Below are 57,671 nucleotides of genomic sequence, written 5' to 3' on the forward strand. Positions count from 1 at the left end.
CTAAGGAGTGGCCCGTCCTGGAGGATTCGACCCTCCGACCGCCTGGTTCGTAGCCAGGTACTCTATCCAGCTGAGCTAAGGACGCACGGTTTTTGATATCAGTATTCCCAATATCAGGAGTTCACTAAGGAAACCCTAAAGAGTGGCGCGTCCTGGAGGATTCGAACCTCCGACCGCCTGGTTCGTAGCCAGGTACTCTATCCAGCTGAGCTAAGGACGCGCAGTTTTCGATATCGGTATTCCCAATATCAGGAGTTCACTAAGGAAACCCTAAAGAGTGGCGCGTCCTGGAGGATTCGAACCTCCGACCGCCTGGTTCGTAGCCAGGTACTCTATCCAGCTGAGCTAAGGACGCGCAGTTTTCGATATCGGTATTCCCAATATCAGGAGTTCACTAAAGAAACCCTAAAGAGTGGCGCGTCCTGGAGGATTCGAACCTCCGACCGCCTGGTTCGTAGCCAGGTACTCTATCCAGCTGAGCTAAGGACGCGCAATAATCTTTATTTTACTTTGTATAACCCGTTTATCAAACGAATTATTAAATAGTGGCGCGTCCTGGAGGATTCGAACCTCCGACCGCCTGGTTCGTAGCCAGGTACTCTATCCAGCTGAGCTAAGGACGCGCAATTCTTCTTGCCAGGAAGGTGTGAAGTACATCACATTTCATTTCTTACGAAACAAAAAAAAGGCCAACGGGCCAGTCAATGAATGGCGGTGAAGGAGGGATTCGAACCCTCGATACGGGATAAACCGTATACTCCCTTAGCAGGGGAGCGCCTTCAGCCTCTCGGCCACCTCACCGTTTTCATTGTTATATCTCAAAAGAGATATGGCGCGTCCTGGAGGATTCGAACCTCCGACCGCCTGGTTCGTAGCCAGGTACTCTATCCAGCTGAGCTAAGGACGCACTTTTGTTGATAAATCAACGTTGCAAGAATGGCGGTGAAGGAGGGATTCGAACCCTCGATACGGGATAAACCGTATACTCCCTTAGCAGGGGAGCGCCTTCAGCCTCTCGGCCACCTCACCGTCTTGCGGAGGCACATATTACGTTTTACCGAAAATATGTCAAACACTTTCTTTGAAAAAAAACGCAAAAATCGCTTAACCGATGCGGATTTAATCAAAGTGATTATTAAACAAACTTTATCACTCTATTATGATGAAAAAAAGAGAATCTTCTCTTAAAAAATGACATTTATCTAAAACTAAAAAGGCCAGCCCAATGGCTAGCCTTTTTCATTCAAACTAAGCTCTATAAACAGGAGCAGCTTAGTAGTTACCAGAAGCAACGTTACCATTGCCTTTTTCAGCTTGAATGCGCATGTAGATTTCTTCACGGTGAACTGAAACCTCTTTCGGAGCGTTAACGCCGATACGTACTTGGTTACCTTTTACACCTAGTACAGTTACAGTCACTTCATCACCAATCATCAGTGTTTCGCCTACGCGGCGAGTCAAAATTAGCATTCTTTGCTCCTTGAGTAATCTCTAAATTTTCTTGCTACAAAGCTATTATCCAACAAAAGTTATATTTTCGTAAACTACCTTGTTACGGAAAATTAGCCTAAAAAGGCATGTTTTTGCTGAATGCTTAATGCTTCACTCGATCTAATGTAAGCATCATGGAGAATATTTGCTGCTGTATCCACACACTCTGGTGGTAAGACTAGCATCATAGTGAGTGCATTCGTTGAGCAGAAATTAATTGCAATATCTTGCTGTGCCAACAAATCGCATGCGTGCTCAACCATTCCATTGGCTTCAAGCCCCACTGCGGTCAACAGGCTTACTACTTCACTATTACGGATTTTATCGCTGAACACCAGATCCAACTTGGCACATGCATCTTGTTTTATCATGATACCTGTTCGTTCTGTTTCCTCGATCACATTCCAAATGTCGATGCCTAACATCTGACATTGCTTTGCGACACTAGACAGGTGGTCACTGTCGACTTCAATTATGGCAAGGTCACGTTGAATCGCTATACCGGAAACGGCTTGCTTACCCGCCTCCCCTTTCACCAAACTGCCTTCATTAATATCGAAGGTCGAAAGCACACGTAGTGGCACATTATTCTTCCATGCGTATTGCACAGAAGGTAGATGCAGTACCTTCGCTCCTCGGCTCGCCATCGCTTCCATAGAAGGAAAATCGATAACGTCCAATTTCTGAGCGTTTTTCACTACACGAGGGTCACAAGTATATATACCATCAACGTCGGTAAAGATTTGGCACTCATCAGCACTTAACGCGCCTGCAAGTGTCACTGCGCTCGTATCAGAGCCACCTCGACCTAATGTGGTGATATCCCCATTTTCATTCACACCTTGGAAACCTGCCACGATAACGATTTGATCTTGCTTAAGTAAGTCAAAGATCGTAGAAGTATCAATGTGCTTAATCGTCGCGTCATTGTGTTGATTGTCCGTCACAATGTTCGCTTGTGCTCCGGTAAGTGAGCGAGCAGCATAACCCAATTTATTAAGGGTCATTGCCAGTAGTGCCATCGACACTTGCTCACCAGCAGAGAGCAAAACATCAAGTTCTCGAGCTGTTGGAACGCTATCTATTTGGTTAGCTAGATCCATCAATCGATTTGTTTCGCCTGACATTGCAGACACAACAACGACAACTTGATTACCATCATCTTTCGCCTTAATGATGTGTTCAGCGACTTGGTGGATTCTCTCAATTGAACCCACAGAAGTTCCGCCAAACTTTTGCACGATAAGGGGCTTTTTCACCAGTCTTCACCTTCCCAAGACCAAAGTCTCATTAGGACCACTTCATATTCTATTGATTGCAAAATTATATAAGCGGTAGTTACAACAAAAACCAAGTGACGTAAATGACCTGGTTAAAATACGGTCAATTAAACCACTTGGTTACTATAAAAAAATTACGCTCAATCAAATAACTTTGATTGAGCGTAAAGGATGTTAAAAGCTTATAAGCGCTCTTCTAGCCATGGCTGTACTGATTGAATCGCTTCTGGTAGTGCAGATACATCTGTACCACCAGCTTGCGCCATATCAGGACGACCACCGCCTTTACCGCCAACTTGCTCAGCAACCATCTTAACTAGGTCACCTGCTTTCACTTTACCGATAAGGTCTTTAGTTACGCCTGCAATCAGACCGATCTTGTCATCGTTCACGTTAGCAAGAAGGATTACACCGCTACCTACTTGGTTCTTGATGTCATCAACCATAGTACGTAGGTTCTTGTTATCTGCGCCTTCTAGAGCAGCAATCAGTACTTTAGTACCGTTGATATCCTGAACTTTACCCATGATGTTTGCGCTTTCTGCCGCAGCCATCTTGTCTTTCAGTTTCTGGATTTCTTTCTCTAGAGATTTTGCTTTCTGCGCTGATTCAGCCAGTTTCTCTTCGTACTTAGCCGCTTGAGCTTCGATTGCGTCTAGCGCACCTTCACCCGTTACCGCTTCGATACGACGGATACCTGCTGCGATACCACCTTCAGATGTAATCTTGAATAGACCGATGTCACCTGTGTTTGAAGCGTGGATACCACCACAAAGTTCAGTAGAGAAGTCACCCATAGACAGTACGCGTACTTCGTCGTCGTACTTCTCGCCGAACAACGCCATTGCGCCTTTCTTCTTGGCAGACTCGATATCCATCACGTTAGTTTCAATCGTGTGGTTGCGACGAATTTGAGCATTTACTAGACGCTCAACTTCTTTTAGCTCAGCTGCCGTTACCGCTTCTAAGTGTGAGAAGTCGAAACGTAGGCTATCCGCTTTTACTAGAGAGCCTTTCTGCGTTACGTGCTCACCAAGTAATTGGCGAAGTGCAGCATGCAGCAAGTGCGTTGCTGAGTGGTTTAGAGAGATTGCAGCGCGACGCTCTGCGTCAACGATAGTGGCAACTTCATCACCTTTTGCTAGAACGCCTTCAGCCATTACACCGTGGTGTGCGATTGCGTTACCTAGTTTTTGAGTGTCTTCAACACGGAATACACCAGCTTCAGTACGGATCTCACCAGCGTCACCACACTGACCGCCTGACTCTGCGTAGAATGGTGTTTCACCAAGCACGATGATTGCTTTGTCGCCAGCAGATAGAGATTCTACTTCGTTGCCTTCAACGAACATCGCCGCTACAGAGCTAGAGCCTTTAGTACCTGTGTAACCACAGAATTCTGTTTGCGTATCAACTTTAATTGCTGCGTTGTAGTCAGTACCGAAGTTACCAGCTTCACGCGCACGTTGACGCTGCTCTTCCATCGCTTTCTCGAAACCTTCTTCGTCGATTGCAAACTCACGTTCACGTGCAACGTCATTAGTTAAGTCAGCTGGGAAGCCGTAAGTATCGTAAAGTTTAAATACGGTTTCGCCGTCTAGTACTTTACCGTCCGTTCCTTGCGAAGAAATGTTATCTAGTGCTTCGTTTAGAATCGCCATACCGCGCTCAAGTGTACGACCGAAGTTTTCTTCTTCGATACGCAGTACTTTTTCAACCACAGCTTGTTGACGCTTCAGCTCTTCACCAGCCGTACCCATGATTTCCGCTAGTACACCAAACAGTTTGTGGAAGAATGCACCTTGTGCGCCCAGCTTGTTACCGTGACGAACTGCACGACGGATGATACGACGTAGAACGTAACCACGACCTTCGTTTGAAGGCATAACGCCATCAACGATCAGGAATGAACATGAACGGATGTGGTCAGCGATAACGCGTAGCGATTGGTTTGATAGATCTTCGTAGCCAATCACTTCAGCAGCAGCTTTGATAAGAGCTTGGAATACATCGATTTCGTAGTTTGAGTGAACGCCTTGCATAATTGCAGAGATACGCTCGATACCCATACCAGTATCTACCGATGGCTTTGGTAGCGGTTCCATAGTGCCGTCTGCGTGACGGTTGAACTGCATGAATACGTTGTTCCAGATCTCGATGAAACGGTCACCATCTTCTTCTGGTGTGCCAGGACGGCCACCCCAGATGTGCTCACCGTGATCGTAGAAGATTTCAGTACATGGACCACAAGGACCTGTGTCACCCATTTGCCAGAAGTTATCTGACTCGTATGGTTTACCACCTTTCTTGTCGCCAATGCGAATAATGCGGTCTGCTGGAACGCCTACTTTTTGGTTCCAGATATCGAATGCTTCGTCGTCTGTTTCGTAAACGGTTACGAGTAGACGGTCTGCTGGCAGCTTAAGGGTTACTGTTAGGAATTCCCAAGCGAACGCGATAGCGTCTTCTTTGAAGTAATCGCCAAAGCTGAAGTTACCTAGCATTTCAAAGAATGTGTGGTGACGAGCAGTGAAGCCAACGTTTTCCAGGTCGTTGTGTTTACCACCAGCACGTACACAACGTTGAGCCGTAGTCGCTCGAGTGTAGGCTCGTTTTTCTAAGCCTAAGAAACAATCTTTAAATTGGTTCATACCCGCGTTTGTGAACAGCAGGGTTGGGTCGTTATGTGGAACTAACGATGAACTTTCTACGATTTGGTGTCCTTTGCTCTCAAAGAACTTGAGGAACGCGTTACGAACCTCATCAGTGCTCATGTACATGCAGCTCTTCCTGAAAATAGTCGAGTTAGAATTTTGCCGTATTGTAGATCATGCAATCAGCTACGACTAGTTTTCTTGCGGAAAAGAGGCATTAGAGGAAAAAATTTGAAGCAAAACAAAAAACAGTGTGAGCTACTGACCGCTAATCTTCGTCATCAAAGCTCAACGCATAGCTGATTTGGTCAAAACTATAGCCACGATATTGCATAAATCGCACCTGTTTAGCGTATTCTTTCTGGTCTTTGGCTTTCATTCCTTTGAATTTCTTCTCAGCCGCCGTTCTTGCCAGTTCAAACCAGTCTTGTGGTTCCTCTTCCATCGCTGTTTCAATGATGGATTCAGCCACGCGTTTTTGATTCAACTCCTGTCGAATTCTCCTTTCACCATGCCCTTTATAGACGTGTTGGCGAATCTGACTTTTGGCATAACGTAAGTCATCTAAGTAATTGTGGTCGAGGCAAAAGTTGATGGCCACTTCGATATCGGCCTCTTCATAACCTTTTAGAGCCAGCTTTTGATAGAGCTCGTATTGTCCATGATCACGACGGCTTAGTAGCTGAATCGCCGCTTCTTTGCTCGACAACGTCGGAGCTTGACGCTTTTGGTACATGATGATCCTAAAACTATTTTTGCTGTACAGACTCTAAAACAATCGTAGTAAATAACTGCTCACTCTAGCTTGTTGCTGTGCCAGCTCTGCTCACCTACTTACTGGGATTGATATTAATCTGCCCTTTATTTTTAACGGTTTTGATTTCAGCAGATACAACAAAGCCCCGCATCGCAGGGCTTTGTTAGATATTAATTGAAGAAAAGATTAAAACTCTTCTTCTTGCTCTGATTTTTCACCGGCTTCTGGCGCTTCAGGTAAAGCAGGAGAAAGTAGCATTTCACGTAGCTTAGCATCGATAGTCTTTGCCACTTCGGTGTGCTCACGTAGGTAGTTACAAGCGTTCGCTTTACCTTGACCGATCTTATCGCCTTGGTAGCTGTACCATGCCCCCGCTTTTTCTACTAGCTTGTGCTTAACGCCTAGGTCGACTAATTCACCTTCACGATTGAAGCCTTGGCCATACATGATTTGCGTATTCGCTTCTTTAAACGGTGCAGCAATCTTGTTTTTAACCACTTTAATGCGCGTTTCGTTACCCACAACTTCATCGCCTTCTTTGATTGCGCCAGTACGGCGGATATCTAGACGAACAGAAGCGTAGAATTTAAGAGCGTTACCACCAGTAGTGGTTTCAGGGTTACCGAACATCACACCAATCTTCATACGAATTTGGTTGATGAAGATACACATACAGTTAGACTGCTTTAGGTTACCTGTAAGCTTACGCATTGCTTGAGAAAGCATACGAGCTTGAAGACCCATGTGGCTGTCGCCCATTTCGCCTTCAATTTCAGCCTTTGGAGTAAGTGCCGCAACAGAGTCGACAACCATGACGTCGATAGCACCAGAACGTGCAAGTGCGTCACAAATCTCAAGAGCTTGCTCACCCGTATCAGGCTGAGAAACAAGTAGAGCATCGATATCAACACCTAGTTTCTTCGCGTATACAGGATCTAGCGCGTGCTCCGCATCGATAAATGCACAAGTTTTACCTTCACGTTGCGCTGCTGCAATAAGCTCTAGAGTTAGCGTTGTTTTACCTGAAGATTCTGGACCGTAAACTTCTACGATACGACCCATTGGCAGACCACCAGCACCCAAAGCGATATCAAGAGAAAGAGAACCCGTTGAGATGGTTTCTACGTCCATTGCGCGGTTATCACCAAGGCGCATGATAGAGCCTTTACCGAATTGCTTTTCAATTTGACCTAGCGCAGCGGCGAGCGCTTTCTGTTTGTTCTCGTCCATTACTTTCTCCGATTTATTCATCTTCTTTGGGCGATGAATCATAATTCATTTTTCTTGAGCAGAAGAACTGCTCATCAATGAAAGTTATTATACTGTTGATTCATACAGTGTCTATACCTGTATGAAAAAAATTTGGCAGACCTAAACCTACTATTTGCTCCAGCCCTTATCAAAACTGGGCTACGACAATTAAAGAAATTCTAGATCAAATACTGATGCAGTTGAGTCAGTGCATGCTCAATCGCTTTTTTGCGAACTTGCGCACGATCACCCGTAAAATGCATGGTTTCCACTTGCTGCCAATTCTGATTATCTGCAAAGGCAAAACAAACCGTCCCAACAGGCTTTTCTTCGCTTCCACCGCTAGGGCCTGCTATGCCACTTATCGAGACTCCAATAGTTGCATTTGAATGATTTAGGGCGCCCAGCACCATTTCGATCACGACTGGCTCACTCACAGCACCGTGCGCTTCTAATGTTGAAGCTTGTACACCAAGCATTTCCATTTTAGCTTCATTGCTGTAGGTCACAAATGCGCGGTCTAGCCAAGCAGAGCTACCTGCAATATCAGTAATTGCTGTTGCAACCCCACCTCCAGTGCAAGATTCTGCCGTCGTTAAAACATGCCCATGCTTAGCCAATAATGCCCCTAAATCAGCACTCAATTTTGTTGCTCTTTCCATAGCCAAAAATGCCCTTTGTCTCTTTTTACTTGATAGGGATTCACGTATCCTAAGCCGCTACGGAAATAAACAAAAGTACTTACCTGTGAAAGCTGAACAAAAACACACTCCGATGATGCAGCAATACCTCAAGCTAAAGGCTGAGAATCCTGAAATCTTGCTGTTTTACCGCATGGGCGACTTCTACGAACTCTTCTACGACGATGCAAAACGCGCATCTCAATTGCTTGATATTTCGTTGACTAAACGCGGTGCGTCGGCAGGTGAACCTATCCCAATGGCTGGCGTTCCATTCCACGCCGTTGAAGGTTATTTAGCCAAACTTGTTCAGCTTGGTGAGTCTGTGGCGATTTGTGAACAGATTGGCGATCCAGCGACAAGCAAAGGTCCGGTTGAGCGTAAAGTAGTGCGTATCGTCACCCCTGGTACGGTGACCGACGAAGCACTGCTGTCTGAGCGTCTCGACAACCTGATTGCAGCGGTTTACCAACACAATGGTAAATTCGGTTACGCGACATTGGATGTGACTTCTGGACGCTTCCAATTGGTTGAGCCTGAAACCGAAGAAGCGATGGCAGCAGAACTTCAACGTACGGCCCCACGAGAGCTACTTTTCCCTGAAGATTTTGAGGCCGTTCACCTCATGTCTAACCGTAATGGTAACCGCCGCCGCCCTGTTTGGGAGTTTGAGCTCGATACTGCGAAGCAACAGCTTAACCAACAATTTGGCACTCGTGACTTAGTGGGCTTTGGTGTTGAACACGCATCACTTGGTTTGTGTGCCGCTGGCTGTTTGATTCAATATGTAAAGGACACTCAACGTACTGCCCTGCCACACATTCGTTCACTCACCTACGACAGACAAGATCACTCTGTGATTCTTGACGCAGCGACTCGTCGCAACCTTGAGCTAACACAAAACCTATCAGGTGGCACTGATAACACGCTTGCGGAAGTCTTAGATCATTGTGCGACCGCAATGGGCAGTCGTATGCTCAAGCGCTGGTTACACCAACCAATGCGCTGTATTGATACCTTGAACAATCGCTTAGATGCGATCAGCGAAATCAAAGATCAAAGCTTGTTCACCGACATTCAACCAATTTTCAAACAAATTGGTGATATTGAGCGTATTTTGGCTCGCTTAGCACTTCGTTCTGCTCGCCCTCGCGATATGGCTCGACTGCGTTACGCAATGCAACAACTCCCAGAATTGGAAAGTGTAACGTCTTCTCTGGCGCATCCTTACCTAATTAAATTGGCTCAATTTGCCGCGCCAATTGATGATGTCTGTGATCTGCTAGAACGTGCAATCAAAGAAAATCCACCAGTGGTTATTCGCGAGGGTGGTGTGATTGCAGAGGGCTACAACGCTGAGCTTGATGAATGGCGTAAACTCGCAGATGGCGCAACCGAGTATCTAGAAAAGCTCGAAGTAGACGAACGTGAGCGCCACGGTATTGATACACTAAAAGTAGGCTACAACGCCGTACACGGTTTCTTTATTCAGGTTAGTCGTGGCCAAAGCCACTTGGTTCCACCACATTATGTGCGTCGACAAACACTGAAAAATGCAGAACGCTACATCATTCCAGAGTTGAAAGAGCATGAAGACAAGGTTCTAAACTCTAAGTCAAAAGCGTTAGCAGTAGAGAAGAAACTGTGGGAAGAGCTGTTTGATTTATTGATGCCAAACCTTGAGAAAATGCAAAACCTTGCGTCAGCGATTTCTCAGTTGGACGTTTTACAAAACCTTGCCGAACGTGCAGACACGTTAGATTACTGTCGCCCGACTCTAGATAAAGAAGCCGGTATCAGTATTCAAGCAGGCCGCCACCCTGTTGTGGAACAAGTAACCAGTGAACCATTTATTGCTAACCCAATAGAGTTAAGCTCAGACCGTAAGATGCTGATCATCACTGGTCCAAACATGGGTGGTAAATCGACCTACATGCGCCAAACTGCGTTGATTGCTTTGATGGCTCACATTGGTTCATACGTACCAGCCGAATCAGCTCATATCGGCTCTTTGGATCGTATATTTACTCGTATTGGCGCATCCGATGACCTTGCTTCCGGGCGCTCTACCTTCATGGTAGAAATGACCGAAACAGCAAATATTCTTCATAACGCGACTCAAAACAGCTTGGTGTTAATGGATGAGATCGGCCGCGGTACCAGTACTTATGATGGTCTTTCTTTAGCATGGGCAAGTGCAGAATGGCTAGCCACACAAATAGGCGCAATGACCCTGTTTGCAACGCACTATTTTGAGTTGACTGAACTGCCAAACCAACTGCCAAATCTTGCCAACGTCCACCTAGATGCAGTAGAGCACGGTGACAGCATTGCCTTTATGCACGCAGTCCAAGAAGGTGCAGCAAGCAAGTCTTACGGCCTTGCTGTTGCTGGGTTGGCAGGAGTTCCAAAACCCGTGATCAAGAATGCGCGCAACAAACTGTCTCAGCTTGAGCAATTAGGTCAAGGTAATGACTCTTCACGACCAAGTGCTGTCGATGTAGCAAACCAACTAAGCTTGATCCCAGAGCCAAGCGATGTAGAGCAAGCACTGTCGAATATTGATCCTGACGATCTAACGCCACGTCAGGCATTGGAAGAGCTTTACCGCTTGAAGAAGATGCTCTAGATCTGACGCATCTTCAATAAAACGCAAAAAGGCTATGGTTTCCCATAGCCTTTTGTTTATTCTAAAGCAGGACTGTCCTAGTCGACTTCCACGTTGAACAGGTTTTCCATGTTCAAACCTTGCTTAATCAAGATTTCGCGCAATCGACGTAAACCTTCAACTTGAATCTGACGTACACGTTCGCGTGTTAGACCAATCTCGCGTCCCACTTCCTCAAGCGTTGATGGCTCGTAGCCAAGTAAACCAAAACGACGAGCAAGCACTTCTTTCTGTTTTGGATTTAGCTCTTCTAGCCAGTCAATCAACGAGGATTTGATGTCATCGTCTTGAGTGGATACTTCAGGATCCGAATTGTTTGCATCAGGAATAATATCCAGTAGCGCTTTCTCGCCATCACCACCGATAGGTGTATCGACAGAGCTGATACGCTCGTTAAGGCGAAGCATTTTACTTACGTCTTCAACTGGAATATCTAGCTGAGCTGCAATTTCTTCTGCCGTTGGTTCATGGTCGAGCTTCTGAGAAAGTTCACGTGCGGTACGCAGATAAATGTTTAGCTCTTTAACCACATGAATTGGCAAACGAATGGTGCGAGTTTGGTTCATCAACGCACGCTCAATCGTTTGGCGAATCCACCACGTTGCGTAGGTTGAAAAACGGAAACCTCGTTCAGGATCAAACTTCTCAACCGCACGGATCAAGCCCAGATTGCCTTCTTCGATAAGATCAAGAAGTGCTAAACCGCGATTGCTGTAACGACGAGAGATCTTCACGACAAGACGTAAATTACTTTCGATCATTCGCTTACGGGCAGCTTCATCACCACGTAATGCTCTACGAGCGTAAAGCACTTCTTCTTCTGCTGTGAGTAGTGGTGAAAAGCCAATTTCGCCTAAGTACAGTTGTGTCGCATCTAGACTTTTATTGCTCGCATCAAATTCTTCGCGAGCTGTTGCTTTGGTTTTTTTAGATGTTTTTTCAAGTTCAGGACTTCCGCTTCCTGTCGTTGCGTTGTCATATTCGAACTCTTCAACTTTGGTGACTGTGTTGCTGATACTCATAACGCCTCCCCCTGGCGAGTTAGCAAACATAACAACTCAATATGTCGCTAAATGATGTCGCAAGTTGTTATTCAAAGTTTTAAGGTAAATATCGTTTTGGATTTACAGATTTACCTTGATAGCGAATTTCAAAGTGGAGCTTGACTGATTTAGAACCAGAACTACCCATGGTAGCGATTTTTTGTCCGCTCTTGACACTTTGTCCTTCTGATACCAGCAATCTGTCATTGTGTGCGTATGCGCTTAAATAATTGTCGTTATGCTTCACTATAATTAGGTTGCCATAACCTCGTAGCGCATTACCTGAATACACAACAGTGCCGGCCGCGGTTGAAACGATAGGCTGACCACGCTGTCCTGCGATGTCTATGCCTTTATTTCCTTGTTCTCCCGCTGAGAAGTTCTTGATTACTCTCCCTTTTGTTGGCCACAACCACTTTGATACTTTATCGTTCTTCGCCGCAGTTACTGGTGGTTTCGGTTTAACATTCTGATTACCTTTTGACCCAACATACTCCTTTGGTTTGGATTGTTCAACCTTCTTTGGCGGCTGTTTTTGTGCAACTTTAGGCGTAGTGGTCGCCGGCTTTTGAGTAGAGCTTTTACTTGAATTTGACGGCTTTGACGCTGTTGATGTTTTAGTCACTGGCGCTGGTTTTGTCGCAACCACTGGAGGAACAACGGGTTCCACTTTATGACCATATTTTGGAGCAACATATTTCGGTGCCCAAAGTTTTAATCGTTGACCAGGGAAAATCGTATAGGGTGCGTTAAGTTCATTGTAACGAACAAGATCATTTACATTCTTATCTGTGACATAAGCTATGAAATAAAGTGTATCTCCTTTCTTTACTTCATAATAACTGCCTCTATAACTGCCTCGTTCAACACTAGAATAGTCTTTATTTAAGCTAGAAACAGGCGCAGGCGAATGAGCCGCGCAACCGACAAGTCCCGCAGCTATCAAGCAGCTAATACCAAAACGACGTAAGAACCTATTCACCTGATCTTTAACCCTTAAGCTAAATCGCCTGCAACTAATGGCACAAATCTTACCATTTCTACCACGGTAGAAAGGAATTGTTCACCCTTGCGTTCAATTTTCAACAATTGTTGCTCATCCTCACCAACAGGTATGATCATCTTACCGCCCTCTTTCAGCTGAGATAAAAGTGCTTGGGGAACACTTTCCGCAGCCGCAGTGACAATAATCGCATCGAACGGACCTTTCGCTTCCCATCCGAGCCAGCCGTCACCATGTTTGGTAGAGACATTATAAATATCCAGTTGTTTCAAGCGACGCTTAGCGTCCCATTGCAAAGATTTGATGCGTTCAACGGAATAAACATGATCAACGATTTGAGCAAGTACAGCCGTTTGATAACCTGATCCTGTTCCTATCTCAAGCACATTGCTGCTTTGTTTGAGATCGAGCAATTCTGTCATTTTCGCAACAATGTAAGGCTGAGAAATAGTTTGCCCCTGACCAATCGGTAACGCATTGTTATCGTACGCTTGGTGCATCATTGCCTGTGAGACAAAACTCTCACGCGGCAAACAGTACACGGCATCCAATACGCGTTGATCACTGATGCCACTGGAGATAAGAAACGCTATCAACCTGTCAGCATGTGGGTTACTCATTACTTCTCTTCCTTTAACCAACTGTCCATCGCACGCAAAGACTCATGAGCAGTGAGGTCAACTTGCAGTGGGGTGATTGAAACTCGACCATGCTCAATCGCATAAAAATCGGTGCCCTCTCCAGCATCTTGCTCTTTACCCGGAGGACCTAACCAATAAATATCATGCCCACGTGGGTCCTGTTGCTTGATCATATTCTCGGCATGATGACGGGCGCCTAAACGTGTCACTTCAATCTCACCTAATTGTTCTAGTGGTAAATCAGGAACATTGACGTTCAGTAAGCGGTTAGTCGGGATCGGCCTAACCAAATGCTGCTCAACTAGCTGACGGGCAATTTTTGCCGCAGCTGCAAAGTTCTGTTTACCCACCAACGAAAAAGCAACAGATTGAACGCCAAGAAAGTGTCCTTCCATCGCAGCGGCAACCGTACCTGAATATAAGACATCATCGCCAAGGTTCGCGCCATGATTGATCCCAGTGAGAACTAAGTCTGGTAAATCGCCTTTCATCAATTCATTCAATGCAAAGTGAACACAATCTGTCGGGGTGCCTTGCACAGAGAAGGTGTTGGGTGCGATTTCATTTACTCTCAGAGGCTGCTCTAACGTCAGTGAGTTCGAAGCACCAGACCGGTTTCGATCTGGTGCCACAATCGTCACCTCAGCAATACTTTTTAGCTCATCAGCAAGCGCATGAATTCCTTGAGCATGAACGCCGTCGTCATTACTGAGCAGCACTCTTAATGGCTTCGCGTTTGGTGAATCCATTTCCATTAATATTCTCTTTCTACTTTTTCCTCGATAATCAACTCGCGTACGATAGAGGTCGCAAACGAACCGGCATCTAGCGAGAAGGTCAACGTAATATTGTTGCCATCCACCGTCCAAGCTAAGTCTTGAGGTTTAAGTGCAATATCACGACGGTCGTGACGCATACGATTCCCACGAATTAATGCCATTAAATCGGGTTCTTCATCCAAGAAAGGCTGCTCCAAGGCTAATGCATCTGTTTGAGTTGGAAGTGCATTGTCTCCAGCTAGCGCTGCAGTAATAACCACTTCGCCCTGAGCAAATAGTGCCTGTAGATCAGCAATGTTGCTTGCATCAATCAACTGAGTACCAGAAGTTGCCTTCGCCACATCACCGTCGATGAACTTGTCAAACACGCCTTGCTCTAATCGAGCTGAAACGATGCGGTTGAAGATCCACGAACGAGCCGCCGACAAATACATGCTGCGCTTGTTTTGGTTACGAGTACGTACGTTCTCGCGCCCCCATCGACGTGCTTCTTCAAGGTTGTTGCCATCGTTACCAAAACGCTGACTACCAAAGTAGTTCGGCACGCCAACTTGTTTCACTTTTTCAAGGCGTTGCTCAACATCCGCTACATCTGTCACTTCAGACAAAGTAACCACGAACTCGTTCCCTACTAGGTCACCAGGACGTAGTTTTTTATTGTGACGATCTGTTGCCAGAATTTCGATACTTGGGTATTGCGCCAAAAATGCTGAAAAATCTGGTGTTTCACCTTTCGGTAAATGAACACTTAGCCATTGTTCAGTCACTGCGTGACGGTCTTTAAGACCCGCCCAGCTAACGTCTTTCGACTTAACGCCACAGGCTTTTGCTAGCTCATTAGCAACAAAGCTGGTGTTCTCGCCCGTTTTACGGATACGAACCATTAAATGCTCGCCTTCACCCGTAAAGGCAAAACCTAAGTCTTCGCGAACCTGAAAGTGTTCTGGTTGCACTTTGATTTTTGCTGATGCTACAGGCTTACCCGTAAGGTAAGCCAATGAAGATAAAATGTCTGACATGATGTTTTTCCACTGCTAACGCAGCATTGAGGAGCAAATTGCTAGGTTATTGCTTAAAGAGAAGTACAACTGCTTCCGTTGCAATGCCTTCTTTGCGTCCAGTAAAACCGAGACGCTCTGTCGTCGTCGCCTTTACGTTTATATTACTGATATCGGTTTCCAAGTCTTCAGCAATCGTGGCACACATTGCGTCGATATGTGGCGCCATTTTAGGCGCTTGTGCCATGATGGTGATGTCAGCGTTTCCTAATCGATAGCCTTGTTCTTTCACCCTGCGATAAACATCTTTAAGCAGTTCGCGGCTATCAGCCCCTTTCCACTTATCATCGGTATCTGGGAAGTGACGGCCAATATCTCCGGCAGCAATAGCACCAAGCAGTGCATCGCTCAATGCATGAAGTGCCACATCACCATCTGAGTGGGCAATCAACCCTTGTTCGTAAGGAACAGCGACACCACCGATAATCACAGGGCCTTCACCACCAAATTTGTGTACATCGAAACCATGACCAATTCGAATCATTTTCTATCCTTTGTTTACTCGCCGTGCTCACGGCTTAGGTAAAACTCGGCTAACGCGAGGTCTTCTGGCTGAGTAATTTTTATGTTATTCGCATTACCTTGAACCAAAGCCGGCGTTTCCCCTAACCATTCCAAAGCCGAAGCTTCATCAGTAATGGTTGCACCTTGTTCTAATGCGTCAGTCAGTGCTCGTGTTAATTGTTGAGTTTTAAACATTTGTGGGGTAAGTGCATGCCACAATGCTTCTCTATCTACCGTATGATCGATATCTTGTGCCGTATTGGCGCGTTTCATCGTGTCTCTCACTGGCGAAGCAAGGATGCCACCAGTTTGATGCTCGCAACAAACTTCGATCAGACGATCAATATCAGACGTAAGTACACAAGGTCTCGCGGCGTCGTGAACTAAAACCCACTCGCTCTCAAGATATGTTCTTACATAGTTTAGCCCTGAAAGCACAGAATCCGCCCTTTCTTTGCCACCAGACACGCAAATCACGTCTGGGTGCTGAGCAATGTTCAATTCAGGGTAATAAGGGTCGCCATCGGTAATTGCGATCACGACTTTAGAGATCCTCGGATGAGAAAGCAGCTTCTCTACTGTGTGCTCTAATACCGCTTTTCCGTCAATTAAGAGATATTGCTTAGGACGATCAGCCTTCATACGGCTACCAACACCGGCCGCAGGTACAATCGCAACATGAGATGAAAACAACTTTGGCATGTTATTGCTCGTCCTCGTCAATAATACGATAGAAAGTCTCGCCATCTTTGACCAAACCTAACTCATGACGCGCACGTTCTTCAATCGCATCAAGACCTTGTCTCAGGTCATCAATTTCTGCGAACATCTCATTATTACGAGCTTGCAGCTTGCTGTTCACTTGTTGCTGCACTTCAATTTCATCTTCTACTGTGTAGTAGTCAGTCACCCCGTTTTTGCCAAACCATAGGGTATATTGGAGCCAGCCAAACAGTAACGTAAGGGCTAAAACAAAGATTCGCATATCGCTGCTAACATTCTGTACCGGAAGGGATTAGATAAGGTGACATATATAGCATAAATGCGTGGTTGGCTCTAGGGCAGAAAAAGAGACTCACACGCTCCTTACAGGAAAAAAGCAGCAAAATGAAACAAAGAGATTCCTGACTCTCTCCTTCGTCGTTCTAGGGAATGACAAATGAACGTGAACGACAGACATCAAAAAGCAAAGTTAGCTCCCACCTATCTAAGCGATGCGTTTACGTATTTCAGATACAAAAACGCCCCGCAAATGCGAGGCGTTTTTTAAAAGCGTTAAGCTAATAATTTAGAAACCTAAATTATTGACCTTTAACTTCTTTAAGACCGTTGAAAGGAGCGCGCTCACCTAGAGCTTCCTCGATACGGATAAGTTGGTTGTACTTAGCAACACGGTCAGAACGGCTCATAGAACCAGTTTTGATTTGACCTGCAGCTGTACCTACCGCTAGATCAGCGATAGTTGCATCTTCAGTTTCGCCAGAACGGTGAGAGATTACTGCTGTGTAACCTGCGTCTTTAGCCATCTTGATTGCAGCTAGAGTCTCAGTTAGAGAACCGATTTGGTTGAACTTGATAAGGATAGAGTTAGCTACGCCTTTCTCGATACCTTCAGCAAGGATCTTAGTGTTAGTAACGAATAGATCGTCACCTACTAGTTGAAGCTTGTCACCTAGTAGTTCAGTTTGGTGCTTGAAGCCAGCCCAATCAGACTCGTCTAGACCGTCTTCGATAGAAACGATTGGGAATTGGTTAGCTAGCTCAGCTAGGTAGTGGTTGAACTCTTCAGAAGTGAAAGTTTTACCTTCGCCTTTCATGTTGTAGATGCCAGCTTCTTTGTCGAAGAACTCAGATGCAGCACAGTCCATAGCTAGAGTAACGTCTTTACCTAGTTCGTAACCAGCAGCTGCAACAGCTTCTGCGATAACTTCTAGAGCTTCAGCGTTAGACTTAAGGTTAGGAGCGAAACCACCTTCGTCACCAACTGCAGTGCTGTAGCCTTTAGACTTAAGAACTTTAGCTAGGTTGTGGAATACTTCAGCACCGATACGTAGACCTTCTTTAAGAGTCTTAGCACCAACTGGTTGGATCATGAACTCTTGGATGTCAACGTTGTTATCTGCGTGCTCACCACCGTTGATGATGTTCATCATTGGTAGAGGCATAGAGAACTGACCAGCTGTACCGTTTAGCTCAGCGATGTGCTCGTATAGAGGCATGCCTTTAGCAGCAGCTGCTGCTTTAGCGTTTGCTAGAGAAACAGCTAGGATAGCGTTCGCACCGAATTTAGATTTGTTTTCAGTACCGTCTAGGTCGATCATTACTGCGTCGATTGCAGCTTGATCTTTCGCGTCTTTACCAACTAGAGCTTCAGCGATTGGGCCGTTTACAGCTTCGATAGCTTTAAGAACACCTTTACCTAGGAAACGTGCTTTGTCGCCGTCACGTAGCTCAAGAGCTTCGCGAGAACCAGTAGATGCGCCAGATGGAGCAGCAGCCATACCTACGAAACCGCCTTCTAGGTGTACTTCAGCTTCTACAGTTGGGTTACCACGTGAATCGATGATTTCACGACCTAGAACTTTAACGATCTTAGACATTGAATGTTTCCTTCTCGTTGAATATATAATGTCAAAATTAAAGGCAGCAACACAGCTTACGTTACTGCCTGTATTCCTTACTTACTTCTCGAAATCGCCACGCTGGTATTCGCCAGCTGCTTTCACGAAACCTGCGAACAATGGGTGACCATCACGCGGTGTTGATGTGAACTCTGGGTGGAATTGAGCCGCTACGAACCATGGGTGAGCTGGGTTCTCAATTACTTCTACCAGTTTCTTGTCTGCTGACAAGCCAGATACTTTAAGGCCTGCTTTTTCGATTTGCGGACGAAGATTGTTGTTCACTTCATAACGGTGACGGTGACGCTCATGAATTGTCGCGTTGCCGTATAGTTCACGAGCTTTCGTACCTTTTTCTAGGTGACATAGCTGTGAACCAAGACGCATAGTACCACCAAGATCAGACTTCTCGGTACGTTCTTCAACTTTACCTTCGCCATCAACCCACTCAGTGATTAAACCTACCACAGGGTACTTCGTCTCTTTGTTAAATTCTGTTGAATGTGCACCTTCCATACCCGCTACGTTACGCGCGTATTCGATCAGTGCCACTTGCATGCCTAGACAGATACCTAGGTAAGGAACGTTGTTTTCACGAGCGTATTGAGCTGCGCGAATCTTACCTTCGATACCACGGTCACCGAAACCGCCAGGAACAAGGATTGCGTCTAGACCTTCTAGGATCTCAACACCTTTGTTCTCTACATCTTGAGAATCAACGTACTGAATCTTAACGCTCAGACGGTTCTTAAGACCAGCATGTTTCAACGCTTCGTTTACTGATTTGTATGCATCTGGTAGTTCAATGTACTTACCAACCATACCAATCGTCACTTCTGCCGTTGGGTTAGCTTCTTCGTAAATTACTTGTTCCCACTCAGACAGGTTAGCTTCTGGCGCATTGATGCCAAAGCGAGCACAAACAAGATCGTCTAGACCTTGAGCTTTGATTAGCTGAGGGATCTTGTAGATAGAATCTACATCTTTCATTGAGATAACTGCTTTTTCTTGTACGTTACAGAAAAGAGCAATTTTCTTACGTTCGTTAGCAGGAATCATACGATCGCTACGACAAACTAGAATATCTGGTTGGATGCCGATAGATAGCAGCTCTTTAACAGAGTGCTGAGTTGGCTTAGTTTTCACTTCGCCCGCAGCTGCTAGGTAAGGAACTAGAGTTAGGTGCATGAACATTGCGCGTTCACGGCCTAGTTCTACAGCAAGCTGACGAATAGCTTCCATAAATGGTAGTGATTCGATATCACCTACCGTACCACCGACTTCAACGATAGCAACATCATGGCCTTCAGAACCTGCGATTACGCGGTCTTTGATAGCATTAGTGATGTGAGGGATAACCTGAATGGTTGCACCTAGGTAATCGCCGCGACGTTCTTTACGTAGTACGTCTGCATAAACACGACCTGCAGTGAAGTTGTTACGCTTAGTCATCTTGGTGCGGATGAAACGCTCGTAGTGACCAAGGTCAAGGTCAGTCTCTGCGCCATCTTCCGTAACGAACACTTCACCGTGTTGAGTTGGGCTCATAGTGCCTGGATCAACGTTGATGTAAGGGTCAAGCTTCATCATAGTCACTTTAAGACCACGAGCTTCTAGAATAGCGGCAAGAGATGCTGCTGCAATACCTTTACCTAGAGAGGATACAACCCCGCCAGTAACAAAAATGTAATTTGTCGTCATGTTTAACCTGAAATTGGTTGAATGAGGGAAATGGAGTGCTTCTGGACGGGACGTAAATATACCAGAAGCTCCTTAACGCCACAACGTGAAATCTATCACACCGGAATTTTTTATTTTTTGCTTCAAATCAAAGTCGAGTATTCATGCAATTTCAGCTTTGCTCTTCTCGTTTCACTTCATCCCACATCGAATCGAGTTCATCTAGAGTAAAGTCTGTGAGTTGCTTACCGTGCGCTGCAACTTTAGTTTCCACGCCTTTAAAGCGTCTTGAGAACTTTAGATTTGCTTTGGCCAAAGCGACTTCAGGGTCTTTGCCTAAGTGACGAGATAGGTTGACGGTCGCAAATAATAAGTCCCCCAACTCAAGCTCTACCTTGGTTTCATCGGGGTTGACTTGAAGCGCCTCTTCCATCACTTCTTCAATTTCCTCTTGTACCTTCCCGACTACAGGACCCAGAGAGTCCCAATCAAAACCATATTTAGCGCATTTCTTTTGAATTTTTGTAGCACGAGAAAGCGCAGGTAGAGAGTTCGGTATTGAGTCTAGAATACTTTCCTCAGCTTTGCCTACTTGTGCTTTTTCTTTGGCTTTTTCCGCTTCCCAATTAGCAGTAATTTCTTCATCAGATTCAAACTCAACATCAGAAAAAACATGAGGATGACGACGAGTCAGTTTTTCATTCACAGTTTCGACGACGTCAGAAAAATCAAACAGCCCCTGTTCTTTTGCTATTTGGCTGTAGAAAATCACTTGGAACAATAAGTCACCCAACTCTTCTTGTAAGTTCGGCCAATCACGGTTTTGAATCGCATCCACCACTTCATAAGTTTCTTCAATGGTGTGCGGAACAATGGTGTCGAAGGTCTGCTTTAAGTCCCATGGGCAACCGCCGTCTGGGTCACGCAACTTCGCCATGATTTGTTCTAACTGTTCAATTGGATGACTCATTTTCTCTGTTCCTTTAAACCTTTCTATCTAAAGAAAAAGGTGAGCAGCCAAAACCACTCACCTTTAATTTGTTTTCTAACTGTTTTTACTAAGTAGTTGGTTCTTCTGGCAAGGCAGCAAACTTATGAGGCCCATGAGCATAGCTTGTCTATGAGATTGGGCGATATAAGTGCAGCTAACGCCGCTAGAAAGCCAAATACGACGTAAAAATTAGCCTAAGCGTTTCACCGACATGACATCCTTAATCTGCTCAACACGTTTCGAAACTCGTGAGAACACTTCAAGGTTGGTCACTTCAAGGTCAAAGTCCATGATCGACATTTGCGTGCGGTAATCGACGCGGCTCTTCATACTGGTGACTTTGATTTTCTCGTTCGCAAATAGCGTTGTGATGTCTTTAAGTAGACCGCCACGCTCCATTGCTTCAACACGAACCGTCAAGATGTAAGAACCGACAAAGCCGCTGCCCCAGACGGTATCGATGATACGTTCTGGTGCGTGATGGCGAAGCTCCTCTAGTTGCTCACAGTCACTGCGGTGGACCGAAATACCGCGACCTTGGGTGATGTAACCGGCAATCTCATCACCTGGGATCGGCTGACAACAACGCGCTAGGTGTGTCATTAGGTTATCGACACCTTCAACTACGACTGCATCTTTCTTCGGACGACTTTGTGCTGGCGCGCGATTTTCTGCTTCTTGCAGTTTTTCTAGCGCTTGTTGGTCTTCCTCTTCGGCGGTTGGTTTGTTTACCAAGGCGTTGATGTGGTTGATGATTTGGTTGATACGCAAGTCACCACTACCAATACCAACATACAATTCATCGGCACTATTAACGTTAAAGCGTTTCAGCGCGTAGTTATCAGCATCTTTCAGTGTCGCGCCGATTTTCGCCAGTTCGTGCTCTAGAATTTCACGACCCGCTTCTAGGTTCTTCTCACGACTTTGCTTGCGGAACCATGCGTTGATCTTCGCACGCGCTCGGCTTGACGTCACAAAGCCAAGCGATGGGTTTAACCAGTCTCGTGAAGGGTTTGGTTCTTTCTGGGTGATGATTTCCACCTGATCGCCCATTTGCAGTTTATGGGTGAACGGTACGATACGACCTGCCACTTTAGCACCGATACAACGATGCCCTACTTCTGAGTGAATGTGGTAAGCGAAGTCTAATGGGGTTGCGCCCATCGGTAGGTCGACGACATCACCACGTGGGGTAAAGGCATACACGCGGTCGTCAAATACCTGACTACGCAGCTCATCCAACATCTCGCCAGAGTCGGACATTTCTTCTTGCCAGTCGAGTAGCTTACGTAGCCACGTGATCTTCTCATCGTAACCGCTACGGCTGCTTGCGCCTTCTTTGTATTTCCAGTGCGCTGCAACACCTAGCTCCGAGTCTTCGTGCATTTCTTTAGTACGAATCTGGATCTCAATGGTCTTGCCTTCAGGGCCAAGAATTACGGTATGGATAGACTGATAACCGTTTGGCTTCGGGTTCGCAACGTAATCGTCGAACTCGCTTGGCAGGTGTTTGTATTTGGTGTGGACCACACCCAGAGCGGCATAACAATCTTGCAGTTTGTCGGCGATGATACGTACCGCACGTACGTCAAACAATTCATCAAACGCCAGACTCTTCTTCTGCATTTTGCGCCAAATACTGTAGATGTGCTTTGGACGACCACTGACTTCTGCGTTGATGCCGCATACGGTCATTTCTTGGGTAAGGTCGTCGACAAAGTCTTTGATGTATTGTTCACGGACAATACGACGCTCAGCCAACTGCTTCGCGATTTGCTTGTAGGTTTCTGGTTGTTGGTAGCGGAAGGCGTAATCTTCGATTTCCCATTTCAGCTGACCAATACCAAGGCGGTTTGCCAGAGGCGCATAAATGTTTGCACACTCTTTTGCCGCAGCGCGACGAACTTCGTCCGGCGCTTTTTTTACTTCAATCAGGTTGCAGATACGTTCCGCCAGCTTAATGACGACGCAGCGGAAATCATCCACCATGGCCAACAACATACGACGAACGTTATCCACTTGAGACGAGGCAGCACCACCATCCATTGTTACATTCAGTTGACCAATTGCCGCCATTTCGTCGACGCCATCGATCAGCTTAATGATTTCTTTGCTGTATTTTTCCTCAAGGAGTTCTCTATCAAAAGCACCGCTTGAGACCAAAGGAAACAGTTGCGCCGCGACAAGTGTCGCTTTGTCCATCGACAAGGTGATCAAAATTTCGATCATCTCTCGTCCACGCCACAACAAAAGCTCCGCCTGTTCGTTATCCGCCAACACAGATTGGCAATCACGATACACTTCAATTAAGCGTTTCGCTGTGTTCTTCTCTTGCCCTAGGCTAGCCACCCAGGTTTCGAGTTCAAACTGTTCATCTTGGTTTAAATGCGCGCTTCTTACCGCAACCATCTCATCATCCTAATTATTATATTTGTGTGGTTTGACTAACACCATCCAGGTTAGTTCTTATGCCAAGCCTTAAACGTTGGCTTATTGACCACCCACCACGTGTAAGTGATCAACAAAGTCCCAATTATCAGGACTTTTCAAACAACGCCATCGATTCTAGATGGCTGGTATGAGGGAACATGTCCAGCATACCTAATTTGGTCAATTGGTAGCCTTGCTCCAGCAAGCTCTGACTATCCCTTGCAAGGGTAGCAGGATTACACGAAACATAAACTACACGCTGTGCGCCAAGCGTAGAAACTTGATCGATGATCCCACTCGCGCCTGCACGTGCCGGATCAAGCAGCACTTTGTCGAATTGTTCAGCCGCCCAAACTTGCCCTTCAAAATCCTGCTCAAGGTTAGCGTGATAAAATTGTGCGTTATTGATTTGGTTCAAGGATGCATTATTTGCTGCCTTTTCTACCATTTCTGCCACACCTTCTACGCCAACCACATGTTTTGCACGTTTTGCAATTGGCAAACTGAAGTTACCTAGACCACAGAACAAATCTAACACTCGCTCGTCACTTTGTGGGTCTAACCACGCCACTGCCTGAGCGACCATTTTCTGGTTCACCGCTTGGTTCACTTGAATAAAGTTGTTTGGCGTGAATGGTACGGTGACACCTGCTTCTTGATAGAAAGGCACTTCACCTTCAATCAAATCAAGTTGATCCGTTTCTGGCATCAGGTAGAGCGATGCATGATGACGCTTCGCCAATTCCACCAAAGTGTTGGTTTCTTTTTCAGTCAGTTTGCTTAGGTGGCGCAATGTAATACAAGGACCATTGTCGCCTAAGACCAACTCTAGGTGACCCAATTGCTCTGGTTTCTTAAACGCTTTAAGCGTCGAGTAGATTTCTGGCAGTAACACATTCAACTCAGGCGCAAGCACGGGACAGTCCGTCACTTGTGCGATTTGCTTACTTTGTTTCTTACGGAAACCAAAGTGCAGCTGACGGGTCTTTTTATCCACAAATAAGCTCACGCGAGCACGGCGACGGTAGCCATGAGAGTCACCCAACACTGGTGCATCCAACTCGATATCACTGCCGGCAAATTTTCTCATCAACTGACGAAGCGTTTGCTGCTTGTGCGTCAGCTGTTGGTCATAATTCAAATGTTGCAGGTCGCAGCCTCCACATTCATGGTAATGCGGACAAAAGGCGTCAACGCGCGTTTCACTCGGTTTAAGGATTTTAATCAACTTACCACGAGCGAATTTGCTCTTTTCTTCCACCAATTGGGTTACCACTTCCTCACCCGGTAGCGCACCATCAATAAACAATGGTTTCTTCTTGAGGTAAGCAATGCCTGCGCCGTGGTGATCCAAACGCTCCACTTGTACCGCTTGGTGACGAGTATTTAATTGCGTTTTCTTTTTAGGTTGAAAGATACGTGCCATGCTCTGTGCCTGATTTGTGTCTAATTGCTCTACGGCTTCACTATTCTTGATTGCAGCCGTTGTGTGATTCGAGTGACTTGATTATGCTTACCGTTTATCCGGTGACGTCACTTCTTTACTCAAGGCTTTATCGCGCGCTTGAGAAATAATGCGTTATTTTCCCATATCCAGACTCCGATGTAATTAGATAACATGACCAGATATGGCTTACGAGCACGTGTAATTACACTAACTCTCGCTCCCACACTCATTATTGGTTTATTACTGAGCGGCTTTTTCTCATTTAACCGCTACCAAGACCTCGAAAAACAAGTCATCACGACAGGTAATAGCATTATCGAACCACTTGCTATTGCCAGCGAAACGCACCTTCTTTCTGAAAGTCGTGAAGCCGTCCGTCGCCTGATCAGCTACGCCCACCGTAAAAACTCGAAATTGGTTCGTAGTATCGCGGTGTTTGATGAAAACCATGAGCTTTTTGTCACCTCTAACTTCCACCCAAATTTTGAAGCGCTGATGTTCCCGAAGGACAAACCGATTCCTCAATTAGGGAACTCAGAAATCTTCGATAACTCGCTTATTCTGCGTGTGCCGATTCTATCAGAAGGCCATTATCTTTCTGAGCTTTCAAATGAGAATCAGGGAACAAAAGCCATTGGCTACATCGCGGTGGAAATGGATCTTTCGTCACTTCGTTTGCAGCAGTACCAAGAGGTCTTCTCAGCATTCTTGGTGTTGATTCTCGGCCTTGGTCTCGCGAGCGTGTTCGCCTCTCGCCTCATGCATGACGTTACCCAGCCGATCACCCACATGAAGAACGTTGTGGACCGAATTCGTCGTGGCCACCTTGACGTGCGTATCGAAGGCAAAATGCACGGTGAGTTGGACCAACTGAAAAACGGCATCAACGCCATGGCGGTCTCGTTGTCGGAATACCACGTTGAGATGCAGCACAGTATAGACCAAGCGACATCGGACTTGCGTGAAACCCTCGAACAGCTAGAAATTCAGAACGTAGAGTTAGACATCGCGAAGAAACGTGCGCAAGAAGCGGCGCGAGTGAAATCTGAATTCTTAGCCAATATGTCACACGAGCTTCGTACGCCACTGAACGGTGTGATTGGCTTTACGCGTCAGATGCTTAAAACTCAGTTGTCGAACAGCCAAACGGATTACTTGCAAACCATTGAGAAGTCGGCAAACAACCTACTCAACATCATCAACGACATCCTCGACTTCTCGAAACTGGAAGCGGGTAAGCTAGCCCTAGAAAACATTCCATTTGAATTCAGAGAAAGCTTGGAAGAAGTTATTAACTTACAAGCGACCAGCGCACACGAGAAAGGATTGGAGATCACCCTAAAAGTGGATCCGAAGATTCCGCCAGGCTTGGTCGGTGACCCACTGCGTATCCAGCAAATCCTTACTAACTTGGTCGGTAACTCGATCAAATTTACCGAGCGCGGCAACATCGACATCAGTGTTGAAATGCGGTCCCAATCCAGTGATTCCATTGAACTGCAATTTATGGTTCGCGATACGGGCATTGGTATTTCGGAGCGCCAACAAGCACAATTGTTCCAAGCCTTTAGCCAAGCAGATGCAAGTATTTCACGCCGATACGGCGGTACTGGTTTAGGTCTGGTTATCACCCAAAAACTGGTTAGCCAAATGGGCGGCGAAATCAGCTTAACCAGCCGTCTCCACCAAGGTTCTACCTTCTGGTTTACGCTGCGCCTACATTCAACAGAAATGCCAATGAGCGATCTAATTGAAGTAGAACTGCTATCTGGTAAGCAGCTGCTGCTGGTTGAACCAAACATGCAAGCAGCATCAGTGACTCAACAAGTCTTGAGTCAAGAAGGCATTCTAGTGACCTACCGTTCATCGCTACCAGAGAACGATGAACACTACGACTACGTATTGTTGAACTTGGGCGCAAACCAAACTTACGACGACCAATCCGTCTCAGCGTGGATTGAACAGGCGAAGCGTATGGCTCCAAGTGTCATCATGGGTACGCCAAGCACAGAGCTAGCATTAGCAGACCAAGTGATGAACGATCATCAGATCCAATGTCTGACCAAGCCATTATCGCGTCGTAAACTGCTACAGAGCCTGATCACTGACCATATCGAAATGCCTCAGGTTGCCCTGCCTCCGGTTGAACCTGTAGAGAGCGAAAGACTGCCATTAACTGTGCTTGCGGTTGATGATAACCCTGCCAACTTGAAGCTGATCTCCGCGCTATTGAGAGAGCGTGTCGAAACAGTAACGGCATGCAGCAACGGTCAACAAGCAGTGAACCTCGCAACAGAGAAGAAATACGATCTGATCTTCATGGACATTCAAATGCCATTGATGGACGGCGTAACCGCTTGTCAGTACATTAAAGAGCTAGAGCTGAACAAAGACACTCCTGTAATTGCGGTGACCGCACACGCAATGGCTGGTGAGCGTGACCGGCTGCTGGCAGCGGGTATGGATGATTACCTAACCAAGCCAATTGAGGAACATGTGTTGCAACAGGTTTTGGTTCATTGGAATCCAAATACCTGTACTGACAGTGTCGATAAGATCGCACCATCTTACGTGGAGCCTGCAGTGGAAGCTGCACCACCAGCGCCGGAAAAACCGCAGCAAGATATGATCATCGACTGGCAAGCGGCCTTAAAACAAAGTGCAAACAAAGAAGACCTAGCTAAGGACATGCTGCGCATGTTGATCGACTTTATTCCAGAAGTGGAAGAAGTGGTCGATCAAGCCATAGAGCAAGAAGACTTTTCGCGTGATGACCTTATCCATGTGGTGCATAAACTTCACGGCAGTAGCTCTTACTGTGGCGTACCGAGGTTGAAGTCACTGTGTGCAACCTTGGAACAGGCGCTGCGTTCAGGTGCGAGTATTGAAGACATCGAACCGGAAATGTTCGAACTGCAAGATGAGATGATTAAAGTCACCACGACGGCGAAGTTTTATCTTGAACAGTAGAGAATAGTTCGGAAAATCAACACAATAAAAAAGCCAGAGCATCGACTCTGGCTTTTTCGTATTCGGTTATTAATCCGTAATCAGACAAATTAGGATTCAAAAATCACCGTCGCGACCGCGTAATGACGCTCGTCAGAAATCGATAAATGAACATGATTCACACCCATCGACTCGGCGATTTGCTTTGCCACGCCAGAAAGCGTCAACATCGGTTTACCGAACTCATCATTCGAAACGGTAAAGTCATGGAAGGTCACGCCTTTCGCAATGCCCGTGCCTAACGCTTTTGACGCTGCTTCTTTTACCGCGAAGCGCTTTGCTAGATAGCGACCTTTTTGTTTCAGTTCGTCAAATTTTGCCATTTCTTGAACCGAGAGAATGCGCTTTGCAAATGGCTCACCACTGCGTTCTAGTGCTTTCTCTATTCGCCCAATCTCGGCGATATCGGTTCCTAATCCTAAAATTGCCATGATTGAAACGGATTACTTACGTGCAGCGACCATCAGGGCTTTCATTTCTGCCACTGATTTTTCTAGGCCATCAAATACCGCACGACCGATGATCGAGTGACCAATATTCAGTTCGTAAATTTCAGGCAATGCAGCGATTGGCGCAACGTTGTGGTAAGTCAGACCGTGACCAGCATTAACGATGATACCTAGGTCATCAGCGTAGCTTGCACCTGCAGCAATCTTCTTAAGCTCGTCTTGTTGGTCTTCCTCAGTCTCCGCATCCGCATAGTGACCAGTGTGAAGTTCGATATACGGTGCACCACATGCTTTTGCCGCATCGATCTGTTGACGGTCAGCATCAATAAATAGAGAGACTTTGATGCCCGCTTCCGTCAGTTTTTGCGTTGCAGCTTTCACTTTCTCAAGCTGACCTACAACGTCAAGACCACCTTCTGTTGTCAACTCTTCACGTTTTTCAGGAACCAGACACACGAATTCAGGCTTAGTCTGTAGTGCAATCTCAACCATCTCGTCTGTTACTGCCATTTCAAGGTTCATACGAGTTTGAATGGTTTCACGTAGGATGCGCACGTCACGATCTAGAATGTGGCGACGGTCTTCACGCAGGTGAATAGTAATACCGTCTGCGCCAGCACGCTCTGCAATCTCAGCAGCATGAACAGGATCTGGGTATTTAGTACCACGCGCATTACGTAGAGTGGCAATATGGTCGATATTAACGCCTAAATAGATTGAGCTCATTTTCCATTACTCCGTGCTCTGTATGTCTGAATGAATAATTCACGACTTTTTAAAGGTTTGCCGCCAAGATACGGCTTTAAGGCCATACGTGTAAAGCGTTTCGCCGCTTTTAATTGCTCTTTAGTGATGAATCGCCGTTCACTAATCGCAATCAATTCATTCCCCAAAAAAGTGAGGTTATCTCGCCTTACTGACGCAATGAATCCTTTTTGTTCGCGATAGCGGTAAGTCATCTCAGGATCAACGGGTTCACCAGTACCAGCACAATGCAAAAAATCGACGCCATACCCCATAGAAGACAGCAGGGCCAATTCAAAACGACGCAAGCCCGGTTCAGGGTTATCACTCTGAGCTAGTTCCGTTAGTGCATGCAGATAATCATGAAACAGCGCAGGCATTGGCACTTCTGCCATCAACACCCTTCCAATCAATTCATTTACGTACATGGCGGAGTAAAGGTTTATTCCTGTCAAAGGCAAACCTAAACTGATGGGCTCTGCTTGACGTAACGTCTTCATCGAGCCTTTCCCTGACCATTTCAGCAATAAAGGGGTAAAGGGCTGCAATGCGCCTTTAAGATTGGAGCGTTTACCGCGGGCACCTTTTGCCATCAATGTAATTCGACCATACTCCTCGCTGAATACATCAAGGATTAAGCTCGATTCACTGTAAGGGCGTCGATGCAATACAAAGCAGCGTTGAAAGCCTTCTGAAGACTGGTTGCTCATCTCGTCAGTGTGCCTAAGAAGTGTGAATAAAAAATAAGGAGCCAATTGGCTCCTTATTCTAATCGATATTTAGTTTTTATCGATGTTGGAACGAAGTGTCTTCGTTACCAAACTTACAAGCAACCAAACTTATAGGTCGTCGATGTAACCAAGTGAACGCAATGCACGTTCGTCGTCTGCCCAACCAGATTTCACTTTTACCCAAGTCTCTAGGTAAACCTTACGGCCGAACAACTCTTCCATATCTAAGCGCGCTTCACGACCAATGGTCTTGATCTTCTCACCGCCTTTACCAATGACCATTTTCTTTTGACCGTTACGTTCAACAAGAATTAAGGCATTGATGTGGAAGCCATCATTTTCTGGGTTGTAGTCAAAACGTTCAATTTCAACCGTTACCGAGTAAGGCAATTCTTCACCAGTAAAACGCATCAGCTTTTCACGCACGATTTCAGACGCCATGAAACGCTGAGAACGGTCTGTTACGTATTCTTCAGGGAAGTGATGCGTTGCTTCTGGCAAGTGATCGCGAACGTGCTTACGTAGTACGTCGATGTTCTTGCCTTGTTTCGCAGAGATTGGCACAACGTCAACAAAGTCCATTTTCTTAGACATGTCGGCCATGTGCATCATCACTTCGTTACGATCTTGGACATTGTCTACCTTGTTCACACAAAGTACTACAGGGAAGTTCGACTTTTGAAGCTTAGTCAGCACCATCTCGTCGTCTTTGGTCCAGTGCGTACCATCAACCAAGAAGAATACTAGGTTTACATCACTAAGCGATGAGTTCGCCGCACGGTTCATCAAACGGTTGATCGCACGCTTCTCTTCAATGTGAAGTCCTGGTGTATCTACGTAGATCGCTTGGTAATCGCCGTCAGTGTCCACACCCATGATGCGGTGACGAGTCGTTTGCGGTTTACGAGATGTAATCGAAATCTTCTGACCAAGAATTTTGTTTAGAAGCGTCGATTTACCAACGTTTGGGCGACCAACAATCGCAATAAAGCCACAGTGCTGGTTTTCTGGTGAACTTACTTCACCGTTTGATGCAAAAAATGCATCGATATCGAATTCGTTATCAGCCATTTGTTAATTGCTCAAGTGCTGTTTCAGCAGCCGCTTGTTCTGCCTTGCGGCGGCTGGTGCCTTTACCAATGACAGGCTTATCCACACCTGCTACGTCACACTCAACCGTGAACTCTTGGTTGTGCGCTTCACCTTTAATATTAGTCACTGTGTAGACAGGCAGTGGTTTTCTTCTGCCTTGCAGGAACTCTTGTAGGCGAGTTTTTGGATCTTTTTGTGATACGCCAGGCTTGATGGCTTCAAGACGCGAGTTGTACCAACTCAGTACAATACCGCGCACGGCTTCAATATCACTATCAAGGTAAATCGCACCAATAATGGCTTCTACCGCATCGGCTAGAATAGAGTCTCGGCGGAATCCACCACTCTTCAATTCACCTGGACCTAATTTTAAATAATCTCCTAGATCGAACTCACGACCCAGTTCCGCCAATGTGTGCCCACGTACCAAAGTAGCGCGCATACGGCTCATGTCACCTTCGTTCACTTTCGGGAAACGATGGTACAGATCATCAGCGATGACAAAACTTAAAATTGAATCGCCCAGAAACTCAAGACGTTCATTATGCTTACTGTTGGCGCTGCGGTGAGTCAGCGCCAAGTTGATAAGCCCAGCATCCTTAAATTGGTAGCCGAGCTTTCTCTCTAGTTTATCAATTGGAGAATTCATACTCTCTCGATATGTAATGGTTAGTGAATACCACCGACGCGGTTAAAACGCACACCAGTTGGAATCCATGAAGGTAGAACGCTGTCTGCACCACGATCAAACTCGAAGCTAATCCAAATCGCGACAGCTTTACCCACTAAGTTTGCTTCTGGAACAAAGCCCCAGTAACGGCTATCAGCACTGTTATCACGGTTATCACCCATAACAAAGTACTGACCTTGCGGTACAACCCATTCGTTAACTCCTGGACGTGGCTGGTAGTTCTGCACACGGTCACGAGCTAATGGGTTAACCAAGATTTGGTGTTCCACTTCACCCAGTTTTTCATTCATCTGAATCAGAGGAATACCGTTTTGGATGAACGGACTTTCTTCAACATTGCTCAATTTAACTGGCTTACAAACCGAATCACCTTGCGATTGAATACACACTTGCTTGTCACTTGAGTAACGAACCGTATCGCCAGGTAAGCCAACAACACGTTTAATGTAGTCAATATTTGGTTGAGGTGGGTATTTGAATACCACAATATCACCACGCTCTGGTTTGCCAGTTTCCACTAGCTGATGACGCCAAACAGGATCTTTCAATCCGTAAGCGTATTTCTCCACCAGAATAAAGTCGCCCACTAGTAGGGTGGGCATCATTGAGCCTGAAGGAATTTGGAACGGTTCATAGATAAAAGAACGCAATACAAGAACGAATGCAATTACAGGGAAAATAGACACGCTATTCTCAATCCACCATGGCTGACGTTCTACTTTCTGTAGTGTTACCGCGTCTAGGCCATTAGCTGTCTGTGCTTGAATCTCTTCTACTTTCGCTTGACGTTTTTTCGCAAACACCAGCTTTTCCAGTAGCCAAACTACGCCAGTTACCAAAGTCACGATAACTAGAATCAGTGAGAATGTATTCGCCATTAAATTCCCTTATCTAAAAATACGAAAGTGAAAGAGCCGAAACCCTTTCACTTATTTTACTATCTAACGTCTTATGACAGACAAGAGTAAGAGATAGTTCAACTCTAGTCTTTACCAACGTGAAGAATCGCTAGGAACGCTTCTTGAGGCAGCTCTACGTTACCGATCTGCTTCATACGTTTCTTACCTTCTTTCTGTTTCTTCAGAAGTTTCTTCTTACGGCTCACGTCACCACCGTAACATTTCGCGATTACGTTCTTACGTAGCTGTTTCACAGTAGAACGAGCAATGATGTGGTTACCGATTGCCGCTTGGATCGCGATATCAAACATCTGACGAGGAATGAATTCTTTCATCTTCTCAACTAACAAACGACCGCGGCTTTGCGCTTGATCTTTGTGCGTGATGATAGCTAAAGCATCCACTTTATCGCCGTTCAACAGAACGTCTACACGAACCATGTTTGATTCTTCAAAACGCTGGAAGTTGTAATCCAATGATGCATAACCACGAGATGTTGACTTCAAGCGGTCAAAGAAATCGAGTACAACTTCTGCCATAGGGATATCGTACGTCACCGCAACTTGGTTACCGTGGTAAACCATATCAACCTGCATACCACGCTTCTCAACACAAAGTGTGATTACGTTACCTAGGTAATCCGATGGCACAAGAATATTACAACGCGCAATAGGCTCACGGATAAATTCGATGTCGTTTACAGCTGGTAGCTTTGCAGGGCTATCCACATACAGGATTTCACCACTTGTTTGCTCAACTTCATAAACTACCGTTGGTGCGGTTGTAATAAGGTCAAGGTCGTATTCACGCTCAAGACGTTCTTGGATAATTTCCATGTGCAGCATACCAAGGAAGCCACAACGGAAACCAAAACCAAGTGCTGCCGAGCTTTCTGGCTCGTAGAACAACGACGCATCATTCAGACTCAGTTTACCAAGTGCGTCACGGAAGTTTTCGTAGTCATCAGATGATACTGGGAATAGACCCGCGTATACCTGAGGCTTCACTTTTTTGAAGCCAGGAAGTGCTTTCTCACAACCATTTTTTGCGGTTGTCAGTGTATCACCCACTGGAGCACCAAGGATGTCTTTGATACCACAAACAACCCAGCCTACTTCGCCAGTATTTAACTCTGTCGTATCAACTTGTTTTGGTGTGAAGATACCTAGACGGTCAACACCCCAAACTTGGCCTGTGCTCATTACTTTGATTTTGTCGTTTTTCTTCAGCGAGCCGTTTTTAATACGAACCAAAGAAACAACGCCAAGATAATTATCGAACCATGAATCGATGATCAATGCTTGAAGTGGCGCTTCAGGATCACCTTCTGGAGAAGGTATCGCAGAGACAATATTTTCTAGAACGTCATCCACGCCTAGACCTGTCTTTGCACTACAACGCGTCGCTTCCATCGCGTCGATACCAACAATCTCCTCAATCTCTTCAGCTACACGCTCTGGTTCTGCCGCTGGGAGGTCGATTTTGTTTAGGATTGGCACAACTTCCAAATCCATTTCGATCGCGGTGTAACAGTTGGCAAGCGTTTGAGCCTCTACACCTTGACCTGCGTCAACCACCAACAACGCCCCTTCACAAGCGGCCAGAGAACGTGAAACTTCGTACGAAAAGTCTACGTGTCCAGGAGTGTCGATAAAGTTAAGTTGGTATGTCTCGCCATCTTTTGCGGTGTAATCAAGAGTCACACTCTGCGCTTTGATAGTGATGCCACGCTCACGTTCAAGATCCATAGAATCCAGAACCTGTGCGGCCATTTCACGATCGCTTAATCCTCCACAAACTTGGATTAGACGGTCTGATAGGGTCGACTTACCATGGTCGATGTGGGCGATAATCGAAAAGTTACGAATGTGCTTCATAGATTTAGGGTGACTAACTCTTTACAAATAAGGACAGTAAGAAAGCCATCAGCTGACGGCATTTCAATCAAGTTGGCAGATTCTACCCAATTTCGTTAACGGGCGCACCTTATTTAAAGTATATACCTTAGCAACCTCGAGGTACGTACTTATTGGATAGGCTCACCGAGAACTCGAATGAGGGTGACTTGGCGTTTTGATTCATCTTCTAAAGGCCGTGACACACGTTTAGCGAGCCACATACCACCAGCAGCGAACAAAACCGAAGCTAAGATGGTAATGCCCTCGCCGCCTGCGGTTAAAGGCTCAAGAAGGAAGTTGCCAATCACGGCACCAAAAATCAGACCAAACAGAGGAAGAAGGTAAACCGCCATTGCGGATTTGATCAGGCTCGACTCAGGAAAGCCAATTTCTACCACCTGACCTACTTTGACGGATGTTTTTGTACGCAGATGCCATGCTAATGTTTTGTTACCAATTGCTTTGGTAACCACGCCAGTGCCACAGCTTTTTTGCGAAGAGCAGCTGCTACAACTGGTCTGTTGCTCGCAGCTTAAATCGATATCGTATTGCTGACCGTGACGATGAACACCCGTCACGGTTGCTAATGCGGTCATCATTGCGCTTTACTCTTTGCAGCATCAAACGTAACAGATTGTGCAATACGCTGAGCAGTTGCCGGTGGAATATCACCCACAACAGAGATTTCATGATTACCACTTACAAAGCTATGCAAAGTACGACGACCTTGACGAACCAGCTGACCTTTCAGCGAATGCTCATCTTTGCTGGCGACATAAACAGAGAAACTGAATAAACCATCCGAGTAAAGTTGGCTTTCAACCATTTGGTCGGTCACTGCCATTCGGTAGCGATTTAGCTCATTTGGGTGGAAACCTTCAGGAATCCAACCTACGTTCCAGTCACTCGTACCGATATCACCTTTAGGCATCGTCAATACTGCTGGCAACTGCACATCCGCCAAACCACTCATCAACTCGCCAATTTTTGGATTCACCGAGTATGAGATCGTACGGTATTGCTCTAGCATTTCTCCATCACGGTCAACCAGATCAGCACGCAGTGGTAACTTACTTTTCTCATCAATCCAAAGTACGTACGAATAACGCAAGCCGTCTTTAGGCACAATACGTAACACCTGAGTCGGAACGCCAGCTTCACGAGCACGACCAACTTTGACGTAATCGTAATAGAGGTTCAATTCATCGATATTGGTGTTCAGCATCGGCATGATTGGTGCGACCATCTTGCCAGATTCAATCGTAAACGGCTCTGCGCCGGTTTCGATGTAGCTCACTTCAGTACCACGACGAATTACTTCACGAACTGGACCACTCAAATACACAAGATGTGCGTACTGATCTTTATCGTGAGTCGCATGACGGTACAGCAAAGGTTCAATGCTGTTCTTTTTGATGAGGATATAAGAGAGTTCGTAGCTTAAATTTTTGCTCGCCTCGCTCATTTGATGCAATAAAGCCTCCGCTGGTTTATCACCAGCAAAGGCTTGAGTAGACATCAGACTGAACAGAGCGCAAGCGCTGATCAGAAATTTTTTCATTCAATATCCGGAGTCAGATTTGCATCTTGCTGAGACGCATCACTGTTAATTCTTAACTGCAATTCGTAGTCACGAAGCATAGCATGAACACGTTTACGTTGCTCTTGCATATTTGCTTCGCCAACCGAGCGCTCAACGGACTCACGAGTCAAACTTACTGGTTCTGCACTGCCAGCAAATGGCACTGTTTGAAGCACAGGAAGTTGATCGGCTTGTGGCGACATTGGGTCGCTACCACCGTATTGTTGCACACCTAAAATCACGGCAAGTGACACACACGCAGCAACGGCAACCTGACCAAACTGAGTTAGCCATGCAGGCAACTGGCGCTTGGCTTTTTGTGGCTCTGGTTGCGACTCTTTTGGCGCGTCATTAATTGAAATAACGTTAGCACTGCGTGAATCGATAGCACGATGCACAGGCTCGTCTTCTAACGCTAACGCCACGCTTTCAGCAATATTCCACTCAGGTTTTGCTGGCGCTTCGCCTCGCATCACATCACCAATAAGATGATAGTTCTGCCAAGCGTCACGGCTTTCTTGGTCTTGCTCTAATTCTTGAATTAAAGCCTTATCGACCAATTCTCCATCCATGAGAGCTGAAAGTTTTTCTTTGTCAGCCATTGTTTTCACCATAGTTATCACTTGTACTAGCGCTGTAAAAGAGGTTTGATTTTCTTTTCCACCGCCTCACGAGCACGGAAGATACGTGATCGTACCGTTCCCACCGGGCAATCCATTACTTCAGCAATTTCCTCATAGCTTAAGCCATCAAGCTCACGCAGAGTCATTGCCGTTTTTAAATCTTCAGGTAAGGCTTCGATTGCGCTGAACACTACCCGTTGCAATTCTTTGGACAACGTTAAGTTCTCAGGGTTCGAAATTTCTTTCAATGCATTACCTGTTTCGTAAAATTCAGCATCTTCAGCATCAACGTCCGTCGCAGGCGGTCTACGACCCTGAGCAACGATATGATTCTTCGCAGTATTCACTGCAATGCGATACAGCCAAGTGTAAAACGCACTCTCCCCGCGAAAGCTAGGGATAGCTCGGTAAGCCTTGATAAACGCTTCTTGTGCTACATCTGGAACATCGCCAGGATTACTTACGTATCTGGAAATAAGATTACATACCTTGTTCTGATACTTCGTTACCAGCAGGTTGAATGCTTGCTTATCTCCATTCTGAACTCGCTCAATCAATACTTGATCGGTCAGCTGCTCGTTCATTCGAGCGGATACTCCTATTTGTTATGCCCCTACTCTTCTCAGATATGGGTACTAATTATGCAAAACGTAGTATTGACACCACTGCTTACTTGAGCACTATTGTGACTCCGACGTGAATGAGAAAGTTCCATGGTTTCTCAAATTTTTTGTCATTGTTTTTTCACAGTGTGATGTCACTAGCCAAATCCCTCGCCACGTCTGAATTACGTCTCGTTTTGACAAGCGAGCATAGTGATGGGGAAATGGGTATAATGGATGATCTCTGTCCCAGATTGTGCTGGGTAGAGCCTAGAAAAGCAATGGCATTGACAAACTATTACTTTTTGTTGGCACGGCTAATGGCTATCTGAACAACGCGTTTAAAATAAAACTCAGGAAGCATGAGCATGTCATCGACATGCAAAAATAAGAGTGGCACAAGTCACCAGAGTTGCGGTGATTTAGATACCTCCCAACTTAGCCCTTAGCGACGGATGTCGCGTTAATGGATGCACATGGTGTGCAAAATATACACAAGGTAGCCTTGTTACCTTAGCTTGGGATTGTAAAAGTTATATGAACACGAATCGTGAACATGAATGTGATGTGTTAGTGGTAGGGAGTGGCGCCGCGGGCTTGTCGTTAGCTTTGCGCGTAGCAAACCACTGTAAAGTGATGGTGTTGAGTAAAGGCCCGCGCAGCGAAGGCGCGACGTTTTACGCGCAAGGTGGTATCGCTGCGGTCTTCGATGAATCTGACACCATCGAGTCTCACGTTGAAGACACACAAATTGCTGGTGATGGCATTTGCGATGAAGAAACGGTTAAGTTTATCGCTGAGAATTCAAAAGAATGCGTGCAATGGTTGATTGATGGTGGTGTACCGTTTGACCGTGAGGACGATGACTCTGATGAAGAACCTCGTTACCACTTAACTCGCGAAGGTGGTCATAGTCGACGCCGAATTTTGCATGCTGCGGATGCAACAGGTATGGCGATGCAAACCTCACTGCAAGACAACGCCCATAGCCACCCAAACATTCATGTTCTTGAACGTCACAATGCTCTGGATTTAATCACTGAAGATAAAGTCGGCGGCGACAAAAACAAGATCATTGGCGCTTATATTTGGAACCGAAATGAAGAACAGGTAGAAACCGTTCGCGCTAAATTTGTTGTTCTTGCGACTGGTGGCGCTTCCAAAGTTTACCAATATACGTCAAACCCTGACGTTTCCTCTGGTGACGGTATTGCGATTGCTTGGCGAGCAGGCTGCCGTGTAGCAAATATGGAATTCAACCAATTCCACCCTACTTGCCTGTTCCACCCAGAAGCACGTAACTTCCTACTCACAGAAGCCTTGCGTGGTGAAGGTGCCTATCTGCGACGCCCTGATGGCTCACGCTTTATGCCGGATTTTGATGAGCGTAAAGAGCTTGCGCCGCGTGATGTCGTCGCACGTGCCATCGACTTTGAAATGAAGCGCCTAGGTGCAGACTGCATGTATTTAGACATCAGCCACAAACCTGCGGAATTCATTACCAAGCACTTCCCAACCATCTATTCTCGTTTGATGGATCTTGGCATCGATATGACCAAAGAACCGATCCCAATTGTTCCAGCCGCACACTACACGTGTGGTGGCGTGATGGTCGATCAAAACGGCAATACGGACTTGAAGAATCTATATGCCATTGGCGAAGTCAGTTACACCGGTCTACACGGTGCAAACCGCATGGCTTCAAACTCACTTCTTGAGTGTGTGGTCTACGCATGGGCAGCCGCCAAAGATATCCTAAAGCACCACACGAAGGTCGAATTAGCCCCCCGAGTACCTTGTTGGGATGAAAGCCAAGTCACCAACAGTGATGAAGAGGTTATCATCCAGCATAACTGGCATGAGCTTCGCTTGTTTATGTGGGATTACATGGGCATTGTTCGCACGGACAAACGTTTAGAGCGCGCACTACGCCGTATTCAAATGCTTCAGCAAGAAACGCATGAGTACTACAGTCACTTCCGTGTTTCAAACAACTTGCTAGAACTGCGTAACCTACTTCAAGTAGCTGAACTGATGGTACGCTGTGCGATGCAACGTAAAGAAAGCCGCGGTCTACACTACACCTTGGATTATCCAAACCAACAAGAGAATAGCGGACCGACGATTCTGACACCAAACAAGTAAATTTGACGCCAAGTAAGAAAGAGTCAGACACGATATCAAATGGGAGCTTCGGCTCCCATTTTCCATTGACGCAATATCATATTCAATTGACGATACGACACATCATCACAACTGTCTCGCCAAACGGTTACCTTATCCCCAGATACCAACTTGAACGTCACCTTGAAAACAGAAGCGGAAAGATCGACTCCTGATAACAGTGAAGTTTGAGCGTCATTTCGAACCGTTCCATCACGATGACAATACCAATCCCCGACAGTTGACGGCATGACGAATCCACCTTGGGTATGGCAACGATAGATCAGTAGTAACAGATAACTAGATAAGACGAGTGGAATATCAGAGAAGATAACCGCCCAAGCTAAACCGAAAAGAATCAAGTAATGCAGCGCTTGGGCGTTTAGAGATTTAGAAACAGTAAGGTTAACGAACCTTGCTGAGGTTGTGTGCGACAATTTTATCAACCATCGAAGCGTGACCAAGGTTTTCGCTGCGACCATGCCCCATGACCCAAGTAAACAAATCTGGATCATCACATTCTAACAACGAAACAAAATCACGTTGCTCTTGCTCACCTAGTGCATCGAAGCACTCTTCAAAAAACGGCATAATCACCACGTCAAGCTCAAGCATGCCACGACGACAAGCCCATTTAATACGCGCCTTTTCTTCCGCAGTGTACATTCAGTATTCCTTCATAGATGTCTTGTTCTTAGTGCGGAGTGTAACAAGGGATGTTCTACGCCACTAGTGTGCGGGTCACAATATGTAGCCAAGTCACTGCAAATCCTGATCGCATTTAATAAACAAACGTTCAGTTGAGCCAAACACCTTAAAATTGAGTGGATATATTGAGTGCTGACAAATGTCTAATCTGCAATTAACATAGCTGAAAAATATCTTCAAAAGGCATCGTACTCATGGAATGGCAAACTCGCTTTTCACCACTGAACCTATCGACACAAGACGCGCTACCGGAGCTGTCTATCTCGCTATTGGATAACCTGGGCATGATCACCATGGTCGGGGACGACAAAAAGTCATACCTACACGGTCAAGTTACCTGCGATGTGGTTTCTCTTGAGAAAGACCAATCAATGTTGGGAGCACATTGTGACGCGAAAGGTAAAGTGTGGAGTGTCTTCCGCCTATTCCACCATAACGATGGCTACTCAATGGTTCAGCCGAAATCAGCAATTGAAGTGGAACTGAAAGAAATTAAAAAGTACGCAGTGTTCTCGAAAGTGACCATCGAAGAGTCAAGCGACGTGGTACTGGGTGTTGCTGGTAAGAATGCAGATGCATTCATCTCAACGCTAAATGCTGATTCTGGCGAGGTGCGTGCGATTGAAGGCGGCACTGCGGTCAAAGTCGCTCTGAATCGCTGGTTGCTTGCGCTTACAGCAGAAGCAGCACAATCATTAGTGGAAGATAGCCAAGCAACACTGACAACCCACGAGCTTTGGACCCGTTTCGATATTGAGGCAGCACTGCCATACTTGGCAGCAGACGCGCAAAACGTACACATTCCACAAGCACTAAACGTACAAGCGCTTGGTGGTATAAGCTTTACGAAAGGCTGCTACACGGGTCAAGAAACTGTAGCGCGCGCGAAATATCGCGGCACCAACAAACGTGCAATGTACATTGTTAAAGGTGTAACCGTTGAAACCTTAAGTGAAGGTGCGATCGAGTTGGAACGTAGTGTCGGTGAAAACTGGCGTTCAGTAGGCGCCTTGCTCACGCATTACCAATTCAGCGACAACCAAGCGATGGGTCTCATTGTATTGCCAAACAACCTAGATGATGACACTCGTCTGCGCTTGGTTGACCAACCAGAATGTGAATGGGAAATCGCAGCACTGCCGTACAGCCTTGACGATGAGTAATACCATTCATACCCCTTTGATGCAGTTTTTGGCGGACCAAAACATCGAGTACCGCCTTCTTCCTCATCAAAGGCCAGCAACAACCATTGAGGATGCTGCGCAACAACGCGGCATTCGCCCTTCTCAAATGGTCAAAGCGATTCTTTTGCGTGATATGGGAAACCGATATGCGCTTGCTTGTGCACCAGGTGATCGTAGCGTTGATCCAAAGAAGGTGCGCGCATTACTGCAGTGCCGTCGCATGACGTGTGTTGATCAAGCCGACGTAGAAGCGATTACCGGATACAAGATTGGTACTGTCACGCCACTACTCTTAAAACGCTACATGCCGATCGTATTTGACCCAAGTTTGCTTGAAGAAAAAGAAATCACTATCAGCAGTGGTGATCGTATGGCTGGATTAGCATTATCTATCGATGATTTACTGCAATTGTGCCAACCAACCTTGGCCGATATCTGCCGTTAACCTTCGTAAAAATGTAATAACATGCAGGCTTTCTCACACCTACGTGATCTCACTCATATCTCCCAACATACAAAGTGGAATTTTTAATCATTTTTGAAACATAAATAGTCACGCGTAATAAACTCGTATATGCTGAATTTGTTGGTTAAGTTTTCAACAACGACTTAATCAACATAAAGTGAAACTGCTGACTGAATTGGCCTCTGCCACACAGTCAGTCGTCCACTTTTGTGTAATGCATCTGTGACTATTCGCCCGCCGAAGCGGGCTTTTTTTTATACGGAACTTTTCTGCGCCTCTTCCCTCTAACTCGATGAAAGCCATGTATTAAGCCCTTAATCCGGCAAAACGATAAAAATGCAATCAATTGAGTAAAAACATTTAGCAAACAATTATTTTCCTTCTATTCTTAATTCTGTAACAAAACAGTTGCTTAATGCACCACGTAACAACAGAAAGAGATAAGGAACGGTTCCTTCGCTAGTGTTTTTTTGAGGTAATCCTCACGCTATTTGAGATATGACCCTGTCAATTTGTCTATGGCAGCACAAATCTCTAAAGCGATACAACTCATCTGTACTTAATACCATTGCTGTCACAATAATTTTTACGCCAAAAACGTAAGATAACTGAGCTAGGTAAGAGATAAGGAAAAGTAAATATGAGACTGTTTAAGCGCTATACACCAGGTATGATTGCTAAACACATAAGTCGTCTTTTTAAAGGAAGAATTTATATTTACGGAGTCGGTAAATTTGAGTTTGATAATGGAAAATTAATGCTGCCAGAGAAAGCGGAAAGACGACACTTTCAAGCGGTTAAAGAAATTAACCAAGAGATTATGAAGCTCAGATGCGCATACGCTTAGCGACAACATCGATGTAAAGGAAAGGCTGGATTAACCAGCCTTTTTTGTGTCTTCTATTCGTCGAGCAATAAGCTCGTTATTGACGCGCAAGTTCCGGCAAATTGCCTTTCAAACCCAATGCGCGTTTCATTATCTCGTCTTTTGCTCCTGGTAGCTGGCTAGCTAAACTCAAACCAATTCCACGTACCAGCTTTTTAGCAGGATTCTCACCAGAGAACAGGTCACGGAAGCCTTGCATCGCAGCAATCATCTTCGCAGCTTCCGCTTTACGCCAACGTTCATAACCACGTAGGTTACGTTTGGTGCCAATGTCCTGCCCTTGCTTCCAAAGCGCCAACACTTCTTGCGCTAAGCTCGCAGCATCCAATAAACCAAGGTTCACACCCTGCCCTGCCAGTGGATGAATGGTATGTGCTGCATCACCAACTAACGCCACGCGTTCAACCACAAAGTCACGCGCATAACGCATCTTAAGTGGGAACGCCGCACGTTCACCAACTACTTCACACAAACCTAAACGCACATCAAATTCGCTAGTTAATGCCTTATTGAACTCTTGCTCATTCATCGCCAGCAGTTGCTCGGCACGATTTGGTTCGGTAGACCAAACAATCGAACACATGTGCGGATCAGACATTGGAAGGAAAGCCAATGGACCTTGCGGTGTAAAGATCTGACGCGCAACGCTGTTGTGTGGATCAGCGGTTTTCACGTTCGCGACAAGTGCGCTATGACCGTAATCCCAATGCGTCAATGGAATATCCATTTGGTTGCGCAGCCAAGAGTTTGCACCATCGGCGCCAACCACTAACTTCGCAGTCATGGCTTGACCGTTGTCGAGCGTGAGCCAGCTTTCTTGCTCACCAACCGCTAACGTTGCACAACGTGCAGGCATAAACAGCGTCACGTTATCCAGCTTTTGAACTTGCTCTAGCAACGCCAATTGAATTACGCGATTTTCAACAATATGGCCAAGATCTGGCTGAGCCATGCTTTGCGCATCAAACGCGATGTTAGCAAAGCTGTCTTGCTCCCATACCTCCATTGCATAATACGGAGAAGCACGACGTTGCTCGATACCTTGCCAAGCTCCGAGTTTACGCAACATCGTTTCACTAGAGCGACTTAGCGCTGATACACGAACGTCCGGTAGTTCACTCAACGTATCGTCCGGCACAGAGCCTTCAATAACAGCAACACGTAGGTCACTGTCTTTAAAAGCGGCAGCCAACGCCAATCCAACCATACCACCGCCGATGATGGCGATATCTACACTTTGCATCATTGCTTTTGTTACCTAATTCGTTGCCGTTTATCGTTTCACTAGACCAAGCGTGTGGCGTAGCAGCGGTTGCTTAAAAGTAGAAAGGTTATCCATCGTTGCGAGAGCGAGGTTACGCCCAATTCGCATCGCCGGTAAATCATTTGAAAAAATATGCACGAGAGAACTGGTTAGCCAAATTGTTTCGCTGCGATCATCTTCACGACGCTGGCTAAATCGCATTAAGCCTTGGTAACGACCCGCGTCTTCAGCTTGCTTAACAACCTCTTCCGCTAACGATGCCACATCACGAATACCAAGATTGAAGCCTTGTCCTGCAATCGGGTGAAGCGTTTGTGCGGCATTGCCAACAATAGCAAAGCGGTGTGAAATGTTTTGCTTACGATGACGCAGAAGAAGTGGATAGCTCGCACGTTGCCCGACTTTTTGCATCTCACCTAAACGCCAACCAAAGTCGCTCTGCAGGCGCTCAAGGAACTCTTCATCGGACAAATTCACAACGGATTGCGCTTCTTCAGGACGCAAACACCAAACCAAAGACATGCGGTTGTCACTCATAGGCAGCAGTGCGACTGGGCCATTCTCGGTAAAGCGTTCAAAGGCACGACCTTGATGAGGTTCTTGCGTTACGATATTCGCAATCACTGCCACTTGGTCAAAATCATGCTCAGACAACTCTAAACCGATTTGCTGACAGCATTGCGATACTGCGCCATCGGCAGCAACGAGCAACTTAGCTTCCAGCTTCTCACCGCTCGTCAGCTCAATGTGTGCTTTGTCTTGCTCACGTTCGATGTTCACGACCGAATCCGGGCAAAACAGACTGATCGCCTCACTCTTATCTAAGAGCTCTTGATAGACGCGACCAACATCGGCGAGTTCCACTACGTAACCAAGCGCTTCAACACCAACTTCGTGCTTGGTAATCTCAGTCATCCCCGCATGAGAACGATCGGACACATGAATGTGCTCTATTGGAGTTGCAAAAGGCTCAACCGCCGCCCACAACTGCAAATGGCGTAAGGTGTTGACGGTCCCGTAGGATAAGGCAATGGAACGAGAGTCAAAACCAGGGTGCTCATTAGATTGCGCTTTAAACGGCTCAACAACGGCAACACGAAGTTGTCCTTTCGATAAGCGATCTATCGCTAAAGCAAGTGTGGCTCCCGCCATGGCTCCACCAGCAATTACAACGTCATATTGCCTCATGCTAACCTCTAGAAACTATTCAATTAATGGTACCGACGATCAGTGAATCGTCGGTTTACTATCGTTGCTTTCAGGACGAGCGCCAAACTCGGCATGAATAGTTAATACGCATGCTTTGACGTGTTCGATTACTTGCTCTAGCAATTGAGCTTGCTCACCTAGGTCGTCATCTTCATCAATGCCTAACTTAGCGATCTCTTCAAGATCTGCTAACGCCTCTTTCACATCGTCAGACGCTTTATTCATGGCGATACCAGCTAATCCCAAACCTGAGATAAAATGGTTAACGAAATCAGATAGGCCATCAGCCAATGCGAACAAGCCTTCTTCACCTGGCTCATCAGGCAACAACAGAGACAATTCCATCGAGGTGCCTGTCAACTCATTTACCGTCACTTTAAAAATGCTTTGTGCAAAAGCCAGTGCAGTAGTTGGCCACCCCATGCCATCATTGGTGTAATCAAACAAAATTGGTTGCCAGGTTTGATCGTTAATCGCCAATCCACCACTTAGCATGCCGACAAGTAACCCGTGTAACTCAGCAGGCGTCACTGCAATGCTTGCGGATTTAAGTTCAACAGCAATAGATTGATATTCTGGAAGGGTGATTTCACTCATAACTGGGCTCATTCTTGCGTAATAATGTATCGTTCTATCCTACCATCAAGCCTACTCGGCTGAAACGGCTATCAAATTCAAATTTGGACAGCATTTACTCAATTTGTCCAATTCCTGTGTGATCACTTCACCATTTTTCTATCTAGGGTGGGAAATGCTTGAATCTTAATAGCGGTTTTCCTATAGTTTCCTCCTCGGTAGTTGTACAAAGCAATACCTTAGATAGCGCGAATATAGAGTTTATTCATCATGAGCAATCAAGCGGTCGACGTTGAAATCCTTGGAAAAATGACACGAGTGAATTGTCCACCGGGTCAAGAAGAGTCACTGATTACAGCGGCTAAAGATCTCGATCGTCGATTGAAAGAGATGACAGACCGTACTAAGGTAACCAATGAAATTCAGCTACTGACTTTTGCTGCATTAAATATTTGTCATGAATTGCATACCAAGTCATACGAATCAAACGGTCAGCAACAAGAAATTACGGAGCGAATGGAAAAGCTCACTGCGTCGCTAGAGAACGCACTTAAGAATGTAACGCAAGGACAGCAGTAGATACCAAATTTACCCTGGGGTGTTCGTCAGTTGGATTTAAGTCCCTGAGCCGATAAGCAATACCGAAGGGTTAGTACTTGATAGCTATTGAGCAAGCTTGGCATGCACCGAGAAGCCTACGGTTATCATTGCTGATCCGCCTTGAACCAGCTGGTTCAAGGGCCACAATCCTCAACGGCACCCTGGGGTATCCTCTCTATGTCAAACCTATCTCGACAAGAATTCCGTAAACTCATCCGTGAAAAACGTAACAGCCTGTGCAGTGATACTCAGTTTCAAGCAGGGCTCGATCTAATTAAACAGTTTTCACAGTTGCCAGAAATCCAAGTTTCAGATCACATCGCCATTTATCTTTCCGCCGACGGAGAGCTCGATACAAAACCGTTAATTGAGTGGCTATGGCAACAAGGTAAGTCGATTTACCTACCGGTGATTCACCCATTCTCGCAAGGCCAATTGTTGTTCCTTCATTACGTAAACGATGACCAGTTGGTGTTTAATAAGTATGGAATCTTAGAACCCAAACTCGATATCACCTACCTAAAGCCCGTTCGAGATCTCGACCTGATCTGCACACCATTAGTTGGTTTTGACAGTACCGGCCATCGCTTAGGTATGGGCGGAGGCTACTATGACAGGACACTCTCACGCTGGTTTAGTACTGGCGAGGGCGCCAAGCCAATCGGCATTGCTCATGATTGTCAGCATGTCGAACGCCTTCCAACAGAGAGTTGGGACATCCCATTACCTAAGATCGTGACTCCAAGCCAGATCTGGCAATGGGAAAAGTAGAACTTACCCGCTATAATCACGCCGCAAACGTTAACGAACATCTATTCAGGAGATTGGCATGACTCAAGATGAAATGAAGAAAGCGGCTGGTTGGGCAGCACTTAAATATGTTGAGAAAGACAGCATTGTCGGTGTTGGTACTGGCTCTACCGTGAATCACTTCATCGATGCCCTAGGCAGTATCAAAGACGATATCAAAGGTGCAGTGTCTAGCTCTATTGCTTCTACTGAGCGCCTAAAAGAGCTTGGTATTGAAGTATTCGAGTGTAACGACGTAGTGAAGCTAGATGTCTACGTTGATGGTGCAGATGAAATCAATGCAACACGCGATATGATCAAAGGCGGCGGTGCTGCATTGACTCGTGAAAAAATCGTTGCAGCGATTTCAGACAAATTCGTATGTATCGTTGACGGCACAAAAGCAGTTGACGTACTGGGCCAATTCCCACTTCCTGTAGAAGTTATCCCAATGGCACGCTCTTACGTAGCTCGTGAATTGGTAAAACTAGGTGGTGACCCTGCATACCGTGAAGGCGTAACGACGGACAACGGCAACGTGATCCTAGACGTACACAACATGCAAATCACTAACCCGAAAGAGATGGAAGATAAGATCAACGGCATCGCGGGTGTTGTGACTGTGGGTCTATTCGCTCACCGTGGTGCAGATGTGGTTATCACTGGCACACCAGAAGGTGCAAAAATAGAAGAATAAGTCACTAGTTGACTTAAATTTTCTGTTATTTCATTACAGACGGCGCCCTAGGGCGCCGTTTTTTCTTTCTTTTTCTAAGAAAAGCATGCCTTATTCCGTAATTTTCTTACCCAAAGCAAAAATTTTTTGTTACTTTATTGAACAGAAGACGCACAGGGAAACGTTTGTCTTCCAACAAAACTGTTAATTATCCCCTTTTTAATGGTTTTGCTTTATGTGCGCCACATTAGCCCACCTTTCCATTTTAAGGACGAGAAAAATGGCCAAAGTTTCACTGGAAAAAGAAAAGATTAAGATCCTCTTGCTAGAGGGACTCCACCCTTCTTCAGTTGAAGTTCTTCAAGCAGCTGGCTACAGCAACATTGAATATCACAAAGGTTCCCTTTCTGAGGAAGAACTGATTGAAGCAGTAAAAGACGTACACTTCATCGGTATCCGCTCCCGAACAAACCTATCGAAAGACGTGATCAATGCGGCGAACAAGCTAGTTGCGATTGGCTGTTTTTGTATTGGTACCAACCAAGTAGACCTCAACGCTGCTTCGGTGCGTGGTATCCCTGTATTCAACGCACCTTTCTCAAACACGCGCAGCGTTGCAGAGTTGGTTCTAGGTCAAATCCTGTTGCTTCTTCGTGGCATTCCAGAAAAGAACGCACTCGCGCACCGTGGCATTTGGAAAAAGAGTGCAGACAGTTCTTACGAAGCTCGCGGGAAACGTCTGGGCATTATTGGTTACGGTCACATTGGTACGCAATTAGGTATCATTGCCGAAAACCTAGGCATGCGTGTTTACTACTACGACATTGAAAACAAACTGTCTCTAGGTAATGCGACACAAGTGCTCACCATGAGTGAGCTACTAAATAAATGTGACGTCGTTTCTTTGCACGTACCAGAGACGCCAGAAACCAAGAACATGATGGGTGAGGAAGAGTTCGCGCGCATGAAGCCGGGCGCTATCTTTATCAATGCGGCGCGCGGTACTGTTGTTGATATTCCGGCTCTATGCCACAGCCTAGAATCAGGCCATATTTCTGGAGCAGCTATCGACGTATTCCCTGTAGAGCCAAAAACCAACGCCGATGCGTTTGAGTCTCCACTACAGAAGTTCGACAACGTTATCCTAACGCCACACGTCGGTGGCTCAACACAAGAAGCACAAGAAAACATTGGTGTAGAAGTTGCGGGTAAGTTGGCGAAGTACTCAGACAATGGTTCAACACTGTCGAGCGTGAACTTCCCAGAAGTATCACTGCCAGAGCATCGTGAATGTTCACGTCTACTCCACATCCACAAAAACCGTCCTGGTATCCTGACGCAAATCAACACCATTTTCGCAGAAGACGGCATCAACATCGCCGGCCAGTACCTACAAACCGCAGCTGAGATCGGCTACGTAGTGATTGACGTAGAAACCTCTCGCGCAGCAGAAGCATTAGTTAAATTAAAAGGCATCGAAGGCACCATTCGTGCCCGAATCCTTCACTGATCACTGACTTGCAAATACAAAAAAGGCAGGGACTTCCCTGCCTTTTCTCATTCTATGAATCGTAATGTTATCTGTACTATTTAAGCCTGTATACGACGTCCACTTGGTCACGAATCACCAACGTTGAATCTTGATAGCTATTTGAACTCTCTCTTGCATCCATCGCCACAGAGCGCATCAATACTGGGCGTGCGTGCATTTGGTTGTAGTTAATCTGCCACACATCACCTAACTTCTTATCAAAACCTGTCGCTAAAGAAGCCGCTTTGCTTTGTGCATCTTTAATCGCTGCCATGCGTGCTTTTTGTTGGTACTCAGATTGGTTGCTTACTTTAAGCTGAATGTTGTCAACTTGGTTGATGCCCGCCTTTAGCGCCATATCCAAGTACTCATTCAAGTTCGCCAAATCACTCACAGTCACATCAATACTGCGTGAAGCTCGATAACCCACAAGTTCCGCTTTACCCGATTTAGGATAGTGGTACTGAGGAGCAAGGTACAGATTTGAGCTAGTAATATTGTCTTTCGACAAACCGGCATCAGCTAAGCTCTTAAGAAACTCATCAACCGTATTATCGACAGATTGCTTCGCCTGTTCTGCCGTCATGGTCGTATCAACAACCTTTACAGAAAAAGCCGCCATATCTGGCGTCGCGACAACTTCACCGTAGCCAGTGGTTGATAAATGGGCAAAATTCGGCACATCATTCGCAAACACAGAAATACTAGTAAGGCTTAGGGCTGAAGCAAGTAAACATGAAGACAGTTTCATTCGACAAATCCATCCGTATTGAAAGACTAAGATCACTCCAGTTGCCTGAGTTCAAGGCGATAGACTCGATGAAAGCCATGGCAGATAAGTTGCTGTCTTGAATTCGCAAATAGATAAAACAGCAATGAACAGGAGTGTATATAGACTCATCATAGAAACTTCTGGCAATTATCCAAGCACCTTAAGCGACTTCTAACACAACTTTGACTGTGTAACTTCATGGTAATTTCGACTCAAAACGCGAGCGAAGTGGGAACTTATTGCGGTAAGTGTTTTTGAGCGTAACTCACAATTGCTTGCGATATCTCTTGCAGCACTCCAGTTTCCAACTGCCAGTGATGCCAATAAATGCGATAAGACATCAAAAAGCCAGGTGTAATATCGATAAGCTCCCCTTTCTCCAGTTCATCGGTGATCTGTAGTCGAGGAATCAAGCAATAAGCGACTCCAGCTAACGCCATTTTGAGGAAAGCTTCAGAACTACTAATGTTGTGATGGATGACACTATCCGGTCTGACGTTGAAGTGCTCCGTTAAAAACTTCTTATGCAGATCATCGTACTGATCGTAGGAAACCGCTGGTGCTTTAGCTAACGTTTGATTGTTCACGCCTTCGGTAAAATGGCGCTGATAGAACTCAGGGTTAGCGACACAAACATAATCGATGCGACCTAGGTAATCCGCTCGACAACTCGGTATGGCTTGTGATTCTAAACTTATAGCCCCTGCTACCTCACCACTTCTGAGCTTTTCAATCGATCGTGATTCTCCGTAGATCGTCAACTTAAGTTCAACTTGGCGATGCTTCATCACATCTTGTAAAGCCGGTAGTAACCACGTTGCTAAGCTGTCGGCATTAGTCGCGAGTGAGAGCTGAACGGGGCGAGTTGTGGTGTCGTTTTTTAGCTCAGGAAGGATTTCATGCTCAAGCAACCTGACGCGACGATAAAGCCCGAGTAGCTTCTTACCAATTGGGGTTGGCTTTGGCGGTTGCTCACGTATAAGTACCGGTTGGGCAAGGTACTTCTCAAGCTGTTTGATACGTTGGGAAATGGCTGATTGCGAAACAAAAAGGTGCTCAGCAGCTCGGTCAAAACTGCCCTGATGAACTACCGCATCTAACGCTTCTATCCATTTATAATCCAATCCTCGCACGTGTTTTTCCTCCCTAATAAACGCCAACAGCACTAAATAAGTAACGCTAATAATATATTAAAATCATTAATTATACTTATTTAATGAAAAGCTTTATCTTCCCCTCCTCTATTGTTCTATTACTAATGTTGAGGTGTGTTGTGAGCTTTTGGGTGTTATTACAAGGATTCGGTTTAGGTGCGACCATGATCATTCCAATCGGTGCGCAAAATGCGTATGTACTTAACCAAGGCATTAAGCGTCAACATCATCTAACGACTGCGACCATCTGTAGCATCCTAGATATGATTTTTATCTCGCTCGGTATTTTTGGTGGCGGCGCGATTCTCTCGCAAAATGAAATCCTACTTACCTCAGTCACTTTAGGTGGTATTGCCTTCTTAAGTGTTTACGGTTTACTGTCACTAAAAAGTGCATTCAAAGCAGCAAACGCCTCTGAATCGAATGGTGAAGTCGTCGCACGAGGCCGTCGCACCGTAATTCTTGGCGCACTTGCCGTCACAGTGTTGAACCCGCACCTGTACTTAGATACCGTAGTGATCTTAGGTTCAATTGGTGGTCAGTTTGAAGGTAATGATCGCATCGCATTCGCTATGGGCACCATCATGGCTTCCTTTGTATGGTTCTACACGCTCTCATTAGGTGCGGCAAAATTGGGGCCAACGCTCTCAAAACCAAAAGTGAAAAAAGGCATCGATATTGCGGTTGCTACTATGATGTTTACTATCGCTTTTGTACTTGCGAATGAGTTAGTCACCAAATACTGGTAAAGATAAATAGGAAAGAAACACGACATGGAGTCACTGGAAAAAATCCATCAAATCAATCGAGAGCGATTCAACGCGCTCTCCATCCCCTTTCGAGAGTGGCAACATGAAGCCATTCTCGACTTCGAAACCGATGTCAAAGTTGCCGCACAACTCGGCTGGACTGGCACTCATACTAAGAGCCTTTTTCTCAAGCTAAAAGGACAAGGTTACGCAGTATACCTGACTGACAAAGACTCTCGTTTAGACTCCAAACAAATCAAAATTATGACTGGTAAAAGGCCTTCTATTTGCAGCGACGATGAAATGATTGAGCAGCTAGGTTGTGTACCTGGCGCAGTTTGTCCTATTGGCTTACCTGAGCATGTCACCATTATCGTCGACACGGCACTCTACCAGCATGATGAGTTGCTTTATACGCCAGGTTTACCCGAATTAACCTTTGGCTTTGCAGGTAGCGAACTTAAACGTCTGCTCCTCGCTGGCAGTAACACTCTGTTAGAACTTTAGAAAATCCGGATATAAAAAAAGCGAGGCCATTGCCTCGCTTTTTCATGTTCTCAATCGAAGGGATTAAGCTTCTACTTTGTTCAAATGAACATCCATTTGTGGGAATGGAATTTCGATGCCTGCTTCGTCCAACGCTTCTTTGATTGCTTGAGTTGAATCGAAGTAAACATCCCAGTAATCAGACGTTTTACACCATGGACGAACCACGAAGTTCACTGAAGAGTCTGCTAGTGCTAGGACACCGATTTGGATTGCAGGATCTTTCAGGATACGCTCATCTTTTTCTAGCACGTCACGGATAACTTGCTTAGTTTGCTTAAGATCAGCGCTGTAAGAAACACCGATAACTAGGTCTACACGACGCGTAGCGTGGCGAGAGTAGTTAGTGATTGCGCCGCCGATAACTGATGAGTTCGGCACAACAACCATTTTGTTGTCAGGTGTCTTTAGTACAGTTTGGAAGATTTGAATTGCTTCAACACTACCAGCTACACCACCGATTTCCACATAGTCACCAGACTTAAATGGACGGAATGCAACGATTAGCACGCCAGCAGCAAAGTTAGATAGTGAGCCTTGTAGAGCAAGACCAACAGCAAGACCAGCCGCACCAATTACCGCAACTACAGATGCAGTTTGAACACCTACACGACCTAGTGCCGCAATCAATACAATAACAAATAGAAGGTAACGAACTAGACCGTTGACAAACTCAACAACCGCTTTGTCCATTTGTTTCTTTTCAAGCACTTTTGAAACGCTGTTTGCTACCGCTTTAACGATAATGTTACCGATAAATAGGATCAGCAGTGCAGAAATGATGTTTACACCGTACTGAATAAGAAGATCTGAGTTGTTATTTAGCCACGTTTCCGCTTTGCTCAAACCATCCGTTAAAGAGGTATCGATACCCATCGATTCACCTGCCATAATTCGTATCCTCAAAATAAAGATATAAAAATCTAATTGCCGTTAACTTATGAACCTTGTTTTTTATAGGTTCTTATTCACAACAACATCCCTATTGTTTTCCTGAACAGTGTCAGATTTTTGGCACAATATCTCAAAACTGAAATTTTGCAAAGTCAGAATTTCGCAAAGACCTACAAAACAAAGCTTTATCAGAATTTTCCGATATTGGCATGTTACAGAGTACGCAATGGATTTACATTTCGCCACACTTTTTAATTGCTTTTATGCCACTTGGTGCGGAAATGCGCTGGGTTTCGAAATTTGCGCCAAAACTGAAGGGATATGAAGTGCGGTGATCATATAGCAGTTGATTGAGTTATCAATTGCTAAAAGAAAGAGAATGGTCGCTGTCTCATTGATTAGACATAAAAAAACCCGCTCGGAGAGCGGGTTTTTAGAAACTCAAATAAGACGAATTATAGTACGTCGATTGCGTTTAGGTCAGAGAATGCTTTCTCTAGACGAGCTACCATTGAAGCTTGACCAGCACGCAGCCATACGCGTGGATCGTAGTACTTCTTGTTTGGCGCAGATTCGCCAGTTGGGTTACCGATTTGACCTTGCAGGTAATCAAAGTTTTCTGCAGAGTAAGTACGGATACCATCCCAAGTTGCCCACTGTGTATCAGTATCGATGTTCATTTTGATAACACCGTAGCCGATAGACTCTTGGATTTCAGCTTCAGATGAACCTGAACCACCGTGGAACACGAAGTTTAGAGCGTTTGGTGCAATACCGAACTTCTCTGCACAGTATGCTTGAGAGTCACGTAGGATAGTTGGAGTTAGTACAACGTTACCTGCTTGGTAAACACCGTGTACGTTACCGAAAGATGCTGCAATAGTGAAACGTGGGCTAATAGCGTTTAGTTTCTCGTATGCGTAAGCAACGTCTTCTGGAGAAGTGTAAAGCTCTGATGCGTCCATGTGAGAGTTATCAACGCCGTCTTCTTCACCACCAGTACAACCTAGTTCGATCTCTAGAGTCATACCCATTTTCGCCATGCGAGCTAGGTATTTGCCAGAGATTTCGATGTTCTCTTCTAGAGACTCTTCAGAAAGGTCGATCATGTGAGAAGAGAATAGTGGTTTACCAGTTTGAGCGAAGAACTCTTCACCAGCGTCTAGCAGACCGTCGATCCATGGAAGCAATTTCTTAGCAGCATGGTCAGTGTGAAGGATTACTGGAACGCCGTAAGATTCAGCAACTGCGTGTACGTATTTTGCACCTGCTACAGCGCCAAGGATTTGTGCACCTTGACCTTCAAGTTTCACGCCTTTACCAGCGAAGAAACCAGCACCGCCGTTTGAGAACTGAACAACAACAGGAGCTTTAACTTTCGCTGCAGCTTCTAGAACACCGTTGATTGAGTCAGTGTTAACAACGTTAACTGCTGGAAGAGCAAATTTGTTCTCTTTTGCTACTTCAAATACTTTCTGAACGTCATCGCCAGAGATAACACCTGGTTTTACGAAGTCGAAGATCTTAGACATGGATGTAATCCTATTTATCTGTCGTTTTATAAACAAAACTTGTTAAATTGAAAATCTTGCAAACGTTTGCTCACAACTGAGGCTATTTTAGCAGAGTTCCTCTCGCGTTGCAGCAAACAAGAAAGCGGGAGAGGACTCCCGCTTTACTGAATATTACTTAGCGCGTGCTTCTAGCATTTCAACTGCTGGAAGAACTTTACCTTCTACGAACTCAAGGAAAGCGCCGCCGCCAGTAGAGATGTAAGATACGTCAGCTTTGATACCGAACTTGTCGATAGCCGCTAGCGTGTCACCACCACCTGCAACAGAGAAGCCTTCAGAAGATGCGATAGCGTCGGAGATACCTTTAGTACCTGCTTCAAAGTTCTTGAATTCGAATACGCCTACTGGACCGTTCCATAGGATAGTCTTAGCGTTCTTCAAAATTTCTGCTAGTTCAGCAGTTGAATCTGGACCAAGGTCGAAGATCATGTCGTCGTCTTGTACTTCAGAAACGTGCTTGATTTCAGCTTCTGCGTTCTCGTCGAATGCTTTCGCACATGCAACGTCAGTTGCTACTGGAATTGCACACTCGTCCATTAGCTTCTTAGCTGTTTCAACTAGGTCTGCTTCGTATAGAGACTTACCAACGTTGTGGCCAGCAGCTGCGATGAATGTGTTAGCAATACCACCACCAACAACTAGTTGGTCAGCGATTTTAGATAGAGACTCAAGAACCGTTAGCTTAGTAGAAACTTTTGAACCACCTACGATAGCAACCATTGGACGAGCAGGCTTGTCCATTGCTTTACCTAGTGCTTCTAGTTCGTTAGCTAGTAGAGGACCCGCACATGCTACGTCTGCGTGCATGCCTACACCGTGAGTAGATGCTTGTGCACGGTGAGCGGTACCGAATGCGTCCATTACGAAGATGTCACATAGAGCAGCGTATTGCTTAGACAGTTCTTCTTCGTTTTTCTTCTCGCCTTTGTTAAAGCGAACGTTTTCAAGAACAACTAGCTCACCAGCGTTTAGTTCTAGACCGTTTAGGTAATCTTTCGCTAGTTTAACTTCGCAATCTAGTGCGTCGTTTAGGTAGTTAACTACTGGTTGTAGAGAGAACTCTTCAGCGTATTCACCTTCAGTTGGGCGACCTAGGTGAGAAGTAACCATTACTTTAGCGCCTGCTTCTAGACAGTGCTTGATAGTTGGAAGAGATGCGATGATACGTGCATCAGAAGTTACTTTACCGTCTTTTACTGGCACGTTTAGGTCAGCACGGATAAATACACGTTTACCTGCAAGATCCAGGTCAGTCATCTTGATTACAGACATGATGTGTCCTCTCAAATATTAAATAATTAAAGTTTTTAAAAACTCGGCAATCCTGCCAAGCCCGTTAATTCTTCAAACTGGTTATTGATATGGAGATACGTCAGATTTATTTCAAGGCTTAAAATAAAAAATTTCTCCATCGCTTCCTCACCATTAAGGCTCCACTTGTGAAGAAGCTTGCATTGCTAAAGCGGTATCCAGCATCCGGTTAGCAAAGCCCCATTCGTTATCGCACCAAACAAGCATTTTTACGAGTTGCCCGTTGCTCACTCGAGTCTGAGTTCCATCCACAATGGCACTGTGGGGATCATGGTTAAAGTCGATGGAAACGAGCGGCGATTCAGTATAGTCAACAATGTTACGTAATGTACACTGAGATGCGTTAACAATGGTTTGATTTACGTCATTAACTTTCACATTTGTACTAATTGTGACACTTAAATCCATCGCGGTGACGTTAACTGTCGGAACTCGAACCGAAATGGCTTCGAATTTGTTGGAAAATTTCGGGAAGATTCTTTCAATTCCCTTATGCAACTTAGTATCGACAGGAATGATGGATTGGCTGGCAGCACGAGTACGACGTAAATCATTATGATAAGCGTCAATCACCTGCTGATCGTTCATTGATGAATGGATAGTAGTAATGGTGCCCGACTCAATGCCAAAGGCTTCATCTAAGACTTTAATGATAGGAACGATACAATTCGTCGTACACGAGCCATTAGAAACAATGCGATGCTCGCCTTTTAGCGTTTCATGGTTCACGCCATAAATGATGGTGTTGTCGAGGTCATTTGCACCAGGGTGAGAAAACAGGACTTTCTCTGCACCTGCTTCAATATGAGCTAAACCATCCGCTTGTGAGCCAAATACGCCAGTGCAGTCTAAGACAATATCGACCTCTAGATCGCGCCATGGCAACAGGTCGATTTCAGCGAGGTGAAGGATTCGAATGGGGTCATATTCACCACTGTCATGATGAACATAAAGATGCTCTTGATCGTGAGAGATTTTCTTTCCGAAGCGGCCATGACTAGTGTCATATTGCAGAAGATGGGCCATTGCTTCCGGTTGTGCAAGCTCATTGACAGCGACAACCTTAATTTGTTGATGTTTACCGCTCTCATATACTGCCCGCAGTACATTACGACCGATACGTCCAAATCCATTGATCGCAACCTTTAGCATTTCTCCCTCGCCTCACCAAAAATTCGTGTCACAGATAGTACCTGATACGAAGGCAGAACGCATTAAGTAAGTGATCTCACTCGCGGTAAACTATCTTTTCACTTCACGATACATTCACATTGCCAATATATTCATTTCTGACCTCGCGTATTTCACTTAGCACTTTAAC

At 45.6% G+C, this 57,671-nt stretch carries 53 protein-coding genes, 8 tRNA genes and 1 other RNA gene; 13 read left to right on the forward strand and 49 right to left on the reverse strand.

Features of this window, described 5'->3' with window-relative positions; translation table 11 throughout:
- Positions 1-8: 8 nt before the first annotated feature.
- From ATB76_RS21875 to pncC, 14 genes are all read right to left on the reverse strand, one after another.
- Positions 9-85 (reverse strand) — tRNA-Arg (locus ATB76_RS21875).
- A 58-nt stretch (positions 86-143) separates the two neighbouring features.
- A tRNA-Arg gene (locus ATB76_RS21880) sits at positions 144-220 on the reverse strand.
- A 58-nt stretch (positions 221-278) separates the two neighbouring features.
- Positions 279-355 (reverse strand) — tRNA-Arg (locus ATB76_RS21885).
- A 58-nt stretch (positions 356-413) separates the two neighbouring features.
- Positions 414-490, reverse strand: a tRNA-Arg gene (locus tag ATB76_RS21890).
- Between the two features lie 56 nt (positions 491-546).
- Positions 547-623 (reverse strand) — tRNA-Arg (locus ATB76_RS21895).
- A gap of 86 nt (positions 624-709) precedes the next feature.
- Positions 710-801, reverse strand: a tRNA-Ser gene (locus tag ATB76_RS21900).
- Positions 802-830: 29 nt separating this feature from the next.
- Positions 831-907, reverse strand: a tRNA-Arg gene (locus tag ATB76_RS21905).
- Between the two features lie 30 nt (positions 908-937).
- A tRNA-Ser gene (locus ATB76_RS21910) sits at positions 938-1,029 on the reverse strand.
- A 243-nt stretch (positions 1,030-1,272) separates the two neighbouring features.
- Positions 1,273-1,470 carry a carbon storage regulator CsrA gene (gene csrA / locus ATB76_RS21915; protein WP_004415691.1) on the reverse strand — a complete coding sequence of 66 codons (198 nt, stop codon included), beginning with the start codon at positions 1,468-1,470 and terminating at the stop codon, positions 1,273-1,275.
- Positions 1,471-1,562: 92 nt separating this feature from the next.
- On the reverse strand, positions 1,563-2,750 hold the full coding sequence (locus ATB76_RS21920; protein WP_038870262.1) for an aspartate kinase: 1,188 nt from the start codon (positions 2,748-2,750) through the stop codon (positions 1,563-1,565).
- Positions 2,751-2,953: 203 nt separating this feature from the next.
- Positions 2,954-5,551, reverse strand: a complete 2,598-nt coding sequence (alaS, locus tag ATB76_RS21925) for an alanine--tRNA ligase (protein WP_061036121.1) — start codon at positions 5,549-5,551, stop codon at positions 2,954-2,956.
- 142 nt (positions 5,552-5,693) lie between these two features.
- On the reverse strand, positions 5,694-6,161 hold the full coding sequence (gene recX / locus ATB76_RS21930; RefSeq protein ID WP_038870265.1) for a recombination regulator RecX: 468 nt from the start codon (positions 6,159-6,161) through the stop codon (positions 5,694-5,696).
- 207 nt (positions 6,162-6,368) lie between these two features.
- Positions 6,369-7,412, reverse strand: coding sequence for a recombinase RecA (gene recA, locus ATB76_RS21935; protein WP_038870267.1), 1,044 nt, complete (start codon positions 7,410-7,412; stop codon positions 6,369-6,371).
- 200 nt (positions 7,413-7,612) lie between these two features.
- Positions 7,613-8,095 (reverse strand): nicotinamide-nucleotide amidase, encoded by a 483-nt coding sequence (pncC, locus tag ATB76_RS21940; protein WP_038881216.1) that lies wholly within the window; start codon positions 8,093-8,095, stop codon positions 7,613-7,615.
- An 85-nt stretch (positions 8,096-8,180) separates the two neighbouring features.
- Here pncC and mutS point away from each other — a divergent pair, with 85 nt between their 5' ends.
- Positions 8,181-10,742 (forward strand): DNA mismatch repair protein MutS, encoded by a 2,562-nt coding sequence (gene mutS, locus ATB76_RS21945; RefSeq protein WP_061036122.1) that lies wholly within the window; start codon positions 8,181-8,183, stop codon positions 10,740-10,742.
- 77 nt (positions 10,743-10,819) lie between these two features.
- Here the strand turns inward: mutS and rpoS are convergent, their stop codons facing one another.
- From rpoS to rlmD, 13 genes are all read right to left on the reverse strand, one after another.
- Positions 10,820-11,803, reverse strand: a complete 984-nt coding sequence (gene rpoS, locus ATB76_RS21950; RefSeq protein WP_038870341.1) for an RNA polymerase sigma factor RpoS — start codon at positions 11,801-11,803, stop codon at positions 10,820-10,822.
- Positions 11,804-11,882: 79 nt separating this feature from the next.
- A complete protein-coding gene (locus tag ATB76_RS21955) occupies positions 11,883-12,806 on the reverse strand; it encodes a peptidoglycan DD-metalloendopeptidase family protein (RefSeq protein ID WP_038870272.1) in 924 nt (307 codons plus the stop codon).
- 14 nt (positions 12,807-12,820) lie between these two features.
- Positions 12,821-13,447: a protein-L-isoaspartate(D-aspartate) O-methyltransferase gene (locus tag ATB76_RS21960; protein WP_038870274.1), complete on the reverse strand. Its 627-nt coding sequence runs from the start codon at positions 13,445-13,447 to the stop codon at positions 12,821-12,823.
- Positions 13,447-14,223, reverse strand: a complete 777-nt coding sequence (surE, locus tag ATB76_RS21965; RefSeq protein ID WP_038870275.1) for a 5'/3'-nucleotidase SurE — start codon at positions 14,221-14,223, stop codon at positions 13,447-13,449. Before surE ends, ATB76_RS21960 begins: the two co-directional genes overlap by 1 nt.
- Positions 14,223-15,266, reverse strand: coding sequence for a tRNA pseudouridine(13) synthase TruD (gene truD / locus ATB76_RS21970; protein WP_061036123.1), 1,044 nt, complete (start codon positions 15,264-15,266; stop codon positions 14,223-14,225). The genes surE and truD overlap by 1 nt, the downstream gene beginning before the upstream one ends.
- Positions 15,267-15,312: 46 nt before the next feature.
- A complete protein-coding gene (gene ispF / locus ATB76_RS21975; protein ID WP_038870279.1) occupies positions 15,313-15,789 on the reverse strand; it encodes a 2-C-methyl-D-erythritol 2,4-cyclodiphosphate synthase in 477 nt (158 codons plus the stop codon).
- Positions 15,790-15,803: 14 nt separating this feature from the next.
- Positions 15,804-16,511 (reverse strand): 2-C-methyl-D-erythritol 4-phosphate cytidylyltransferase, encoded by a 708-nt coding sequence (ispD, locus tag ATB76_RS21980; RefSeq protein WP_042605418.1) that lies wholly within the window; start codon positions 16,509-16,511, stop codon positions 15,804-15,806.
- Position 16,512: 1 nt separating this feature from the next.
- Positions 16,513-16,794 (reverse strand): cell division protein FtsB, encoded by a 282-nt coding sequence (ftsB, locus tag ATB76_RS21985; RefSeq protein WP_038870281.1) that lies wholly within the window; start codon positions 16,792-16,794, stop codon positions 16,513-16,515.
- 316 nt (positions 16,795-17,110) lie between these two features.
- Positions 17,111-18,409 (reverse strand): phosphopyruvate hydratase, encoded by a 1,299-nt coding sequence (eno, locus tag ATB76_RS21990; protein WP_038870282.1) that lies wholly within the window; start codon positions 18,407-18,409, stop codon positions 17,111-17,113.
- A gap of 81 nt (positions 18,410-18,490) precedes the next feature.
- Positions 18,491-20,131, reverse strand: coding sequence for a CTP synthase (locus ATB76_RS21995; RefSeq protein WP_038870283.1), 1,641 nt, complete (start codon positions 20,129-20,131; stop codon positions 18,491-18,493).
- Positions 20,132-20,282: 151 nt separating this feature from the next.
- A complete protein-coding gene (gene mazG, locus ATB76_RS22000; RefSeq protein ID WP_061036124.1) occupies positions 20,283-21,080 on the reverse strand; it encodes a nucleoside triphosphate pyrophosphohydrolase in 798 nt (265 codons plus the stop codon).
- Between the two features lie 210 nt (positions 21,081-21,290).
- The gene (gene relA, locus ATB76_RS22005) at positions 21,291-23,510 is read right to left on the reverse strand and encodes a GTP diphosphokinase (RefSeq protein ID WP_045424361.1); all 2,220 of its coding nucleotides are present in this window, start codon (positions 23,508-23,510) and stop codon (positions 21,291-21,293) included.
- Between the two features lie 127 nt (positions 23,511-23,637).
- Entirely contained in the window at positions 23,638-24,957 is a 1,320-nt protein-coding gene (rlmD, locus tag ATB76_RS22010) for a 23S rRNA (uracil(1939)-C(5))-methyltransferase RlmD (protein WP_061036125.1), read from the reverse strand.
- A 192-nt stretch (positions 24,958-25,149) separates the two neighbouring features.
- Between rlmD and barA the strand changes: the two genes are divergently transcribed.
- Entirely contained in the window at positions 25,150-27,948 is a 2,799-nt protein-coding gene (barA, locus tag ATB76_RS22015; RefSeq protein ID WP_061036126.1) for a two-component sensor histidine kinase BarA, read from the forward strand.
- Between the two features lie 89 nt (positions 27,949-28,037).
- On the opposite strand, the gene acpS is transcribed toward barA, so the two are convergent.
- The 11 genes from acpS to rpoE all read right to left on the reverse strand — a co-directional run bounded on the left by acpS (position 28,038) and on the right by rpoE (position 37,280).
- Entirely contained in the window at positions 28,038-28,418 is a 381-nt protein-coding gene (acpS, locus tag ATB76_RS22020) for a holo-ACP synthase (RefSeq protein ID WP_038881196.1), read from the reverse strand.
- Between the two features lie 12 nt (positions 28,419-28,430).
- Entirely contained in the window at positions 28,431-29,162 is a 732-nt protein-coding gene (gene pdxJ, locus ATB76_RS22025) for a pyridoxine 5'-phosphate synthase (RefSeq protein ID WP_038881194.1), read from the reverse strand.
- A complete protein-coding gene (gene recO / locus ATB76_RS22030; protein WP_039976437.1) occupies positions 29,159-29,890 on the reverse strand; it encodes a DNA repair protein RecO in 732 nt (243 codons plus the stop codon). The genes pdxJ and recO overlap by 4 nt, the downstream gene beginning before the upstream one ends.
- A gap of 129 nt (positions 29,891-30,019) precedes the next feature.
- A complete protein-coding gene (era, locus tag ATB76_RS22035) occupies positions 30,020-30,982 on the reverse strand; it encodes a GTPase Era (protein WP_038881191.1) in 963 nt (320 codons plus the stop codon).
- Entirely contained in the window at positions 30,975-31,652 is a 678-nt protein-coding gene (rnc, locus tag ATB76_RS22040; protein WP_005436448.1) for a ribonuclease III, read from the reverse strand. The genes era and rnc overlap by 8 nt, the downstream gene beginning before the upstream one ends.
- Positions 31,653-31,672: 20 nt before the next feature.
- Positions 31,673-32,572, reverse strand: coding sequence for a signal peptidase I (lepB, locus tag ATB76_RS22045; protein WP_038881188.1), 900 nt, complete (start codon positions 32,570-32,572; stop codon positions 31,673-31,675).
- A 104-nt stretch (positions 32,573-32,676) separates the two neighbouring features.
- Positions 32,677-34,470, reverse strand: a complete 1,794-nt coding sequence (gene lepA / locus ATB76_RS22050) for a translation elongation factor 4 (protein WP_038870300.1) — start codon at positions 34,468-34,470, stop codon at positions 32,677-32,679.
- A gap of 149 nt (positions 34,471-34,619) precedes the next feature.
- Positions 34,620-35,090: a SoxR reducing system RseC family protein gene (locus ATB76_RS22055; protein WP_038870305.1), complete on the reverse strand. Its 471-nt coding sequence runs from the start codon at positions 35,088-35,090 to the stop codon at positions 34,620-34,622.
- A complete protein-coding gene (rseB, locus tag ATB76_RS22060; protein WP_038870306.1) occupies positions 35,087-36,052 on the reverse strand; it encodes a sigma-E factor regulatory protein RseB in 966 nt (321 codons plus the stop codon). Before rseB ends, ATB76_RS22055 begins: the two co-directional genes overlap by 4 nt.
- Positions 36,049-36,675 carry a sigma-E factor negative regulatory protein gene (locus tag ATB76_RS22065; RefSeq protein WP_038870308.1) on the reverse strand — a complete coding sequence of 209 codons (627 nt, stop codon included), beginning with the start codon at positions 36,673-36,675 and terminating at the stop codon, positions 36,049-36,051. The genes rseB and ATB76_RS22065 overlap by 4 nt, the downstream gene beginning before the upstream one ends.
- A 26-nt stretch (positions 36,676-36,701) precedes the next feature.
- Positions 36,702-37,280, reverse strand: a complete 579-nt coding sequence (gene rpoE / locus ATB76_RS22070) for an RNA polymerase sigma factor RpoE (protein ID WP_005436461.1) — start codon at positions 37,278-37,280, stop codon at positions 36,702-36,704.
- Between the two features lie 555 nt (positions 37,281-37,835).
- Here rpoE and nadB point away from each other — a divergent pair.
- The gene (nadB, locus tag ATB76_RS22075; protein WP_042602357.1) at positions 37,836-39,443 is read left to right on the forward strand and encodes an L-aspartate oxidase; all 1,608 of its coding nucleotides are present in this window, start codon (positions 37,836-37,838) and stop codon (positions 39,441-39,443) included.
- A 35-nt stretch (positions 39,444-39,478) separates the two neighbouring features.
- On the opposite strand, the gene ATB76_RS28905 is transcribed toward nadB, so the two are convergent.
- Positions 39,479-39,712, reverse strand: coding sequence for a hypothetical protein (locus ATB76_RS28905; RefSeq protein ID WP_042602356.1), 234 nt, complete (start codon positions 39,710-39,712; stop codon positions 39,479-39,481).
- Between the two features lie 154 nt (positions 39,713-39,866).
- A complete protein-coding gene (locus tag ATB76_RS22085) occupies positions 39,867-40,127 on the reverse strand; it encodes a succinate dehydrogenase assembly factor 2 (RefSeq protein WP_038870312.1) in 261 nt (86 codons plus the stop codon).
- Between the two features lie 236 nt (positions 40,128-40,363).
- On the opposite strand from ATB76_RS22085, the gene ygfZ reads away from it, so the two are divergent.
- The 3 genes from ygfZ to ATB76_RS22100 all read left to right on the forward strand — a co-directional run bounded on the left by ygfZ (position 40,364) and on the right by ATB76_RS22100 (position 42,666).
- Complete coding sequence (gene ygfZ / locus ATB76_RS22090) at positions 40,364-41,332, forward strand: tRNA-modifying protein YgfZ (RefSeq protein ID WP_042602355.1); 969 nt, start codon at positions 40,364-40,366, stop codon at positions 41,330-41,332.
- A complete protein-coding gene (locus ATB76_RS22095; protein WP_042602354.1) occupies positions 41,325-41,798 on the forward strand; it encodes a YbaK/EbsC family protein in 474 nt (157 codons plus the stop codon). The genes ygfZ and ATB76_RS22095 overlap by 8 nt, the downstream gene beginning before the upstream one ends.
- 661 nt (positions 41,799-42,459) lie before the next feature.
- The gene (locus ATB76_RS22100; RefSeq protein WP_038881174.1) at positions 42,460-42,666 is read left to right on the forward strand and encodes a DUF1107 domain-containing protein; all 207 of its coding nucleotides are present in this window, start codon (positions 42,460-42,462) and stop codon (positions 42,664-42,666) included.
- A 76-nt stretch (positions 42,667-42,742) separates the two neighbouring features.
- Here ATB76_RS22100 and ATB76_RS22105 read toward each other — a convergent pair whose 3' ends face one another.
- The 3 genes from ATB76_RS22105 to ATB76_RS22115 are packed head-to-tail and all read right to left on the reverse strand — an operon-like array spanning position 42,743 to position 45,775.
- Positions 42,743-43,951 carry an FAD-dependent 2-octaprenylphenol hydroxylase gene (locus ATB76_RS22105; RefSeq protein WP_042602353.1) on the reverse strand — a complete coding sequence of 403 codons (1,209 nt, stop codon included), beginning with the start codon at positions 43,949-43,951 and terminating at the stop codon, positions 42,743-42,745.
- A 27-nt stretch (positions 43,952-43,978) separates the two neighbouring features.
- Complete coding sequence (ubiH, locus tag ATB76_RS22110) at positions 43,979-45,157, reverse strand: 2-octaprenyl-6-methoxyphenyl hydroxylase (RefSeq protein ID WP_038881167.1); 1,179 nt, start codon at positions 45,155-45,157, stop codon at positions 43,979-43,981.
- 39 nt (positions 45,158-45,196) lie between these two features.
- The gene (locus tag ATB76_RS22115) at positions 45,197-45,775 is read right to left on the reverse strand and encodes a YecA family protein (protein WP_038870319.1); all 579 of its coding nucleotides are present in this window, start codon (positions 45,773-45,775) and stop codon (positions 45,197-45,199) included.
- A 249-nt stretch (positions 45,776-46,024) separates the two neighbouring features.
- Between ATB76_RS22115 and zapA the strand changes: the two genes are divergently transcribed.
- From zapA to serA, 5 genes are all read left to right on the forward strand, one after another.
- Positions 46,025-46,333 (forward strand): cell division protein ZapA, encoded by a 309-nt coding sequence (gene zapA / locus ATB76_RS22120; RefSeq protein ID WP_038870320.1) that lies wholly within the window; start codon positions 46,025-46,027, stop codon positions 46,331-46,333.
- Between the two features lie 8 nt (positions 46,334-46,341).
- Positions 46,342-46,526, forward strand: a non-coding RNA gene (gene ssrS / locus ATB76_RS22125) — 6S RNA.
- Between the two features lie 5 nt (positions 46,527-46,531).
- Entirely contained in the window at positions 46,532-47,125 is a 594-nt protein-coding gene (locus tag ATB76_RS22130; RefSeq protein ID WP_042602352.1) for a 5-formyltetrahydrofolate cyclo-ligase, read from the forward strand.
- 58 nt (positions 47,126-47,183) lie between these two features.
- Entirely contained in the window at positions 47,184-47,840 is a 657-nt protein-coding gene (gene rpiA, locus ATB76_RS22135; RefSeq protein ID WP_038881162.1) for a ribose-5-phosphate isomerase RpiA, read from the forward strand.
- Between the two features lie 259 nt (positions 47,841-48,099).
- Positions 48,100-49,329 carry a phosphoglycerate dehydrogenase gene (gene serA / locus ATB76_RS22140; protein ID WP_038870325.1) on the forward strand — a complete coding sequence of 410 codons (1,230 nt, stop codon included), beginning with the start codon at positions 48,100-48,102 and terminating at the stop codon, positions 49,327-49,329.
- A gap of 76 nt (positions 49,330-49,405) precedes the next feature.
- Here serA and ATB76_RS22145 read toward each other — a convergent pair whose 3' ends face one another.
- On the reverse strand, positions 49,406-50,101 hold the full coding sequence (locus tag ATB76_RS22145; protein WP_038870326.1) for an oxidative stress defense protein: 696 nt from the start codon (positions 50,099-50,101) through the stop codon (positions 49,406-49,408).
- Between the two features lie 257 nt (positions 50,102-50,358).
- On the reverse strand, positions 50,359-51,255 hold the full coding sequence (locus ATB76_RS22150) for a LysR family transcriptional regulator ArgP (RefSeq protein ID WP_042602350.1): 897 nt from the start codon (positions 51,253-51,255) through the stop codon (positions 50,359-50,361).
- Positions 51,256-51,395: 140 nt separating this feature from the next.
- On the opposite strand from ATB76_RS22150, the gene ATB76_RS22155 reads away from it, so the two are divergent.
- Both ATB76_RS22155 and ATB76_RS22160 read left to right on the forward strand, forming a co-directional pair.
- A complete protein-coding gene (locus ATB76_RS22155; protein ID WP_039976408.1) occupies positions 51,396-52,025 on the forward strand; it encodes a LysE/ArgO family amino acid transporter in 630 nt (209 codons plus the stop codon).
- A 24-nt stretch (positions 52,026-52,049) separates the two neighbouring features.
- Positions 52,050-52,532, forward strand: coding sequence for a YbaK/EbsC family protein (locus tag ATB76_RS22160; RefSeq protein WP_038870332.1), 483 nt, complete (start codon positions 52,050-52,052; stop codon positions 52,530-52,532).
- Between the two features lie 63 nt (positions 52,533-52,595).
- On the opposite strand, the gene mscS is transcribed toward ATB76_RS22160, so the two are convergent.
- The 4 genes from mscS to epd form a co-directional block, all read right to left on the reverse strand.
- Positions 52,596-53,462 carry a small-conductance mechanosensitive channel MscS gene (gene mscS / locus ATB76_RS22165; RefSeq protein WP_038870334.1) on the reverse strand — a complete coding sequence of 289 codons (867 nt, stop codon included), beginning with the start codon at positions 53,460-53,462 and terminating at the stop codon, positions 52,596-52,598.
- A gap of 458 nt (positions 53,463-53,920) precedes the next feature.
- Positions 53,921-54,997 carry a class II fructose-bisphosphate aldolase gene (fbaA, locus tag ATB76_RS22170; RefSeq protein ID WP_038870335.1) on the reverse strand — a complete coding sequence of 359 codons (1,077 nt, stop codon included), beginning with the start codon at positions 54,995-54,997 and terminating at the stop codon, positions 53,921-53,923.
- Positions 54,998-55,150: 153 nt separating this feature from the next.
- A complete protein-coding gene (locus ATB76_RS22175; protein WP_038870336.1) occupies positions 55,151-56,311 on the reverse strand; it encodes a phosphoglycerate kinase in 1,161 nt (386 codons plus the stop codon).
- Positions 56,312-56,464: 153 nt separating this feature from the next.
- The gene (epd, locus tag ATB76_RS22180; RefSeq protein WP_038870338.1) at positions 56,465-57,502 is read right to left on the reverse strand and encodes an erythrose-4-phosphate dehydrogenase; all 1,038 of its coding nucleotides are present in this window, start codon (positions 57,500-57,502) and stop codon (positions 56,465-56,467) included.
- Between the last annotated feature and the right edge of the window lie 169 nt (positions 57,503-57,671).

Source organism: Vibrio sp. MOR3 (genome assembly GCF_001557775.1).
Lineage (GTDB): Bacteria > Pseudomonadota > Gammaproteobacteria > Enterobacterales > Vibrionaceae > Vibrio > Vibrio jasicida.

Excerpts from the sequence above, each read along its gene's own strand:
- ATB76_RS22130 (WP_042602352.1), top strand. The coding sequence starts at position 46,532 with ATGTCAAACCTATCTCGACAAGAATTCCGTAAACTCATCCGTGAAAAA.
- barA (WP_061036126.1), top strand. The coding sequence starts at position 25,150 with ATGACCAGATATGGCTTACGAGCACGTGTAATTACACTAACTCTCGCT.
- ATB76_RS22160 (WP_038870332.1), top strand. The coding sequence starts at position 52,050 with ATGGAGTCACTGGAAAAAATCCATCAAATCAATCGAGAGCGATTCAAC.
- ftsB (WP_038870281.1), bottom strand. The coding sequence starts at position 16,794 with ATGCGAATCTTTGTTTTAGCCCTTACGTTACTGTTTGGCTGGCTCCAA.
- serA (WP_038870325.1), top strand. The coding sequence starts at position 48,100 with ATGGCCAAAGTTTCACTGGAAAAAGAAAAGATTAAGATCCTCTTGCTA.
- ATB76_RS21960 (WP_038870274.1), bottom strand. The coding sequence starts at position 13,447 with ATGAGTAACCCACATGCTGACAGGTTGATAGCGTTTCTTATCTCCAGT.
- ATB76_RS22085 (WP_038870312.1), bottom strand. The coding sequence starts at position 40,127 with ATGTACACTGCGGAAGAAAAGGCGCGTATTAAATGGGCTTGTCGTCGT.
- ygfZ (WP_042602355.1), top strand. The coding sequence starts at position 40,364 with ATGGAATGGCAAACTCGCTTTTCACCACTGAACCTATCGACACAAGAC.
- rpoE (WP_005436461.1), bottom strand. The coding sequence starts at position 37,280 with ATGAACGAGCAGCTGACCGATCAAGTATTGATTGAGCGAGTTCAGAAT.
- rnc (WP_005436448.1), bottom strand. The coding sequence starts at position 31,652 with ATGAATTCTCCAATTGATAAACTAGAGAGAAAGCTCGGCTACCAATTT.
- ispD (WP_042605418.1), bottom strand. The coding sequence starts at position 16,511 with ATGCCAAAGTTGTTTTCATCTCATGTTGCGATTGTACCTGCGGCCGGT.
- ATB76_RS22100 (WP_038881174.1), top strand. The coding sequence starts at position 42,460 with ATGAGACTGTTTAAGCGCTATACACCAGGTATGATTGCTAAACACATA.
- eno (WP_038870282.1), bottom strand. The coding sequence starts at position 18,409 with ATGTCTAAGATCGTTAAAGTTCTAGGTCGTGAAATCATCGATTCACGT.
- acpS (WP_038881196.1), bottom strand. The coding sequence starts at position 28,418 with ATGGCAATTTTAGGATTAGGAACCGATATCGCCGAGATTGGGCGAATA.
- zapA (WP_038870320.1), top strand. The coding sequence starts at position 46,025 with ATGAGCAATCAAGCGGTCGACGTTGAAATCCTTGGAAAAATGACACGA.
- lepB (WP_038881188.1), bottom strand. The coding sequence starts at position 32,572 with ATGGCGAATACATTCTCACTGATTCTAGTTATCGTGACTTTGGTAACT.
- era (WP_038881191.1), bottom strand. The coding sequence starts at position 30,982 with ATGGCTGATAACGAATTCGATATCGATGCATTTTTTGCATCAAACGGT.
- mscS (WP_038870334.1), bottom strand. The coding sequence starts at position 53,462 with ATGGCAGGTGAATCGATGGGTATCGATACCTCTTTAACGGATGGTTTG.
- epd (WP_038870338.1), bottom strand. The coding sequence starts at position 57,502 with ATGCTAAAGGTTGCGATCAATGGATTTGGACGTATCGGTCGTAATGTA.
- relA (WP_045424361.1), bottom strand. The coding sequence starts at position 23,510 with ATGGTTGCGGTAAGAAGCGCGCATTTAAACCAAGATGAACAGTTTGAA.
- ATB76_RS22115 (WP_038870319.1), bottom strand. The coding sequence starts at position 45,775 with ATGAGTGAAATCACCCTTCCAGAATATCAATCTATTGCTGTTGAACTT.
- ATB76_RS22065 (WP_038870308.1), bottom strand. The coding sequence starts at position 36,675 with ATGGCTGACAAAGAAAAACTTTCAGCTCTCATGGATGGAGAATTGGTC.
- rlmD (WP_061036125.1), bottom strand. The coding sequence starts at position 24,957 with ATGGCACGTATCTTTCAACCTAAAAAGAAAACGCAATTAAATACTCGT.
- rpiA (WP_038881162.1), top strand. The coding sequence starts at position 47,184 with ATGACTCAAGATGAAATGAAGAAAGCGGCTGGTTGGGCAGCACTTAAA.
- nadB (WP_042602357.1), top strand. The coding sequence starts at position 37,836 with ATGAACACGAATCGTGAACATGAATGTGATGTGTTAGTGGTAGGGAGT.
- pdxJ (WP_038881194.1), bottom strand. The coding sequence starts at position 29,162 with ATGAGCTCAATCTATTTAGGCGTTAATATCGACCATATTGCCACTCTA.
- lepA (WP_038870300.1), bottom strand. The coding sequence starts at position 34,470 with ATGAAGCACATTCGTAACTTTTCGATTATCGCCCACATCGACCATGGT.
- mazG (WP_061036124.1), bottom strand. The coding sequence starts at position 21,080 with ATGAGTCATCCAATTGAACAGTTAGAACAAATCATGGCGAAGTTGCGT.
- ATB76_RS28905 (WP_042602356.1), bottom strand. The coding sequence starts at position 39,712 with ATGCCGTCAACTGTCGGGGATTGGTATTGTCATCGTGATGGAACGGTT.
- rpoS (WP_038870341.1), bottom strand. The coding sequence starts at position 11,803 with ATGAGTATCAGCAACACAGTCACCAAAGTTGAAGAGTTCGAATATGAC.
- ATB76_RS22175 (WP_038870336.1), bottom strand. The coding sequence starts at position 56,311 with ATGTCTGTAATCAAGATGACTGACCTGGATCTTGCAGGTAAACGTGTA.
- ispF (WP_038870279.1), bottom strand. The coding sequence starts at position 15,789 with ATGATTCGAATTGGTCATGGTTTCGATGTACACAAATTTGGTGGTGAA.
- recX (WP_038870265.1), bottom strand. The coding sequence starts at position 6,161 with ATGTACCAAAAGCGTCAAGCTCCGACGTTGTCGAGCAAAGAAGCGGCG.
- ATB76_RS22095 (WP_042602354.1), top strand. The coding sequence starts at position 41,325 with ATGAGTAATACCATTCATACCCCTTTGATGCAGTTTTTGGCGGACCAA.
- ATB76_RS22145 (WP_038870326.1), bottom strand. The coding sequence starts at position 50,101 with ATGAAACTGTCTTCATGTTTACTTGCTTCAGCCCTAAGCCTTACTAGT.
- ATB76_RS22055 (WP_038870305.1), bottom strand. The coding sequence starts at position 35,090 with ATGATGACCGCATTAGCAACCGTGACGGGTGTTCATCGTCACGGTCAG.
- ubiH (WP_038881167.1), bottom strand. The coding sequence starts at position 45,157 with ATGAGGCAATATGACGTTGTAATTGCTGGTGGAGCCATGGCGGGAGCC.
- ATB76_RS22105 (WP_042602353.1), bottom strand. The coding sequence starts at position 43,951 with ATGATGCAAAGTGTAGATATCGCCATCATCGGCGGTGGTATGGTTGGA.
- alaS (WP_061036121.1), bottom strand. The coding sequence starts at position 5,551 with ATGTACATGAGCACTGATGAGGTTCGTAACGCGTTCCTCAAGTTCTTT.
- surE (WP_038870275.1), bottom strand. The coding sequence starts at position 14,223 with ATGGAAATGGATTCACCAAACGCGAAGCCATTAAGAGTGCTGCTCAGT.
- pncC (WP_038881216.1), bottom strand. The coding sequence starts at position 8,095 with ATGGAAAGAGCAACAAAATTGAGTGCTGATTTAGGGGCATTATTGGCT.
- truD (WP_061036123.1), bottom strand. The coding sequence starts at position 15,266 with ATGTCAGACATTTTATCTTCATTGGCTTACCTTACGGGTAAGCCTGTA.
- recA (WP_038870267.1), bottom strand. The coding sequence starts at position 7,412 with ATGGACGAGAACAAACAGAAAGCGCTCGCCGCTGCGCTAGGTCAAATT.
- fbaA (WP_038870335.1), bottom strand. The coding sequence starts at position 54,997 with ATGTCTAAGATCTTCGACTTCGTAAAACCAGGTGTTATCTCTGGCGAT.
- ATB76_RS21995 (WP_038870283.1), bottom strand. The coding sequence starts at position 20,131 with ATGACGACAAATTACATTTTTGTTACTGGCGGGGTTGTATCCTCTCTA.
- recO (WP_039976437.1), bottom strand. The coding sequence starts at position 29,890 with ATGAGCAACCAGTCTTCAGAAGGCTTTCAACGCTGCTTTGTATTGCAT.
- csrA (WP_004415691.1), bottom strand. The coding sequence starts at position 1,470 with ATGCTAATTTTGACTCGCCGCGTAGGCGAAACACTGATGATTGGTGAT.
- rseB (WP_038870306.1), bottom strand. The coding sequence starts at position 36,052 with ATGAAAAAATTTCTGATCAGCGCTTGCGCTCTGTTCAGTCTGATGTCT.